Raw genomic sequence first — 57,671 nt, 5'->3', positions numbered from 1 at the left:
TTCCGAATAGTGTCCTAACCTGAAAACATAATCAGTTAACAATTCATCAAGAATAATTGGAATTTGAAGAAAATGTTCAGGTGAATGGTAAATCGAAATAGCCATTTGAGGTCTGTCCTTTAGAATTGTATTTTTAGCTCCCTCAATAACTTTTATCTCGGAATTTTCTACATCCAATTTTATAAAATCAATCTTTTCTATATTATTATCCTTCACAAATTTGTCTATGGAAGTTGTTTTAATTCTTAAAATATCTCCTTCATAACGAGTATAATCTTTTGCATCACATATACATGAAGCTGCTTTATTTGTTGCTACACTCTTAAACTCTAATACATCCTCTTTTATCCAAAGACCTTTTTCGACTAATTCAATATTAGGACTGCTTTCTATTAAACGTGCTTTAATGTCGGAATTAAACCGTGCTTTAAAATCTTCATAATTAGGTTCAAAAGAATAGATTTTTTTTACGTTTTTAAATTCTGATAAAAATATCAAGGCGTGTATACCGTTAAACGCACCGCCGTCAATAGCAACTTCTACAGCATCTTTATTCGTGTATTCCAAATATTGCTCTTCCGGATAAATACCCGCTACTAACTCTTTGAACCCCTTAAAACGTTCTCGGATTTTGTTTACATGTTTTTCTTTATTTTTAGTTTTTAATTGAACTTCTGACACAAACTTATATAACTTTTTATCACTATTTTCTTTGAAAACTTTTAATGCATTATTAATTTTTTCATCTTGAATACTTCTCAATACTCCATCCAAGGGTACTTTAACGATTTTTTTCCGATTTACCCTAAGCGCAGTCAAAACCAAGTACATGTCATTCCTATTATGATTCGAAGCTATAATAATTTGGTCATATTTATCATTATAATCTTTCAAATCAAAAGGAGAAATCACCTGAAGTCCTTCAAAAACACCTTTCCTGGAAGTATCAATAAAAAAAACAACTTCCACATCTTTACGTTGTTTTGCAAGATTATCTTTTATAGCTTTTCCAATATCACCTGCACCGTAAAGCACAATTTTTGAATTTTTTTTAATTTGCTGAAACAGCTTTTTATATGGATTTTTTTTAAACATAACTCTCTCCCTCTATCTGTGATTCCATAATAAATCTTTTTGAATTTTATAGCAAATTATAACGCTAAAACCAATCAACAAGCATTTTTTGTTCACCAAAATTCAGATTCAAAGTTTTGACAGCCTCATTATTCAAAAGAGTATCCAAACTGAGGTTAAATGCCACAGGGGTTACCGAAAACCCTAATTTCTCAACCTTTTCCATCGAAAGCATTTTCTTTTCTTCGTCAAGTACTTCTGCATAATTTAAACCTATACCAATACAGGCAGGCAATTTTAATTTATCGTTTTTGTCAAAGTACGGCAATCCGAATACCCGGCAAATTAAGCCCCTGTACTCGTATATACAACAAATTTTGTCTATTAAAAACGGGCATTGGTATAAAAATTCATCTTCGTTATCATTTCGCCCTTGTTTAATTTTTCTAATATTTTGAAGAACAAGAGTTTGCTTAACTCTGTCTAATTTGCTGAAACCTAAACGCATATACTTAAATTCAAGCTCCGTTATAGGATAACTTCCTGATTCACAACAATAAGAACATCCTTTTTTACATTTAATATAAGGCGCCTGCTGCTCAAAAAAACCTTCAACTTTTTTATCTATCAGATTTAAGTATCGTTCGTAATAGTTAGACATAATAATAAGTTTAGCATATAAATTAAAATGGGAGAAAATACATTATGTAAAATGACGTTATTTTTTATCTTTGGCTTCTATCCTGGTTATAACTCCGTGTACTTTATGAGTAGGCAAGTCATAAAAATTTACAAAAGTTGGTGTATTTCTTTTAATAAAAGAGAATATTTTCCAAACAGGATTTGTGGTTTCGATTTCTTCTACCCAGTAGAATATTATTTTCTAAAAATACAAAAAAACATTCTCATAATTTGAAAAATAGTTTATAATGGATTTGCAACAGAATTTACTTAGGTTTTCAAGAAAGGAGAACCGGACTATGTATAAGTTTAAAAAGCTCATTACAACAGTATTATTAGCTGTATTTATTATCTCTTATTCCTCATTAGCCTTTGCAACCCCGGCAGATACTGCACAAGTAGAGCCGGAAAGAGTTATTAAAATGGAAAATCTTCCTGCCGTAAAAAATGTGTCCTCTAATTTAGTTACGATAACTAACTATAAAGCAATTATCAACAAAGGAGACGTTTTTAAGGTAGCTTTTGCCCAGGATTTTACAACAAAAGGACTGCAAACAGGCGACAAAATTATCTTTAACCTCCCCAAAGGTCTATCTACCACAGAAGGAAGAATGCTTCTGCCCTGCGGAACACAAATTATCGGCGTGGTAACTTCTTATACCCCGCCAAAATGGTTTAATAAAAATGCCAAAGTTGTTCTTAGTTTTAACGAAATATTGGTGCCTAATTCAAAAATTTGTGAGATGGGCGCTTGTGTTTATGCCAAAAACAATATCCTTCAACGCTCAGGCTGGGCTACCGTAGCAAAACCCGTTATCTGGACAGTGGGCTTGTTTGGAGTAGGTGCAGGACTCGGAGCGGCATTTGGTGCTGCTGCAGGTAACGCTGCAACAGGCTGTTTAGCGATAGGTATGCCCGTAGGCGGCGGCGTTGGACTTCTTATCGGTGTAATCACACCGGGATTACACTATAAAGCTAAAGCAGGTAAAGAAATACCTATTCAGCTTAATCAAGCTATGGTCATTTATAATCCTGCACAATAATACCTTTAACAGTAACAATAAAAAAGCCTTAAGATAATCTTAAGGCTTTTTTGTTATAAATATGAAAATGCTACGTAATAACGCCTTGAACAAAATCAAAGTGTCCCAAATTTATATTTGAAAGCACTTCATTCGGATTTCTGTAAAACAAAACATTATTTACTTTGACAGGAGTATGTTTCTCAAGCGCTGCTACGACAAAATCTTCAATGGGTCTGCCCGCATCTATTTTACGTTTATTAGCGAAGTATTTCTTCATTATTTCACTTATATTATTTTTCAAAGTCTGATAGGAATCCTGCAATATACTTGCCATTCTGGTTTCAACATTTATTCTGTCTTCATTTGTAACAAAAAGGTCTACAAAGCCGTTAGGAGTATTATTTACAGGTCTGCCATGCTGCCGCAGGGAAATCTGGTCAAGCAATAAATCTTCTATCTTTTGCAATGATTTATTGTCAATTAATTCTTGAGATGAGGGGTACTTCAAAGCTTTAGCAAGGGGCGGTAATGGCGATGATTCAAGCCTTATTCTTAAAAATTGAAAATGGTTGGAAAAATGTTTACTGCTGGAATGCAAAGCTTCCGCTATATTGTCCAAAGCATTTTCTGCTCCTTTAACTTTCCATAATCCTTTAAAAGCTGTATTTCTACGGTTATCCACCAAATTAACACTATTTATTTGCATCCTCTAACTCCTGAACTGCCTCAATGCCTACTAACATTGTAGTATACATTTTCTCAGGAATTATTCAATAAAAATTCCAAATAAATTTACTTAAATTTACATTAAAAAGAATACCGTCTAGCTTTGATACTGGAACAAAGTTGATTGATAATTTGCTATAGAGGCTGCTGTTGAGGTAATAGAGGAGTTTAATTCCGCTTCCTGCTCAGACAATTTAGCAATCGCATCAGTATCATTGTTGGCTTCAGCTGCGGCTTTTTGTGTTTTTAACTGTGCTTTTTTATATTCAAACTCCGCTAACTTAGTTTCCAATTGTTCAATTTGGAACTCCAAATCCATTTTAAATACAAGGTTGGTTCTGTCTTCTTCGCTTACAGTCTTGCCATTTGCCTGAGCTAACAACCTTTGTAATTTTATTGCCGCTAGCTTATTTTCATAATGCAGAGAATTTTGCTGACGAATTGCCGTATTATAAGATTTTTCATCTTCATTTTGCATACTTGTCGAACGGGTTGCAGCTGCTTCTGATGTTTTATAGAGAATTCCAAGTTTATCCATAACAGCCTCTATATAATTTTTCTTTGTATCGGATAAAGGTGAAAGTGACTTCATAGGTTCGCTGTTAAGAGTCTCATAAAGATTTAATGCTTCTGAATAAACAATACTTTCCTGATTGTTTTTCAAATCCAAGAGAAACATTTTGAGCGCTAATTCTTCATTTGTTATAGTGCGTCCTTCTTGTTGAGCTTTCAGCTTTTCCTGGGCAAGTAACAATTCATTCATTCTTTTATCAAGTTTAGCTATCTCTTGTTCTAAAAGATAAGATTGATAATCATTTCCTGCTGTCATGCTTGTTAACAATTCTGATTTTAAAGGTTCAAGTTTAGCCGTAACTTCGGCAAGTTCTTTAGTAACACCTGACAAAGTAGCAGGTATTGAGTTAGAAAGACTTGCTGCTACCTGGGCTAAAAGCTCGGATTTCAAAGTAGACTTCGTACTATCGGTGGTAGTTTTATCGGTTGAAGTCGGTGTTGTTGGACTATCCGTAGCAGTTTCTTCTATAGTACCTCCATCATCGTCCAAACCTACCGCAACATTTATATTATCAACTTTACCGTTAATAATATCATTTCTGCCATGCACAATCGTAACACCAGCTACGCTATTTGTAATAGTATCATTACCGGCTCCGCCGTCTAAAAATGCTTTAGCTCCCGAATTAATAATAATGTCAGCGCCAACATCCCCATTAATAGTTGAGCTGGAGCCTTTATTAGTTATATTGTCGTCACCTTCATTACCATTGATAACAGCTGAGGTTCCCGTATTAAGCATAGTATCATTACCGGCACCGCCATTAATAACGGCCTCCGCAGCGCTATTTTCAAGATAATCATCGCCTTCTTCACCAAAAACCTTAGCGGCTCTGCCCGAGTTTTTAATATTATCATCACCGCTGCCGCCATAAACAATAGAATCCTTGCCGCTGTTTGTAATATTATCGGCATCCTCATCACCGTAAATAACGCTACTTTGGGCATTGTTTGTGATTGTATCATTACCTGCATTACCATGTATATTGGAGCCTTGAGCATGATTCGTAATGATATCATTACCTTCATTACCATTGATAACAGCTCCTTTACCGCCTGCAGTGTTAGTTATTGTATCTATACCTTCTCCGCCGTTAATAAATATATTAGCAGCATTATTTTTGATAACATCATTGCCTTTGCCGCCGTTAATTGTTACACCGGTAGCTTGAGTGCCGTTTGTAATAGTATCATTACCATCGCCGCCGTTAATTGTTACATTAGCCGCTTGATTGACAACCGTATCATTACCGGCTCCCGCATTTATTACGGTACCTGCTGCCTTTTTATTATTTGTAATAGTATTATTCCCGCTTCCACCGTTAATAACGGCATTCTCTCCGTTATTAATTATCGTATTGGAAGAATTATTCATGTTAAGTGTAGCGCCGGCAGCATTGTTGGTAACAGACTTAAAATCAACGGGCATGTTTGCAATGCAGTTACTACCGTTAATAATTACAGTCATACCCGCCTGTGCAACAGAATTAATTACAAATTCACAGTTCTGCGCCTCAATAGTTATGGTTTTACCTGAAATTTTATAGATAAATTTGTAATTCTCAAGATTGTCTGCGCCTATAGTGAACGAGCAGCCGTTTTCATTTAAAGTTTTTACAAATCTGTAATTAGCATACTTATTTGATATAGAATCAGTTTGTGCGGTATCATTTTCATCAAAATCACCTATAGCAACCACATTTTCTGTTTCTTGGGGATTCAAAAATGCGGCAATAAAAGTATTAAAACCGGGTGCTGCTTCAAGTATACCTTGTGCTTCTTTAGTAGAAATACCGTTTATAGAGGCAAAAGCAGCCACATTTTGAGTCTTATCTTTAGATAAGATAATACTTTGATAACCATTTACAACAAATTCTGCACCGATTTTCAAAACCGCCATCGTGTACCCTTTCCTTCGAATTTATTCAGATTAAACTTCTTATCGGCAAAATTGTTTAAAAACTTTAAGCTTTTGACGGCAACTATTACAAAACTTTACAAATTTTGAAAATAACAATCAGACTGATTAATTTTTGTTCAATTATGCTATAATTTCTCAAACGGGCAGATATACAGGTCAGGTAACTATGATAAAACCGCAAGAAGCTTTAGACAGGTTATTAGAAGGAAATAAAAGATTTGTTGCAAATCAATCCCTCCATCCAAACAGATGTCAGGAAACAAAAGATTCGCTGCTGCATGAACAACGTCCTTTTGCAGTGATTTTATCCTGTTCAGACTCTCGGGTTCCTATAGAAATTATATTTGATGCAGGGTTTGGAGATATATTTGTGGTAAGAACAGCCGGGCATGTCCTTTCTCAGGAAGTTATGGGAAGTATAGAATATGCTGTGAGGTCATTGGGAGTTAAACTTGTGATGATTTTGGGGCATGATAATTGCGGGGCTGTTCAATCGGCAATAAAAAGCTACAAGAATAAAACCCTTCATAAATTATCTTCCGGAATGCAGTCAATAATGACTCATATATATCCCGCAATAGAAGGTATTGTTTGTGAAACCTGCAACCATGAATTTTTAGATGCCGCTATAGAATCTAACGTAATTTATCAGGTTAACGACTTGATTAAAAACGATGAATATATAGCGCAAAAAGTAAAAAATAAGGATATTATGGTAATAGGCGCCAACTATAATTTAAAAACAAGCAAAGTAGATATAATTACTGCTAAAAATTAGCTGCTAATTTCAGCCGCAGCCGGACAAAAATGTAAATATTAATTAAGATAACGATAGTTAATAGTCAATTTTTGTGATTTACAGCTATATAAGATTGACCGGGTAACAGGTAAGATTAAAATGCGAATTTATGGTAATTATTTGAATAATTCTCCGTGTTTAGATAAGGACAAAATATCCTGCCGTCTTAAATTAAATCAAGCCGTACCTTCATTCAGCGGCCGGCTGAGATTAGAAAATTGTAATTCGATGAAATTAATACAAGAAACAGCTTTTTTTAGGCAGTTATCGGGTTTGGCTTTTGTAAGAGATTATGCGGAAAAAATGTTTGCAAATAAACAAATAATAAGAATTTTAGATGGGGCTTGCTCTACCGGCGAAGAAACATGGTCGTTGGCAATGCTTTTTCAGGATTTTCCCAAAAAAGTACAAATAACAGGCTTTGATATAGGTAAAAGCGCTATTGAGGAAGCAAAAAAAGGAGTATTTCCAATATCCAAGATAAAGCTTAATCCATATCTGGAGGATTTTTATGATGCATACAAAGATTCTTTTCTTTCCTTCAAACCAATCTCGGAATTACAGGAATACCAAAAGAAGTGTAAAGAACTTTTTGACAGCTTCTTCGAGCCTACCTCCGTGCCTAAAGAAAGAATTTCTTTAATGGAAAAAATAAAACTCAAACTGCTCGGAAAATATCTGCCTAAAAAGGAAACAAATTACTATAAAGTAAGACCTGAAAAGGCGTTGTTATGTAATTTTGTGGAAGGTGATATAGTAAAACCGGATAATTTGGCAAAAGATGGACAAGTAGATATATTTCTGTTTAGAAATGCCTTATATCACTTAATTACAGACGATTTACCTTCAAAGCCATGCAGGCTTCCCTTTCCAAAAGAAGAATCACAAAAAATATTAGAAGATCTTTTTAGAGATATTCGCCGCAAGCTATCCAAAAATGGGATTTTTGTCTTAGGGAACAATGAAATGTTTCAAACCTTAGATGACGGATTAGTACAAAAAGTTTTACAACAAACCGGTTTTATGCCTGTATTTAGAGATAATCCGGAATTTGCGGCAGTATGGCAAAAAGTATAAAAGATTTTTTTTGTTATAAAATTGTAATTACTATGCAAGAAGCGAAAAAAGATAAAAAACAAAATAAAAAAACTAAAATCGTGATTAAAGGTCTGGATATTGATAAAGCCGAATATCAGGAAATCGTGCTTTCTCATACAAATCATCCGAGAGTAAAATAATCCGCCAAGTCGGTGTTTTGAAAAGAGGACTTAATATTGTATAATAGCTCTATAGAATATTAAGGTTATAAATGTTTGAAACGGATGTAGATGTAATAGTAGTAGGAGCAGGCAGCGCAGGTTGTGCGTGTGCTATTACGCTGGCTCGTGCAGGTAAAAAAGTCGCTCTTATCGACCGCGGCGACTTTGCAGGCGCAAAAAATATGTTCGGCGGTGCTGTCCATATTAAAGCGGCTCAGGAAATTTATCCCGATTTACTCAACAGCGCGCCTATAGAAAGATTTATTACAAGACATAACTACGCAATATTAGGGAAAGAAGACGGTACTTTTATAGGCTATGTTAATCCGCAGGAACCCTACGAAAGTTTTTCCACCTCTAAGTCAAAATTTGACCGATGGTGCGTTGACCAGGCAATAAAAGAAGGCGTCTATTTTATCCCGCAAACGGTTGTCTCATCACTGATTAAATATGACGGCAAAGTAGCAGGTATAAAAACAGCAAAAGAAGAATTCTATGCCCCCTTAACGGTGGTCGCTGATGGTGTAAATTCTCTTTTGGCACAGCAAATAGGACTTCAAAAAGATATCAAGCCCAAAGATGTTGCTTTATCTGTTAAACATCTTTTGACATTGCCTAAAGAAACCATAGAAGAACGCTTCAGGCTTTCAGACAACACCGGTTCGGCTTATACCATTATGGGCGGACCTATGCTTGGTATGGCAGGGCTGGCTTTTATATACACCAACCAAAACAGTATTTCAATAGGAATAGGCATCACATTGGAAGACCTTAATAATATAGAAATAAGGCCTCATGAGCTTCTTGGCAAATTAAAAGAACACCCGCTTATAAATCCGCTTATAAAAGATACCGAATTGAAAGAATATTCAGCGCATATGATTCCCGAAGGCGGCTATCATTCGGTAGGGAAACTCTATGATGACGGGGTTATGGTTATCGGCGACGCTGCAATGCTGGTTAATAACCTGCATTGGGAAGGAGCAAACCTTGCTATGATGAGCGGGAAGTTTGCAGCCTTGGCGGCTGTTGAGGCTTTGGATAAAAACGATTACTCGGGAAAAACTTTGAAAAAATATAAAAAACTGCTTGATGAGAGTTTTGTTATGAAAGATTTAAAAACATATAGAAACTTTATGCCGTTAATTGAAAATAATTCAAAAACACTGCTTAAATTTTACCCCGAAAAATTAAACGAGTTCTTTAAATTTTTTACTTCCACGGACGGAATTCCAAAAAAACAAAAATACTGGACATTTATACGGGGAGTAATAAAAGAGCGGGGAATATTCGGGCTGGGTTCCGACGCAGTTAAAATAGCCAAGCTTATAATGGAGATTCTTTTATGAACATAGATGATTTACTTGCTACATTAAAATATAAAGCGGACAGTGAATCTCATTTAATCCCCGACCAAACAAAATGTGCAAAATGCACCAACAGGGTATGTGAGCATGTTTGTCCTGCATGTGTTTACGAATGGAGTGAAGAAGAACATAAACTTCTTGTAGCGTTTGAAAATTGTTTGGAATGCGGTGCCTGTAAAATAGCCTGTGTTCAAAAATCTATTGCCTGGCGTTATCCGAGTGATTCTAAGGGTGTTACATTTAAGTCAAGTTAAGGGTGAAAGGAGTTAAAGATGGCTGAGGAACTAATCAGAAGATGGTATGACAGGGATCCTGTTTTGTCTAAATCAATGAGAATTTTAAAAGAAAGCGGTGATGATTTCCAAATAAAGATGGCAATGAATTTAATGAAAGTGATAATTGAGCACCACATAGATTCAGACCAGTTTAAGTCTATAGAAGACATCATGGATGCGGTTAAATACGGTCATATAGAAAAAGGCAATTCACGCTGGTACGATGCCGACAACACATTAAGAACAGCTATTCAAATGCTTGAAAACTGCCCCGCCGCCATGCAGGATAAAATTACAAAAAAAATTGCAAAAAAAATCATCGAAGAATTCGATGAACTTGATAACTCAGATTTAGAAAATGAAGAATAATAAAGTTAGGCTTTTCATTTCTCTGTGATACAATATCCTCATAACAGTGTTCTTTTTTACTGGCGATATTGAATGTAGTCATATTTTTATTTCCAATATCTTGCAAAATTCTTGTAAGGAGTAAGCAAACAGTAATCTAGCAAGATAAGGAAATTTAAATTATGATGAATTTGAAATTTGAAGAGTTTGCTCTTAGCGATGAAATGTTAAAAGCAATAAAGAAAATGGGCTTTGAAGAAGCCTCACCTATCCAGTCTAAAACCATAGGTTTGATTTTGGAAGGTAAAGATGTTGTTGGGCAAGCACATACAGGTACAGGCAAAACCGCTGCTTTTGGGATTCCCGCTTTAGAAAAAATCGACCACAATTCCAAACGGCTGCAGCTTATAATATTATGCCCCACCAGAGAATTGGTATTACAAGTTGCCCAGGAAATAAAAAATCTTGCAAAATACAAGGAAAAAATAAACATTGTTCCTGTATATGGCGGACAACAAATAGAAACACAATTAAAAGCTTTAAAAAAGGGCGCTCAAGTTGTAGTCGGAACCCCGGGCAGGACCATGGATCATTTAAGACGAGGCTCTATAGATATTTCGACTATAAAAACAGTTGTGCTTGATGAAGCTGATGAGATGCTTGATATGGGTTTCAGAGAAGATATAGAAACTATTCTAAAAGATTCTCCGAAAGAAAGACAAACAATTATGTTTAGTGCAACTATGGAGAAGGATATTCTGCGCCTGACCAAAAACTATCAAAGAAATCCCGTTATCGTAAATGTCATATCCGAAAAAGCAAACCCCCTTCGTATCCAGCAAGTTTATTTTGAGGTCTTAAATAAAAACAAGCCTGAATTAGTCAGCAGATTAATAGATTTACATAATATTAAACTGTGCCTTATCTTTTGTAATACAAAAAGCCAGGTTGATGAACTTGTAGAAACGCTTAAAACAAGAGGGTATTTTGCAGACGGTCTGCATGGTGATATGAACCAAAATCAAAGAGAAAAAATAATGAGATCCTTCCGCTCAGGCTCGACGGAAATCCTCGTTGCTACGGATGTTGCAGGCAGAGGGATAGATGTAAACGATGTAGAAGCGGTAATTAATTATGATTTGCCTCGTGATGATGAGGATTATACACACAGAATAGGGAGAACAGGCAGAGCCGGTAAAAAAGGAAAGGCTTTTACTTTTGTATCCGGCAAACAAATCTATAATTTAAAAAGAATAGAAAAATCTAACGGCGCACTTATTACAAGGCAAAATATCCCTACTTTAACCGAACTTGAAACTATTAAAATCAATAAAATTTCTGATGAAATAAAAACCGTTATTGAAGAATCACATCTGTCAAGTTTTGTGAACCACGTGGAAATGATTATGGGCGATGAGTGTACTTCAATAGATGTTGCGGCAGCGCTTTTGAAAATAATGCTTGAAAAAGAAGCCGAAAACTTTGATGAAAATGTTAACTTTGAAGAGTTTGAAAAAGTTGACCTTCCTAAAAAAAATAAAGGCGGGTATAAAAAGCATTTTAACCACAATAAAAAGAAAGATAATAATTACAATGATTTTTCAGGCAATAAAAATAAATCGCGCAAATATAAAAGAGATGTTGATAAAAAAAGTTTCTTAAATTCAAAGAAAAATAAGAAAAAGGGTTAAAGTGCAACATTATTAATTATTTACAATCTGGCTTTTTAAGCAAAAATTGTTGATAATTATTTTATGGAAGCAAAAACAACCGATATAATCACTCTTTTATCATCAGCGGATAAGTTTGAAATACCTGTATTTCAACGGTCTTTCTCTTGGGGAAAAATTCACTGGGAACAGTTATTTTCAGACATCGGGAGTATATTGCGCAATAAAAAAATCTCATCCCATTTTTACGGTATCTTTGTCTTAAAACCGGACAAAAATAATTTTACGTACTTTACTCTTATAGACGGTCAGCAAAGGCTTATTGCAATCTCTCTGTTAATTTGTGCTTTATGTGATTTTTTTGCCGCAAAAAAACACAAGGAAGCCCTTCTTCTTTCTCTGCAAGGTAAAGCCAAACTTCCAAAAATAGTTTTTCGCATACCGGAATTCAGTTCTTACTTATCGGTACTTTCCGATAAAAAATTTGCACAAATTGATAATTCCATATTTGCCGAAGCTTACAGATATTTTTATGCCCGGATTAAAAACGAAAAATATGAGCTTGAAGATTATTTTTTAACACTGCGTAAATTTGAAATAGTAAAAGTTACTTTAAATACAAAGGATAACCCTCAGCTTATTTTTGACAGCTTAAACTCTACAGGTAAAGCTTTAAATCTGTTTGAAAGAACAAAGAACTATATTCTAATGGGAATCTCCGCAGCACAGCAGGACAATATTTATAAAAACTACTGGACTACTCTTGAAACGTCATTTTCTAACGATGAAGCTTTGTTTGAAAAATTTATGTGCGCCTACCTATCTGTGAATACGTTAAATAATGTTGAAGTTAAAAATATAAGCAACGAATTTAACAAATTTTATAACTATAAACGCAACTACAAAACAGCAGAAGAAATTATTGCCGAGTTTGTAAAATTTTCCCAGTATTTTTTAAGAATACAAAAAGCTGATTTTATACCTGAATTAGCTAACACCATAAGACAAATTAATGCAATGGGAACGGAAGAAGTATATCCGTTTTTGCTTGAAATTGTAGATGATTTTGAAAATAACTTAATAAGCAGAGAAGTGTTCCTTGATATTTTAAACAATACTCTTCAATATATAATAACAAGACAAGCCGCAAATGAAGAAGTTATCGATTTTCGTAAATTAAGTAAAAATATAGGGAAAATGATTGCAAAACCAACATAAGAAAGGTGAATTATGTCAAAAAAAATAATAGTTTTATCAGGTAAACAATTTTCGGGCAAAGATACGGTTGCAAAATTCCTGTTGGAATTTTTACCTGATTTTATAAGAATAGGGCTTGGTGATGCCATTAAACTTGAATACGGCAAACAAAAAAATCTTACTTTGGAAGAAATAGAAAATAACAAATCCCGATATAGAGCGGATTTAATAGGGCTTGGCGATTGGGGCAGAGCTCAAGACCCCGATTATTGGCTTAAAAAAATAATTGAACAGGAGAAAAACGTTATAGTACCCGATATGCGCGTTCCGCATGAAATGCAGGTATTCAAAGAAAACGGCGCCATATCTGTCAGAGTGGAATCGCCTCAATCTCAAAGAGCAAGAAGAGGGTTTTTGGTCAAAGAAGACGACCCTACCGAAACTTTATTAGATGAGGTAACAGACTGGGATTTTATGGTAGCTAATGACGGTACACTAGAGGATTTAAAAGACAAATCAAAGGTACTTGCTCAAGATATCATGAAAAAATTTACTATGTAAATACCTCACCCGGGCAAGAATTTTATATCAATAACGGCTATTCAAAATCAATTTATATCAAGGTATATTATTTGCATAGGTAGAGATTAGGAGATTTTATTGTGCAATTAACATACAAAGCCCCATGCTGTGAATTATCAAAACTGGAAATAATCTGGCTACAGTTAAGCAACATAGCATGTAATTTGAAGTGTAAACATTGCTTTTTAAATTGTTATCAAGATTTTAGAAAGAGAAATTTTTTGCAGGTAGAAAAGATATTTAACGAGCTTCAGGAAGCTGAGTTAAAAGACTTAAAAAAGATAATTCTAACAGGCGGTGAACCTTTTATACACAAAAAAATTAATGATATCATTAAGCTTTGTCTTAATTATGCTCCTGTTGAAATACATTCAAACGGAACTCTTCTCAATGAGAAAAAGATTAAAGTCTTAAAACAAATACAAAATTCTTACGCAAACGAGCTTTCTTTCAGATTAAGCCTTGACCATTTTACGGAAGGGCGTAACGATGAATACAGAGCAAGAGGCGTCTTTAAAAAAGTAGTCAATGCAATAATAAACCTGCAAAAGTATAACTTTAAAGTTCAGCTTGCCTGTATAAATATTAAACATGAATCCGAAGAAGTCTTGCTTGACGGTTTTTCTAAATTATTTGAAAGGGAAGGTATACATCTGCCGCAAGATGATATTAAAATTTTGCCGATGCTGTATTTGGGAGATTATGCGAAATATTACAATATATCAAAAACCAAAGAGGTTTTAACCCCTCAAGAGCTTGCCGATACGGGAACTTCCTTTCTTGACTGCAAAAATTCAAGAGTATTAAGCATTGACGGAGTATTTTCGTGTCCGGCTTTGGTCAACGACCCGAGAGGAAGGCTGGGCGACAGTATCCATGATGTGTCCAAAAAAGTCTACCTCGAAACTCAAACCTGTGTAGATTGCGTAAAAAAACGCGAGAAACTGTTCGGGTAAATAACTGTTTTAATAAAATAAGAAATAGGCTGTCAATCGACAGCCTCAAATTATTTTTTAGTCAGCCCCTATTTTTTAGGAATTATCCAACCGCAGGAGAGGTCAACTGTTATGTCTTCCTGTAGTTTCACATAAACCACACTGCCTGATTTAAGGTTAATTTTGCCGCCTTTGAAAATTGCACGCAATATTCTTGCAAGCCAATTTCTCTTTGGTGTAGTGTCTATGCTTCCGAAAAAGTCTGTTTTCTGACCGATTGGGGTAGTTATAAGCTCGGTTTCAAGCATAACTTTACCGTTTCTAACAAAGTATCTTCCCACTTTTACATCGGTAATTTCACCGGCTACATTGCTGCCCTGGAGTACCAGGATATAGCCTTCTTTAGAAATAAGATTTTGCGGTGCATTGGCGATAAAGATTTCTCCGGCTTCATTTTTTTGGCTGCTTAGCGGGTTAACAAGCACGATTGGCACAAAAGAACCCGCAGGGATTGTACCTACTGAACCTTTAACAATCGCATCAGGCAAAATAACGCCGGGTCCTTTTTTAGGCCGCATAGCTTCTCTTAACTTAGCGTTAGGGTTCAGTTTAGCTTCTTCTCTCATTCTAAAGAGAAGCACGGCAAGTTCCGCTCTTGTAGCCTGTCTGTTAGCTGCAAATTCTTTTTCTTTTTGAGGAACTTTTGCTACTATGCCGATAATTTCGGCTTTGCCTGCGCTTACTATAATCCATTCGGGAATATATACATAGTCAGCATACTGTTCAATAAGGACCTGTTTTGCTTTATCAAGAGATATGTCCTGCGTTGACAGTGCGGATATCGCCACTGAAACAGCTTCTGCTCTTAATACATTGCCCTCCGGATTAAACGTATTGTCAGGAAATCCTGTTATCAAATCAAAATAAACGGCTCTTTGAATCGTACTATATGCCCAGTGAGAATACGGCACATCAAGAAAATTAATCTCTTTTTTAATGGGAGAATGTTCCTGAGATAAAGCCTTGATTACCATAGTTGCAAATTCAGCTCTTGTAGCTAATGCATCGGGCCTGAACGTGCCGTCGGGATAACCGGCTAAAACACCTTCTTTAGCCATAATTTCTATCTGCGGATAAGCCCAGTGGGTATTATCCAAATCCGAAAAATCTCTTGCAAATACGCTAAATGTAAGAATATTCACCACAAATAGCGCAAATAAGAGTGCTTTTAAAAATCTTTTCATAATCTTCCCCTGATTTAACTATTCTTCATCGTCGTCATCGAATTCATTTTCAAATGCTTCGGCGACCTTGTTAAATTCTTCATCATCTTCTATTTCTTCAAAAGTATAATCGTCATTTTCCTCTATGAAACGCATTAATATGAGTTCGTCGCCTTCTTGTTCTTCACCGTTTTCATCTACGGGGATTAAAGCAGCATAGTCCTGCCCCTCTACCGTAAAAACATCAACGATTTCAAAATTTTGAACTTTGCCGTCTTCTCCTTTTGTAGAAACAATTCTTTCTTCGTTGTTATCCATTTTTGCTTTCCTTATCTAAGTGCTGTTGTAATATTAGGATAGCTGATATTTTATCAACCATACCTTTGTTTCTGGTATATTTTTTATTCTGTTGTCTTAAAGTAAATTCAGCTTGCCTGCTGGTTAATCTTTCATCTTCTAATATAACATTAATATCGGTTTTTTGTGTGATTTTTTCGGCAAATTCTTTACAATCCAAAGCCTGTTGCCCCTCGGTTCCGTCCATATTCTTTGGCAGGCCTGCTATTATTTTATTTACATTGTAAAAATTACAAAGTTCCCGAATTTTTGCAAGAGCAGCCTCCTCAGGTTCTCTCAATATTGTGTCCAAAGGCTGTGCGGTTATTAAAAGCGGGTCTGATACTGCTATGCCTATTCTTTTTTTGCCTATATCAAGTCCTAATACTCTATTCAAAATATTTCCCGCCCCATTGTGTTTCTAAAAATTCCAGCAGTTCAAAAGCTTTTTCTTGCGTCAACGCCGGTTTTGCTTCTTTACTCAAAGCTATAAACCTGTTGGTTGGCGGCTTTTCTTCCTGTGCTATTATGTCCGCCGTATATTGCAAAATAGAACGTCTTAATATATCTTTTAAAAATTTATTTTCACCTTTTTTAATGATATTTGCCAAATTTAACGCAAGATTTGCATTTACAAACTGGTCGTTGCGATAAAACACATACGCTGATTCCTTTAACATTTGTGAATATATTTTTATCTTATCCGGAGTAAATATTTCGCTGTAAAGTTCAGAAAATTTATCCTCCAGCAATTGGATATAATTTTCACCGGGAGCGGTGAAATTCTTTATTGCAAACTCTATAATCTCGTCTGTTAAAGACGTATCGTTATATTCAAAGAACCAGCTGTCAAAACATTCTGTATCATATAGCACCTCAAGATCCACGGGGGTTAAAATCTCCATCGGCTGTGTCATTATCTCGTTAAAATTAATTTCTTCGTCCTCTACGTCATATAAGTACGCCTTCCAGCAAATGTACTCATAAGGGGTAGAATAGTCTTTAACCTGATTGATTGCCTGCGCCTTAGATAATTTTGCCTTGGCAACTTCCGGTGCAACAGGAACGACAATATCGCTGGACCTGAAACGCTCTAAAACTTTTATAAATTCTTCTTTTGTAATGGCGCTAAAACCGAAGCAGTCAATAATACCGTCTGAAATATTAATAACAGTGCTAAATACCTCTATAAAATCTTTTTTGTTTATCCTGCTAAATATAATACCCTGGTTGCCCGCACCGTCAATTTGGCTCAAAAAAGCCTTATACGGGACAGTTGTTTCGCATATTTCCTTTTCTCTTAAATACACCTTCTCATTATTGTCTATTTCTATACCTGCATCTTTTAACAAATTCAGACTTTTTAACGCTTTTTTCTTTAGTTCATCCTCATTGACGGACTTAAGCAAATATTTTAAAGGTGCAACGCTCAGGTATGATTTTGTATCCCCTAATATTTCCACTATCAGCTCTTTAACCTTAAATATCGGATTAGATTGAAGCGTAGGGGCTAAAATTCCTGCAAGCTCATCACCCTCATAATCATCTTTCAACGACTTTAAAAGTTGTATTTGTTCAGGCTCGCTCAAGGCTGAAAGAAAATCCAGAAAATCTATCTGTGCTTCGGGATTCACTGTTGCTACGTTAAGAAAATCTTTGGTTTCTTTATCCACCATTTCATCAGGGTTGTTAAAACAGTTAAACAGGATATTAGAGTCTATTTTGCCCCCTAAGGTTCTTAAAAGACTTAAAATAGAGGACTTTTTGTTATCTTCTATATTCCTGTTTTGAAGCATTTCCCAAAGGACGGACTCAACTTCTTCAAGAGTGGCAAAATCGCTAAGCAAAATTGTAATAGCATCAAGCCTGATTCCGTCGCTAACCAGCAGTTCTTTCAATAGCAGTTCAATAACACTTAATCTGTCTTCCACTACATCAAGCGCTTCGACATTATTTTGATGTTTTTTTACCCTGAAATCTTCCGCCTCTTTATAGTCTTCAAGAATACTAAGAAGCATGGAACGGATTTGGAGTTTATTTAAGTCCTGCTTTTGTTTAGTCATTATTTTTTCCTGCACCCCATAGCGCATCCAAAATCTTTTTTGCTTCACTTGACGGGATTCTATCTTCCAGAATAAAATATTGAACGGCTATCATCGTGCATTCCGAACAAATATTCACTCCCGGACCTTGTATCATCTTAACAACAAGAGTGTTTGGTCTGTGGCAAAAAGAACAATACACGGGTTCATTTGGAGTTTCTTCTTTTTGTTTATTTTTATCCTTATTTCTTGCATTCGATAAAGATACAACTTTTTCTTCTTCGTCTGGCATTATTATTTCTCATTTTATAAATAACTTTTAAATTATAGCTTGTGCAGTGGCGCAAGTCAAAAATACTAAGCTTATAAGAACTTTCATCTATGGTCTTATTCTATCCATAAGCCTTGGAAACGGAATGGTTTCTCTGACATGATGAAGTCCGCAAATCCATGCTACCGTTCGTTCTATACCAAGACCAAAACCCGCATGCTCAATACTTCCGTACCTTCTTAAATCAAGATACCACTCAAAGGCCTCCTGCGGCAAGCTATGTTCTTTTATTTTGGACAGAAGTAATTCTAAATTATCTTCTCTTTGTCCGCCGCCGATTATTTCTCCGTAGCCTTCAGGCGCTATAACATCAACACACATCGCCAGTTTGGGATTTTCCGGGTCCTGCTTCATATAGAAAGCTTTTACTTCTGCAGGGTATTTATAAATCATAACAGGGGTTTCAAACTCTTCCGAAATAATAGTTTCTTCATCTCCGCCAAAGTCTTCGCCCCATGGGGTATCATTTCCTTTTTTATTCAGGATTTCGATAGCTTCATCGTATGTTATTCTTGCAAAAGGCTTTTGAATTTTTTCCAGTTTGGAAATATCTCTCTCTAAAACTTCAAGCTCTGCTCTGCAATGTTTTAATACGTAATCTACTATATAGACCAAAAAGTCTTCAGCTAAATCCATATTGTCGTAAATATCGTTAAAAGCCACTTCCGGCTCTACCATCCAAAATTCGGTCAAGTGTCTTCTTGTTTTAGACTTTTCTGCTCTGAAAGTAGGTCCAAAGCAATATACCTTGCCTAAAGCCATACAGGCGGCTTCCATATAAAGCTGCCCGCTCTGGGTTAAATATGCTTTTGTATCAAAATAGTCTGTTTCAAACAAATTTGTTGTTCCTTCGCAGGCAGAAGGTGTAAAAATAGGAGCATCAACAAGCGTAAAATCATTGTCATCAAAGAATTTCCTCACGGCAGTTATAATATTGTGCCTGATTTTCAAAATAGCCCTTTGTCTTGGCGATCTGAGCCAAAGGTGTCTATTTTGCATCAAAAAGTCAACACCATGTTCTTTGGGTGAAATTGGGTAATTGACACTCTCTCCTATGATTTTCAAATCTCTCAGCGCGATTTCAAAGCCTATTTTCGAGCGCTCATGCTTATTTACGATACCTGTTATTTCAACTGAAGTTTCCTGCGTAATTTTATCGCCCAGTTGAAATATTTCATCACTTACATCGTTCTTAAAAATAACCGCCTGAATTTCAGCAGAACCGTCACGTAATTGCAAAAAATGGAGTTTTCCGCTTGAGCGGTTAGAATAAACCCAGCCTTTAATTTTTACTTCTTGTCCTTCGTAGTCAGCGACATCTTTAATTCTGATTTCTTTCATTTTTTCCCTCTGATAAGCTATGTAACTATGATAAAATATTTTTTCTCAAAATACTAGCAAATTAATTTTTGTTTGTAATTAATATAAGAACATGGTCAGGTATAAAGTGAGGAAAAATGAATATTAACGCTATCACATTTAATACTTCTTCAGCAAATCAACAAAAAAATTCCCCAAATAACCAATCTTTTCAAAAAACGAAGGCTTTAGCCCAAGATACAGTTTCATTCAGTGCAATTAATTTTTCGCCTAAGATGAAAGAAATAAGAGAAATTCACCTAAAAATAGCCCAGCTTTTGCAAAAACAAAAAGGTGTAGCGGTATTTCCACATCAACGTTTAAGTGCTGATATAGGCTTAAATTCCGCTGATTTAACAATTTTTGAACAAAAAATAAATTCTGCTCTGTTAAAAGGTAAACCCTGCAGGCTGGCTATTTCTAACGTTACCCCTAAAAAAGGAGATATGTCGGTAAGAGAACTCGCAGAAAAAGTCTATAATTACAGACATAGTTGGGGAAGAAATTAAAAATGAAATATCAAAATCTTAAGATTTCATTTTTTCAACAATATTAGTGGTAGACTTTCCGTCTACAAATTTCACAAACTCTAATATCCCGCCGTTATCCACAACCACTTTGGCTTCAGGGAGATTTTTTATATCATAATCCCCGCCTTTAGTATGGATATCAGGTTTTATTTGAGCAAGATAGCTTACAGGCGTGTCTTCTTCAAAGATAACCACAAAATCAACACAATCCAGAGCCGCCAAAATTTCCGCACGGTCATTTTCGTTGTTTAAAGGGCGCGAATCGCCTTTTAATTTTCTTACGGAAGCATCGGAATTCAAGCAAACAATCAATATATCCCCCAGTGCTTTGGACATTTGCAGATATCTGACATGCCCGACATGCAAAATATCAAAACATCCGTTAGTGGATACTATTACTTTACCTTTGTCTTTAAGCTCTTTTAGCTTTTCGGTTAATTGATTTATAGTTAATACCAGACCCATTTGTTAATTATTCACCTTTAGTTTCGGCCGGAGGCTCTTCTTTAGGAGCTTTGCTCGGGTCAAATAACCCTTGAGGCAATGGCGGAGCAAGTTTTTGCAGTTCTGCTTTTATATTTTCGGGGTTATAAGATTCATCAAGATATTTTACATCAGTCGTAGCCATTTTACCGTCAATGAATTTTTTGATAACTTCAACTTTCTTTTGGTCTTCAAGATATTTTTTGATTTCATTTTTAATTTCATCATAAGGTGTAACGCCTGCTTTTTTTCTGTCCGTTACTTTTATGATGTGATAACCGTAGTCTGTTTTAATAATATCGCTTATTGTATCAGGTTTCATAGCAAACGCTGCATCTGCAAACGGCTTTACCATTTGGTCTTTTTGGAAAAATCCTAAATCTCCGCCATTCGCAGCGCTACCGGGGTCTTCAGAGTATTTTTTTGCAATGGTGGCAAAATCAGCATTAGGGGCTTTAGCCTCTTCAAGAATTTTTTCCATTTGACCCGCTTTAGGCTCTTTAATTAACAGATGGCTTGCTCTAACCTGTTCAGTATGCGTGAATTTAGAAGCTTTATTATCCTGATAGAATTTTTCCGCATCTTTTTCCGTTACAGAGATTGGAGAAATAGAATTAATAAGTTTATTGGTTTTTATATCCTCATCAGCCATTGCGTTGAAATCGTCTTCGGTAAGGTTATTTTGTTTCAATATATTTTTTACGTTTTCTTCACCGCCAACCTGATCAATCATACTTTGTCGGTACTTTTGAAATTCTTCCGGTGAAACTAATATATTTCTTTTTATTATTTCGTCATTAATTAATCTTCTAACGATAGCTTCGCTTACCGCTTTATCTTTTGTCGCAAGGTACATCATTTTATATTCAGATGATTTTTTGTCTACCTTTGCCATCAAGGGAGAACTCATTTGTCTGTCTATAAGCGTATCAATATCTTTTTTGGTTATTTCTCCGCCGTTTACGGTTATAACAATTTCGTTTGCGGATTTTTGTCCGAAGAGATTGCATCCGCTGAATATAACCATAATACCTACTAACAGTACGCTTAAAATATATTTTTTCATGTCTGCTCCTTTGTGAAAATACTCTCTTGTAATTCCTTTATATAATAGAATAAATACTCCAATAAATCCAATAATTCTTTTGGGCTAATTTTAGAATTATCAATGTGAATAACAGACATGCTTGCAGCGTTAGTCATTTTATTTTCGGTAAACCTCAAATTCTTTAACATTGAATAATCCATGTTTTTTGTTATTATTTGCCATTCCGCCTTTGAATAATCACTGTAAATTTTCACATCGCTAAAGGTTTCTTTAACGCTTTTCACCGAAATATCCGCCGCCAAAAGACGCAGTTTAATAATCTGAAGCAAAGGTTCGACAACATCAGGTATTTTACCAAACCTGTCTATCCATTCAAATCTTAGCATTTCAAGTTCTTTTATGCTTTTGGTATCGGCTAAACGCTTGTATTCTATCATTTTTTGCTGTTTATCGTTGACATAATCATCAGGGATATATGCTGTTATATTAATATCAATAACGGGAGTTTCTTTCTTTTCTACTTTTTCACCCTGCAAAGTCCTTACGGCTTCTTCCAGCATATCGCAATAAACATCAAACCCTACACTCACCATATGACCATGCTGCTGCGAACCGAGAATATTTCCCACACCTCTGATTTCAAGATCCCGCATTGCGATTTGATAGCCTGAACCTAAAGTCGTAAAATCCTTTATTGCATTCAGCCTGTTTACGGCTTCCTGCGTTATAACTTTGTCTTTTCTGTAGAAACAGTAAGCGTAAGCCTGACGGTCGCTTCTTCCTATTCTGCCCCTGAGCTGATAAAGCTGCGCCAATCCGAATTTGTCCGCATCATATATCAGAATGGTATTTGCATTAGGGATATCTATACCTGATTCTATAATGGTTGTACAGACCAGAACATCATAATTATTTACGGAAAAATCATATATTACACTCTCAAGCTCTTTTGGCGGCATTTGCCCATGTGCTACTGCTATTCTTGCATTAGGTACCAGTTTTTTTATATCTTCAGCAAACTTATAAATACTTTGAACCCTGTTATAGAGGACATAAACCTGTCCTTCACGTTCAATTTCATAGTTAATCGCAGTAGCGGCAAAAGCAGGGTTATACTCCCCTACAAAAGTTTTAACCGGAAGCCTGTTTACAGGAGGGGTATTTATAAGGCTCATATCTCTTACTCCCGACATGGACATATAAAGCGTTCTCGGAATTGGCGTAGCGCTAAGGCTTAAAACATCAACGTTTGAGCGGTACTGTTTAAGTTTTTCTTTATGGGCAACACCAAATCTGTGCTCTTCGTCAACAATTACAAGCCCGAGATTCTTAAATTCAACGTCCTTTTGCAAAAGCCTGTGTGTCCCTATTACAACATCACATTCTCCGTTTAGGGTTTCTTTAAGTATATTTTTAGTTTCTTTAGGAGTTTTAAGTCTTGATAAAAGCTCTATTTTAACGGCAAAAGGGGCGAATCTTTCCTTCAAACTCTGGTAATGCTGCTGGGCTAAAATCGTCGTAGGCGCTAAAAATGCCGCTTGTTTACCTGACATTACAGCCTTAAAAACAGCTCTCAAGGCCACTTCTGTTTTGCCAAATCCCACATCTCCGCAAATAAGCCTATCCATGGGCTTTGCAGCTTCCATGTCATTTTTGGTATCGATAATAGCCTGCATTTGGTCGGGAGTTTCCGTATACAAAAATGCATCCTCCATTTCCATTTGCCACAACGTATCGGCGAAAAAAGCAAAACCCTCCTGCTTAGCCCTTCTTGCATACAAACGCAGCAAGTCTTCCGCAATATTATCAATAGCTTTCTTAACCTTGCTTTTTGTACTATTCCAGTCGCCGCCGCCCATTTTTGAAAGCTTCGGAGGGATTGAATTTGAACCCCTGTAGCGTGAAAGCATATTAATCTGCTCTGCCGGGATGTAAAGCCTGTCAGAATTTGCATATTCAATACTTAAGTAATCTTTTAATTCACCGTCTATTTCCTGCTGCGAAAGCCCCAGATACCTGCCTATACCGTGCATTGAATGGACAACAAGGTCATTTTCTTTAAGGTCGTTTATGGAATAAATAAAGTCTATGTTTTCTTTTTTAGAAAGTTTTTTAGCGATAGTAGGCTTTTTAATTTTACGATTAAAAAGCTCAACGTCCGTTATCAATACGAGGTTCAAATCCTTTGATGCAAACCCTTCATAAAGCTCCGATTTTATTATATTTACACAATTTGCTTCCAATTTGCCGCCATTTTTCACAGGCACTTCCTGCTCTTTTAAAATCTCTTCAATTCTTGCAGGGTACTGGGTAGTTATAATGATATTTTGCCTATTTCTCAATTCATTTTGGGTAAAATCGCCAAGTTCAAAACTGTTTGTATCAAACCTCGGAAGTAACGAAGCGTCAATTGTCATATAATTGTCGACATCAAAGTCTATAAAGCTATTTAAACTCAAACGATTGTGTCTGGCAAGTTCTTTTTGCAGGTTTTTAAACTCCAGATGGTTCAGTGCGTTGAGCTTCAATGCCAAACCTTCTGTTATATTCCGTTCGTATTCCGCTATCAACTTGTGGTCTAAAAGTTCGCATTTTGCCAAAATTTCATGTGCTTCATCAAAAATAATAAGAACATTTTCAGGCATAAAATCAAATATACTGTTCATTTTGGGATTTAAAAACGAAGAAAAATATTCTATACCTTCAAAGTATTTTTCCTCTTCAAGCGCTTCAAGAGCAGAGTTAAACCAAAATTCAAAACTTTCTTTGTAAGTATCTGACAGCCCTTTTTTTTGTATTTCAAAGTTTTTTATAAGCTTTTCTTTCAATTTTTTTGTATCATTTATAACAAGCTTGTACGCAGGATTAACGGTAACTTTGTCGGTCAAACGCGTTGTCATTTGAGAATTGATATCAAAATAGCGTATGCTTTCTGTTTCATCACCCCAAAACTCAATCCTGACAGGGCTGTCATTCACGGGATAAATGTCCAGAATATCACCCCTGAGGCTGAATTCCCCTACATCATTGACCATTGCTTCCCTTCTATAACCGAGAGTAACGAGCTTGTCTGATATAGAGTCAAAATCAAATTCCTTTTTCTTTTCAAAAACAATCGAGTTTTTCTCAAAATAATCTTCTGTATTATACAAAGTTAAAAGGCTGTTAGCATTTGTTGTAAGGATTTTTGTCCTGTTATTTTTAAAATCACGCAGGTTTTCAAGCTCATTTTTATAGTTTAACCCGTCTGAATAAACAAGCTGATAAGGTGAAGTTTCCTGCGGTTCAAAGTATTTATAACTATTTTCGTCTTGAGAAATAAGGTTAAATTTATTATAAAAATTCAACGCTTTTGATATGGTAGAGCTTACAAAAAAAACGGGTTTGTTTAATTTTTCCGAGAGGTAATAAACAAACACAGCTTTTGCGGTTGATGATAAACCGCTTAAAGCAAGGCTTGAATTTAATTCGAGCTTATTTATAACGGACTTGACTACTTTAGCATTATCTAAAGTATCAAAAATAAATTTGTCAAAAGGGTTGTTATTCATAGTAAAAAGTTAAACTTTTAAGTACTTTCTTATAGACATTATACTACCGCCTGCGCCAACTATAATGCCCATAGCAAACAAGCTCAGCATAACTAAATTAATGGATAAAGGATTGGAGCTGATGCCAAAAAATGCTGCCGCACGCTCTATGTAAGATTGGGTGATATTTAGCGGTATTAAGGCTAAAATCGCACCCGATAAACCGTAAATTCCGCCTTGAAGAATGAACGGGGCTTTAATGTACCAGTTGTAAACTCCCATAAAGCGCATAATTTCAATTTCAGTGCGTTTCGATTGTATAGCAAGCTGGATGGTATTGCTTATAATAAACATTGTTAAACTGCCTAAAATTATCAAAACTACAACGGTAACAATCTTGCCTATATCACTTACCATTTTTATCCTGTCTGACAAATCTTTTGTAAACCTTACATCTTCGACTTCATCCATTTTTTTAACTTTAGAAATGACAACATCTGAATATGCCTGTTTTTTCAGCTTAACATGCAAAGTATCGGGCAGCGGATTTTTGATATCGGGAACTTTCATTTGTCTTTTCATATCAGACCAGGCTTTTTCTTTTGAGGTAAGCGTAACCTTGCTTACCTCAGGTATATTTTTTATCTTAAATATAGCATCTCGTGTGGCGGCATTACTTTTTATATAAACGGAAATTTCCAAATCCGAACCTATACTCTCTATAAAAGAAGACATAGCAAGACTGGTTCTGAACAGAACGCCAAATATGCTTAAAATAGCTGCCATTGTAGTAATTACAACCAAATTCATCCATCCCGCCTGGGTAAGAAGCTTTATGGTTTCAAGCATCACCCTCACGGAGATACGAATTTCGGCTATAAATGCTTTTAGGCTGTTTTTTTTCATTAGTCGTAAGTCCCATGTTCAATATCGCGTATGACCCGACCTGCATCCAGCGTAATAACTCTTTTTCTGTAATGGTCAACTATTGCATGGTCATGTGTTGAAACGATTATAGTAATTCCACGTTTGTTAATCTGGTCAAGAATTTCCATAATCTCCATAGAGGTGGCAGGGTCGAGATTACCCGTAGGTTCATCCGCAATTAAAAGAGGCGGACCGTTTACAATTGCTCTTGCAATACCTACTCTTTGCTGTTCTCCGCCTGAAAGTTCGGTAGGTCTGGAGTGGAGTTTATGAGAAAGCCCTACTATTTTTACAGCGCCTTTAACTCTCATATCTATATCGCGGGAACTCATACCCAATGTTCGTATCACATAAGCGACGTTATCATAAACAGTTTGATTGGGAAGCAGTTTATAATCCTGAAAGATTATCCCCATACATCTTCTTAAATTGGGAACTTTTGCCGTAGATATTCTGGAAACATCTACTCCGCCGACGTAAACCTTACCCTCAGAAGGGAGTTCCTCTCTATACAAGAGCTTCATAAGGGTTGATTTTCCGGCTCCGCTTGAACCTACCAAAAATACAAAATCTCCTTTTGCTATTTCAAGATTTACATCTTTCAATGCAAAAGTATCACTATAATTTTTTGTAACGTCAACAAGTTTAATCATAATACATTATAATTTTATACCAACTCTTTTGCAAATTTTGACAAACCTGCTTTTTCATTAATTTTTAATATAGTATCAACCATCTCTGCAACAGAGTTAAGCTTATTTATACAAGAACCTGCACCAATGGCGTCAGCGCCTGCTTCAAAAGGTACACTAGCTGTAGCAGGTGTAATTCCGCTGGCTGTCATTACGGGGATAGTTGTATTTTTCTTAATTTCAACCGTATTAAAAACAGTCAGCGTAATTTTTTCGCTCAAATTCCTTGTATCGTTTTTGAAAATATTATTAACGCTTGCGCCTTCTGTTTGAATTAAATCAACATTAAGAGCTTCAAGTTTTTTTACAAGTTTAATTTGCTCTTCTATATTAATATGCCCGGGAACTGTTACGGAGAAGAAAATATCATAGCCTGCAAGTTCTCTGGTTTCTTTTGCCATTTCAAAAACTTCCTGCGCTCCGATTCTTAAACCTTTTTTGTAAAGCGCATCAAAATTGCCCAATTCCAAAGCATCTGCACCGTTTTCTTTTGCCATTTGCAGCATTTTAGGTGAAGTGGAGGATACAAAAACGGCAATATCTGAAATTTCTTTTGCCATAGCAATCAAGGCTTCGTCGCATGCTATATCAACAGCGCTTGCTCCCGCTTTAGAAGCTGCCGTAACTACCTGTTTTACTTTTTCGGCGTCAAAATTATCAATACCTGCAATTATTTTTACTGCTTTTTTATCTTTTAAATCTTGCTTGAATTGTTCAATCCTGTTCATTTTAAAATCCTTTAATGTGATATCTCGTAATTTATTGTACCAAAAAACCCGTTTTAAATAAACAATTTTACAAAACCCTGTTTTTATAGTATATATTTAACTATATTCATATTAGCGTTCTTATTTTATAGTTGATTGCACGACATGACTTTATCACGAAAAACCATACCTAAAAGGACTTATAAAGACTATCTCGATTTAATTGATGTAGTCAGTAAAGTTGAATATAAAAGACTAAACAACAATTACTTTGTTGATTTTTCGGAATTTCAAAATATCGCTATCATTACCATACATACATTACTGGAAGAAAGCCCGACGAAAGAATTTAACACTACTTACCTTTCAACCGCCATTAAATGGGCGATACGAAACGAGCTTAGAAAAAGGTACAATTGGTATTCTTCCAAATCAAGCGATAAAGAATTTGATAAAGAAACGGTAAGAGAAGCGATTTATGAAACAATATTATCAATTGACGAAATGTCAGAAGGTGATAACCCTACGCACATAGCTGCTGACGGTTATTCTCCCGAAGAAACGGTTGAACTTTCGGAGATTAATTTGGCGGTAAGAGAAGCTATTAAAAAACTTCCGCCGCGTTATAAAGAAATAGTAGAGGCAAGATTTTTTCAGGATAAAAAACTCAAAGAGCTGTCGTGTGATTTTGAGCTTTCACCTTCAAGAATTACAAGAATTATTCAAAATGCGCTTGAGAAAATAAAAAAAGAATTGCAGCGGCAGTCTTTAGTTTAGACAATAACTTCTATGCCGTTGTTATTCAAAGTACCCTGAACGCTTGTTAAATAATTTTTGATACTTTCAAGCTGTTGTGAGTTTTTGGTTTGGAGCAGCATTCTTTTTACACTGTTTATAAACTTTTGCATGTTATTTTGAAGTGACGGGTTTATTCGAATAAATGCGTCATAACTCATATTTCCCCGCTGCTCATTGCAGCTTTTGCACATATGAACCAAATTATATTTAGCATTTTCACCCGCCAGTGATGTAGGCTGGATATGGTCTATTGTGCTTAAGGCAGGGCTTAGTATGTTGAAAGTTGTTTCAAAATTGTTTTGTCCGCGAAGCTTAAATGAACGGTCCTGCACCTTAAAAGCAAGCTGTTGCAGGGTATTAGATTTGTTTTCAGGTTTTTGAAGCTCTGAAATAAGATGTACAACAGAATGCCGGCGTTCTATAGGAAGCCTGTCCAGATAAGTTTCAAAGACATCTGCCAAGTCTTCGTTAGATTTTAAATTTGAAATATCCTTAATATCCTGTTTAGTGAGCATCACTTCACCGCAGCTTGCGCATGGAAGATTTGCCTCTTTTTCAAAAAGGCTGTAAGGTTTACCTCTGAATGTATTTGCAGCAGCGATAGAATATAAATGCATAGACACTCCTTCGATTGCTTTAAAAACCGTCAGAGAAAAAATTTGCTATTGCGGGTAAAGCTCCAGCATAACATCCTTATCAAAATGTTCAACTTGACGGATTTCAAACTTCAAAGCCTTATCAATATCATCTATACAATAGCCGTCTACAAACCCTCTTGCGGACTGTTCCCCTATGATTTTGGGGGCGATAAACTGATAGATTTTATCTACCTTGTTAGTTTTTAACATTGCCGCAGAAAATATCCCGCCTGCCTCAACTAAAATACTGCATATTTTTAATTTAAACAGTTCCTTCATAAGAAAATTCAAATCAACATGCCCTTCTTTCAACGGACACTTAATAAAATTCACATGCTCCGGATATTTTTCCATTTTTTCCTGAGGGATATCTTTGTCTGTCGCTACATAGATTTTTGATGTGTTGGTAAAATAAACTTTTGAATCCGGAAGGGTTTTAAGCTCTCTGTCCACTATTACTCTTATAGGATTTCTACCCCGTGGAATACGGGAAGTAAAAGCAGGGTTGTCATTGATTACCGTAGTCGAAGAAGTAATAATGGCATCGTACCTGTTTCTCAGCCTGTGAACTTTTAGCCTTGATTCCTTGCAGCTTATCCATTTGCTTGCACCCGTTTTAGTTGCAACTTTACCGTCAAGAGTTGTGGCTGTTTTAATTGCAATAAAGGGCTTATTCTTTTCAAAATTGCAGAAAAATATCTCGTTTAATTTTCTGCATTCTTCTTCCAAAATTCCTACCTTAACGTCTATACCCGCCATAGTAAGGGCTTCAATACCGCCCATTGCTTTGACATTGGGGTCAGTATTTCCTATCACGACTTTTTTTATTCCCGCTTTGATTATGAATTTAGAACATGGGGGAGTTTTCCCGTGGTGATTGCAAGGCTCAAGATTGACAAATAACGTGGCATTTTTTGCCTTGGCGCCCGCTTTTTTAAGAGCGCTATATTCTGCATGCGCCTCTGCGTACTTTTTGTGGCGTCCCTGTGATACCAAATTCCCGCAATCATCAACGATTACACAACCTACCAAAGGATTGGGGGAAACATGCCCGCTCGATTTTTCTGCAATTTGTATGCATTTTTTCATAAAGTATTCTAAATTCATATCTTCCCTTTTACAAAAAACTGATTTTATTTCATAATTCCATTATGAAAAAAATAGCACTTACCGGAAATATTGCAAGCGGAAAATCTCAAATTGAAAATTTTTTTTCTAAAGCAAACTACCCTGTCTTAGATACAGATATGGTTTGCCGTGAATTGCTGGAAAATGATAGACTAATTATCTCGCAAGCCGCCTGCTTATTTAAAGATTATGACATATTTTTACAGAAAGGTAAATTTGACAGGAAAAAAATATCGCAGCTTATTTTTTCTGACGAACACTTAAAAAAAGGACTTGAAGGTATTTTACACCCCAAAGTCAGGGAAGAAATTTTAAAGTTTTTTAAAAATAACACGGATAAAGATTTAGCTGTAGTATCTGTACCGCTCCTTTTCGAAGCAAAAATGGAGAATCTTTTTGATTCTATCATATTTGTAAGTGCGGATGAAAAAATCAGGCTGCAGCGTTTAAAGTCCCGCAATAATATGGATGAAAAAACAGCGCTTGCACGAATTAATGCCCAAGACCCCGAGCTTGAAAAAATATTAAAATCTGACTTTGTAATTGAAAACAACGCTGATTTGGCAAAATTATACGAAAGTTTTGAAAATATCTTGCAAGAATTGTTAAAAATGTAAAGAGTTTTTTCAAAAGACTAACAAATATTTTTTTGTTCTGCATTTCTATGGTAAGGTAATGTTTTATAAGGACTTTTGTTTATGATTATTAATTCTGTATCCAATGTAAAATTTCAAGGTATTCAAAAAGAAAGAGATTTTTTTCAAAATAGGGAAACTATAGGCTTCGATTCATTAATGGATGATATAATCCGAGTAAGCAAAATGCCGGAGTCTATTGCGGCAGATAAAATGAATGCTATAGCCATAAAAGTCAAAAATGCCCAAAACCTTGGCATAGAAATAGACAATCCTGAACTTTTGGTTACATCGGCAATCCTGAACCTTAAAGACATAAGAAGCAAGTATAACCAGGAGCAATATCTTGAAGAAGTAGCAAGATTAGCACAATATTCAGGCTGCTTAGAGGACACATCTAATATGATAATGTCTGTTGCAAGAAAACTTGGAGTAGCAAATAAAGTCGGACCTACTATAGAAAAATTCAACCCTACATCTTACAATATCGTGGGTCTCAGGGAAGATAGAAGTCCAAGTTCCGGCAAATTATCACAAAGAGCTTGTTTAACAAAATAACCGCCTACCAGGTCTTATACCTTGCTTGCAGACTTATGCGATGCGAATCATATTTCCTGTCGCAAAAGGCGTAATTTAGGACAAACATTGTATTGCGGTTATTTAAGTAGTAATTTAAGCCTACAACGTATTCATTTGAACGGTCTTTAGTTGAAGCATGCCTGTCAGGATTATACGAATCGAACCTGAGCGCAAGCTGCAGTTTCTTCGTTAAAGAGTAAACCATATCTATATGATAGCCGTCAGTGTCTTTCAGGTTATATTCCGGTGCACCTTTATTTATATATTCCGCCCTTAACCCTAATTTTTTATAATCATAAATAGCCGCAGCGCTGTATATGTTATACGAATAATCTTTTTTACCTGTAGCAAAACCCCCGCCTATCTTTAGATTACCTAATTCGGGGTAATTGGCTATCGGCTTCAACAACACCCAGCTATCAAGTTCATAGCCGCCCCGGCTAAAGGAAAATGGTCTGTCTTGCATATTGCTGTAAACACCTGTCGCTATATCGACATATTTATAAACGGACTGCGTTTTAAAGCCGCTATCTCTCAAATCACCAAAATCTCTTGATATTTGGGAATAATTTGCAAATTCAAGGTCATAAGGAGAAAAAGTCGGTTCATAAGCTACGGGTTTTCGCATTCTGCCTATATAAATACTGTGGTTATTGTACTTATAACGCGTCCAAACATCACCCAATATAGTTCTTTCATTGATATTTCTGTGCGGCAAAAACTGAAGTTTATAATCAAGATTATCTTTTAACTGTCCCGATAATATAATATCAACGGTATTAAATTTGAAATTGGAATTGTAATTATCCTGAGCCGGAGTATTATTCCATTCCATGCTGCCAAGTAAACCAAAATCCAAATTTAATTTATCGTTAACCCGCAGCTTTAATAATCCGTTTTCAAAGGTATAATATTTCGAAATACCCGTTTCAAGCCTGTTCTCTTCTATAACAGCGTCCTGAACGGATCTATCCTCATTTAACTCTTCGCCCGAAATATCAAGGATAACAGTTTTATCCTCACTTGTTTTACTTTGCGGCATATCAACGATACCGTAAGACTTTCCTGCGGTTACAAAAGCTATTAAAATAGTTAAAAATAAGTATTTTTTCATGGGCATTATTGTAAGAAATCAGTATATTCTATCATGTATTCAGGTTTTAAAAACACTCTTAACGTAGTAATTTTCATCATTTTTGAGCAGATTTAAATATTTTTCAAATTCTGTCAAAACTTCTGTCCGGCTTAACTTTTTTAAAATAAGAGCAGCTTTTTCTCTGATTGTGTACTCTCTGCAAGTCACCGTGTCATCAATTAATTTCAATAGTTTTTCCCTGAAATTATTATAATTTATATATTCTGATAAAAGTGCAATGCCAAAAAGATTCCAATACAATCTGAAAGAATTTTTAGTGTACATATGATTTTTTTGCTTATTAGACTCCTGCAAAAGCACGACCATATTATTTGCATTTTTTATAAGAGCCGAAAACAACTCGTCCCTGAAATCAAAATAACGCAGAACCTCCAGAATATTTCTGCAAACTTTTGGATTAACATCACATATTGCTTTTTCCAAAATATCTAAAAATATTTTTTGTTGAAAAAAAGGACGCTGCATTTCATCATTCATTAGTTTATTGATTAAAAATGAACAGTATTCCCTTATCTCTGAAGGGTGATTTATTAAAATACGAAATATTGCGCGGGCTTCTTCTTGTGACGAAACACGCTTTATATTCAAAAGAGCAACCTGAACCAGCCTCATATCATCTGAAAGCAAGTATTCCAAATAACCTTGAGAAGAAATATTATTGTTTAAAAGTTTTATAACAGTTGTAATCTCATCAGATTGTAAGTTATTTTCCATAACTATATTACAGAATAAACACACTTTCTTATCAAGAATGTTCATGTTAAAATGTATTCGATTGAAAAATCACGGGGCTGATACGGCAAAAACCGATGAACCATGTCAGGGCGGGAACGCAGCAGCATTAAGTCGATAATTTTTGGGTGTGTCAGCCTTCGTTTTTAAGAAGGCAGGAGCAGAGATGGAACATAATACGCAAATCAAAGTTTACTACGCAGACACCGATGCTTACGGGGTTGTCTGGCATGGACATTATCTAAGATGGCTGGAGCGGGCAAGGTGTGACTTTGCAGATGCCGTAGGAACGCCAATGAAAGCGGTTGAAGAAAAAAACGTAGTTATGCCTGTGGTTGATATTAGTCTAAAGTACAAAAACTCTGCGCTTTTGCATGATGAGCTTATTATTGAAACATCATTTTATGAGCTTACAAAATTAAAGGTTTCCTTTCTCCAAAAAATAACAGAAAAAAATACCCGAAAACCCATATTAGAAGCTGTTATAACTTGTGTTACAACCGATAAGTCCGGCAAACTCTACCGAAGAATGCCCGACGAAATTTATAACCTTTTTAAAGCTGCAAAAGAATAAGCTTTAAAAAAATTTTTTAGCAAATTATAATATTCATACATTGAGTGATAAGTATATGGGGTGAATGAATGTTAAAACTTGATTATCGTAACGTAAAAGCGGATATTATCGGTCAGGAGAACGGTCTTAATATCGAACAGGAATTTGAATCTAATGCCCAGCGTATTTCTCAGATTATTTCTGATATTTATGCAAAAAAGGACACCAGAGGAGAATGGAAAAAATGGATGAACCTCGGCTATGATGATGATACCCTTTGGTACATTAACGAATTTGCCGCAAACGTACAAGGTAAGTATGAGAATATTTTAGTATTGGGTATAGGCGGGAGTGCGCTTGGCGGTATTGCTGTTACGGAAGCTATATTAAAACCATATTGGAACTTATTATCACCGGAACAAAGAAACAACATGCCGAGAATTTTCTTTGTTGATAACATAGACCCTGACCAAATTAACGGGTTACTTGATTTCATTGATTTAAAAAGTACGCTGGTAAATGTTATAACAAAATCCGGCTCTACTGCAGAAACAATGTCTGCTTATATGATTATTAAAAATCGCATGAAAGAAGCAGTCGGCGAAGATTACAGAAAAAGCATCATTGCAACAACCGATAAAAATACCGGTGTTTTAAGACAATTAGCAGAGCAGGAAGGCTATAAAACTTTTGAAGTTCCCGATGATGTAGGCGGAAGGTTTTCGGTGTTTTCAGCAGTAGGGCTGCTGCCTTTTGCACTTGTAGGTATTGATATCAAAGAACTTTTAAGAGGGGTTCGTGATTTTGATAAACTGGCTCAAGACCGCAGTATTTTTAACAACATAGCTGCTCAAAACGCACTTATTCACTATTTAATGGATACACAAAAAGGTAAAAATCTTACTGTGATGATGCCTTATTCAAGCAAACTAAGATATGTATCGGATTGGTTTGTCCAGCTTTGGGCAGAATCTCTGGGCAAAGAAGTTGATTTGAACGGAAACGTTGTCCATGCAGGTCCTACTCCTATTAAGGCTTTAGGGGCAACAGATCAGCACTCTCAAATCCAGCTTTACAATGAAGGTCCTAACGATAAACTTATTAACTTTATCAGAGTAGAAAATTTTAATACTACCTTAGAAGTTCCGCACGTATTTGAATACACGGGAATCGGCTATCTTTGCGGTAAAACCATTAACGACCTGATTGACGCGGAAGCTGATTCGACAAAAGTTGCGCTTACCGATTATCAAAGACCAAACGTAACTATATCTATCCCTCAGGTGAACGAATACTACTTAGGACAACTGTTGTATATGTTTATGATACAAACAGCTGTTGCAGGCTGCTTGTACAATATTGATACATTTAACCAGCCGGGAGTTGAACAGGCTAAAAATTACACTTACGCCCTTATGGGAAGAAGCGGGTATGAAGAATCCGCAAGAATCCTTCAGGAAAAAATGTCTGTATAATATTTTCGGATGATATTTTATTAATATTGGAATATTTTTTTCAAAACTCTCATCTTTATAAAGGTGAGAGTTTTTTAGAGAAATGAAGTCATGACAAAATTAACAATAGCAAAAGAAGATAAAAACATTGATATAGAAGTTTTAGCGCCCATTATGAATGATTATTCGCGCAATAACATTTATCTGGCGAATTTAATTTGCAAAGCTTTTTCCAAAAATTACAATCTGCATTTAGATACTTCAACCTCTGTTTTTAACCTGCCTATAGTTAATTTTAATTTGAGTATTATTGACTGTAAAATTAACGGATTAAAAGCAGCGTTTGTCCCTACCGTCAACCGCGCTTCAAACAAATATGTCCACATACCCGTTGATTACAGAGATTATAAGTATACTCCCGATGTCATTATTTTTGTTAATTTTTCTAAAACTCTTTCAAAATTGGAAATCCTGGGCTTTATCCCGGGACATAATGTTTCGACCTCATCCATAGAAAAATCAATGCTTAAAGCCCCTGATGAATTAAAAGAATATTTGAACTCCCAATCGCCGGCATCCGATGAAGTATCACCTTCCTCGTTAAACACGGCGGAAGAACTTATGCTTGCTTATATTGATGGTGATTTATCCGCAGAAGGGGCGAGGTTTTTTCAAAAATATATCCTGATGAGTGATACATTAAGAAAAAACTACAAAATGTTTTATGCGCTTAACTGTGATTTCATCTCCATTGCACAAGACAGTGAAATCGATAAAAAAATCACCCTTATGCAAAGCGCGAGCAGCGCTCCTGCGGTATTAAACAAAGAAACTGATTTTGGTATTTCACCAGGCAGCGGCGATTTAAAAGACTTTTCACTGGGGTCATTGACTTTTTCTATTGAAGCTGAAGAAGACCTGCCGGCTGCAATGGAAGACCTGCCGGCTGCAATGGAAGAAATATCCTATGAAACGGAAGAAAGTAACGCAGAACAACCCGTATTCCCTGATGAAAAAATACCGGAAAGCCCGATTAATGAAGAAGAAATGCTTGATTTTGAAGATGCTGCGCCTCCGGAAACACTTTCTGATACTGATATCACAGAAGATTTAGCGCAGGAAGAAAATATATTAAACTCTTTTGAAGACGAGGAGAATTTACTCGATTTTTCCGCAGTTGATGACTTGATAATAGATGAAGATAATTCTTTTGACGATGAAATTATTGAAGATAATATCACTTTTGAAGAGGAAACCAATGCTCAAGATGAAACCGACATATCCGATATGGGTGATGTTGATTTGGATTTTGAAGCTGATGATTTAGACTTACTTGAACTTGACGAACAGGATGTAAATGCTGCAAATTCAATCGATATTGATAACCCTGAATTTGTTACCGAAGATAACGCAATGCCCGAAGCAGCGGAAGCAAATGAACCTGTAATAAGTGCAGGAGAGGATGATATTTTTAATATGCTCTCAGACTTGGCAGACAAGCCTGTTTCATCGGACGCCATAGAGCAGCTGGATGATGAGGCATTGGGTATTCTCATGCAGGATGATAATGATACGGAAGAAATTTTATCAAATGAACCCGAAGCCCCTCAGCAAGAAGAGGTTAATACCGCCCCCCATGAAGAGGAAACACCGTCAACCCGAGAGTATGTCAACGTATATTCTCCCGAGCCGCAGCCTAAAAAATCAAACTTGGTAACATTATTAATTTTCGGAGCTTTATTGCTGGGTATGGTAGCTTATGCGGGGTTAATGTATAAGGATGAAATAGCCATGATTATAAATCCTGACAGCGCAATAGAAAGTTCAATACCCGAAGCGCAGCAGCCTCCATCTGAACGGCTTCCTGAGCCTGTTGCTAATAATCAGGGTGAACCTGCACCTGCAACACCCCCTGCCGTAAATCAACCGATTGCATCAGGACACAATGAAGAATTACCTCCCGCCGCAACTGCACCTCAAGTTCCAGGAGCCTTGAAAACTCCTGAAAAAGCACCTTCGCCTCAAAACATTAACGATGCTATCGCTACTGCCATAACAAAAGAATACAGTGCCGTAAGGATTTCTAAAACATCCTGGGAAGCGCCTGAAGCCTTAGTTGCAAATGCCGAATTTAAAAAATATTTAACTTTAACAGGACGCTCTATTAAAACAACACTCTCTCAAGAACTTCTGTTGGCAAATGAAAAAGCTCCCAATAACGAGGTTTCCGTAGCTATAACATATTCGGATTTAGGAAGTGTTATATCCGCCAAAATAGTCAAATCATCAGGCTCAAAGCAGGTCGATGATATAATAATAAGCTCAATAAATGAAACTCTTAATTATACTAAAATGCCTGCTATGAAAATAAATAAAAAAGAATATACGATAAAACTCGTAATTACTCTCTAAATTGTTAAAACGTAGTAAAATATCAGAATCAGGGGTAGAAATATGTACTATAATAAAGGACAAATTCATATTGAAGATGATGACCAGTGTATAAGCTGCGAAAATTTCACACGCGGCATAGCCTGTCCTCTTATTCATGCCCTTGCGTTGGGTGTAGTATCATTTGAAGACAGCCTTACTGTTTCCAATTGCGGATTTTACAAAAAATTCGAACGGCATTTAAAGTTGGTTCTGCCGATTGATTTAGATAATTGATAAAATATCCATAATGTTAAAAAACATTACAAACATTTCACAAAAACCACAACATATTGTATAATAACCTCATCGAGGGGGATGGACTGAAAATATTGAGTGATTTTTAGTTGTTTCACAAAGGAGGATTTGGGTGCATAATTTCAAATTTGAACTCATAACAGGTCCGATGAGTTGCGGCAAAACCGAAGAACTTTTAAGAAGGTTAAGACGTGCAACCATTGCCAATAAAAAAGTCAAGGTCTTTTCTCCTACAATAGACACAAGAGTTTTCAGCAATTATATACAATCACGGGTAGGCACTAAAAATGAAGCTATAAAAGTGCATAGTGCTTTTGATATTCTTAATTACATAGAAGAAGATGATGAAATAATTGCAATCGATGAACTGCAATTCTTCGATGATAAAATAGTTTCGGTTATCAGACGTTTAATGGCAGACGGCAAAAAGGTTATAGGTTCAGGCTTAGAGCTTGATTTTAAAGAAGAGCCTTTTGGCGCTATGCCGCAGCTTTTATGCTATGCGGATAAAGTCGACAAACTTACCGCAATATGTAAAAAATGCGGCAGTGAATATGCCGTGCGCACCCAAAGATTAATTGACGGCAAGCCTGCAGAAGCATTTTCGCCGCTAATTATGATTGGCGGTGATGAATCATATGAAGCCAGATGCCAAGACTGCTACGAAATCAACAATGAATACCATATTCGAAAGTTGAAAAACAAAAGAAAACAAGAGTTCGTAATGAACTAACTTGCCATGATGCGTCCTCTCTCACACCCCAGGGTGTGGGATTTTTTTGTCTAAAATTCAGGACTAAAACATATACGCCATGAATCGGGTGTGGGATTTTTTTGCCTAAAATTCAGGGCTAAAACGTATACGCCACGAATCGGGTGTGGGATTTTTTTGCCTAAAATGCCTACCAACTCTTTTTTAGCCCTCTGATGACTCCTCGTCAGTTTCTTGCGGTGTATCGTTAACTTTGATATGAAGCTTGGTAATCCTTGACTTTGACATTTCTTCAACGGTAAACTCAAGGTTTTCAAATGTTACTATATCGCCGCAATCGGCTAAACGACCCAAACATTTGATTACAAAACCGCCTATAGTATCAACGTCATCTTCATCAATTTGAACTTTAAAGAATTCTGATATTTCATCGGTTCTCATCATCGCATTAACTAAATATTCATCGTCTGAAAGCCTTATGATATCTTCTTCTTCCTCGTCAAATTCATCCTGTACATCACCGAAGATTTCTTCCAAAACGTCTTCCACGGTTATAAGTCCTGCGGTGCCGCCAAATTCGTCAATAACTATAGCAATCTGCTGGTGCTTATTTTTGAAGTCTAAAATTAGCCTGTCTATATTAACTGTTTCAGGGATAAGCATAGGTTCTCTGAGAATTTCTTCTATGTTAAAAGAACCCTTTAGATTAGCGGCATAAACATCTTTAATATGAATAATACCTGTAATATTATCCAAATCCTCTTCATATACGGGATATCGCGTATATTGGGACTCTGCGGTGATTTTATTAAGCTCTTCTATAGTGATATCACTTGGAATACAAGTCATATCAGGTCTTGGAACCATTACCTGCTTAGCGGTTAAATCAGAAAATTTAAACACATTTTGAAGCATATCTTTTTCTGTTTCATTAATCATGCCTTCTTTATAACTGGCATTTATCAGCATATTAAGCTCTTCCGTAGAATGGGCTATATGAGAGCTGCTTGCGGGGTGAATATTAATAAGCTTTAAAAGACTGTTCCCCAACCCGTTTAAAACAAATATAAACGGCGTAAAAAGAACCGTAATATAATGCATAGGCCTCGCAACTATCAAAGACGTTTTTTCAGGATATTGCAAAGCTACGGATTTTGGCATTAACTCCCCTATAACCACATGAAGCAAGGTTATTACGGAAAAAGCTATTGAAACAGAAATAGTATGAGCTGCAGTATGTTTAATCAAATTAGGCAAAAATTCAAACACGGGAAGCATAACCCTGACCAAGGTAGCTTCCCCAAGCCAACCCAAACCGATACTTGAAATTGTAATACCTAATTGAACTGCTGCTATGTACTTGTCTAAATCCTTAATTGCATTTAGTGCAATTTTGGCATTGGAATTACCTTCGTTAGATAATTGAACCAATCTGGTGTGTCTTACACTGACAAGAGCGAACTCTGATGCTACAAAAAAACCGTTTGCAAATAGTAAAAGTATGATAATAAAAAAGTTAAAGATTAAACTGTCGCCTTCGCTCATTATTTCTCCTGTGTAGCTGCACTCACTTTAATTATACTTAGTAATATAATATTTTGCAAATATACTGTTTTTCAATTTGAACAATATATTTGATTACTTTCCTATGCAAAAATTTTCAAAAATATTGTTCAAGACTTCCTGAGTTATATCATCACCCGTAATTTCCCCAAGACTGATTAACGCTGATTTAATATCAATAGCGATAAAATCCTGCATAGTGTAATCATCTGTGCTTTTTAGGGCATTGAGCAAAGAGTCTTTGCAATTTTTTAGCGATTCCTGCTGGCGTGAATTGGTCAAAAATTCGCTGTCATTGTTCAAATCCTGCATATTAAGGGCATTCTCTATAAGCGTTGTAAGTTCTTCTATCCCGTTTTTTGTAACATTAGATATTGTATGAACCCCTTTAAAATAAGTATTCAGGCAGGGTAAATCCGATTTTGTACCTGTTATTATGTGATTTTTATCCTTAACCAGTTCAAAAATATCAAAATCTTCCTGAGTTGCTTCTGTGCTTAAGTCAGTCAAAAACAATACTAAATCAGCCTGTTCTATTGATTGTACGGAATAATTGATGCCAATGGTTTCGACTTTATTTTCTATTTTTGTTTCATCAAGGTTTCTAATTCCTGCAGTATCGAGCAAAACGCAAGCAATACCGTTAATGTCTATTGTTTCTTGGATAACATCACGGGTGGTGCCTGCTATATCCGTAACTATCGCCCGCTCAAAGCTCAAAAGCGTATTAAACAAAGATGATTTACCCACATTAGGCTTTCCTGCAATTGCTATTTTTGCCCCTTCTCTTAAAATATTAGAGGTTTCAGCTGTACATAAAATAGAATTTATTTCTTGCACAACACCTTGTATAACCTCTGAAATATAACTATAATCCAACTCTTCAACTTCTTCGGGGAAATCAATAGAAGCTGTTATTTTGGTAAGCAAATCCAAAACTCTGATTCTTATATCACGTATTTTTATTGCAAATTTACCGCAAAGATTAGTTGTAGAAAGACGTGCAAATTTTTCCGTCTTTGCGGAAATTATATCCAACACGGCTTCTGCCTGGCTTAAATCAATTTTATGGTTTAAAAATGCCCTTTTCGTAAATTCGCCTTTTTCTGCAATCCTTGCACCATGTTTCAATGTAAGGTCAAAAATAGCTTTAGTTACGCTGACCCCGCCATGGCATTGTATTTCTGCGACATCTTCGCCGGTATAGCTGTGAGGCGCTTTGAATACCAAAACAACCGCCTCATCCAAAACACTTTTTTCATCAAAAATAAATCCATGATAAAGCCTGTTAGCTTGAAAATCAGGAAGTTTTTTCAACCCGGATGAAGAAGAAAACATCTCTGAAACTATTCGAATAGAATTTTCGCCCGACAAACGCACAATAGAAACCGAAGCGGTTCCTATTGTTGTTGCTATTGCACTAATTGTATCATTTATACTAGTTAACATCGTCAGCTTTATTATCTGTTATTTTTTTAGCGTTATTAACCGTATAAGGGTCAATTTTTTGTGATGTTTTGGCTTCTTCCAAATCAATCCGTTTATTTATAACAACGGTTTGAATAATTTGAATGATATTGCTCACTACCAAATACAACAACACCCCTGCCGGTATAGGGAAGAAGAAAAACATTGCCGTAATCATTATAGGCATCATAGTTCCCATGGTTTTTTGCATAGCTTGCTGGGTAGGGTCTGCATCCGCTGTGTGCGCTGCCGCTGCCATTACTTTTGAGGCAAACCACATTGTAAGTCCAAACAGTATTACAAGGGCCAAAATATCATAATGAAAAGCTGTTTTCGCCTCAGTTGTCGGAACACTTGCCGTAAGAAGACTGTCTTTTCTTTCAAAATTTATCGTTTCTACTTCTTTGGTGCCGTTATTAATGACACTTACTTCTGCCGATTTTATTTGATTAAGCTGTTCGAATTTCAGATTGATATTATCAAGCGAAATCTTGAAATCAATAGGTTTCGCAGGCACGATTTCACCTTGAATTTGGATAGCTTTTTGAGGGTTATCAACCTTAACTTCTACTTTTTCGCCGTTATTCATGGTTACTTCAATTTTTTTAGGCATAGAAAAAGTATCATGTTTCATAACACTGAACGTACCGTCGCCGGCAACACCTGTATAACTTTTTAAAGTATTATCAAGTCTTTTAATAAAATAAAACGAGCTATCGCCCGCAGTTTGAATAAACTGAGGGCTCATAAGTGCGCCATATAACAAAATAAATATAGGAAGCTGTATCAACAAGGGTAAACATCCTGCAAAAGGATTGAATTTGTTGTCTTTGTAGAACTCCATCATTTTTTGCTGCATTACCTGGGGGTCTTTTTGGTATCTGGTTTGAAGCTCTTTCATTTTTGGCGAAAGAGATTGCATTTTTCTCATGCTGCGCTGTTGAGAATCATTCAACGGCCATAATATTAACCTTATAGCAACGGTAAGCGCAACGATAGCCCAGCCGTAACCGCCCACAAATCCGGCGAGTTTATCCAATAAATCTATTGTCAGTACTGTAAAATCCACGTTTAAAATTCCTCTTCTTAATCTCTATATACTTTCTATTTTATTATAAAAATAAAATATTTCACATCGAATGATTAAAAGTGATTTTCAATATATCCCCAAAACAGCTTTAAAATAAAGAATAAGAAGCAATTGTTAAAAAAACTTAAAGTCAGGCAATTTTTTAAGATAGATTGTTTTTATTAAAATATAGGAAATTACACGGGAAATTTAGGACATACTTTTAAGATAGTTTAAACACATGGTTTTGAAAAAGATATTTTCTCACGGCTCAGAGATACAAGTCTACCAAAACAGTGTGTAAAGTGTGAACTTAGCCCAAACGCTAAGTTCACACTCCAAAACTATCAAGGGACTTTTAGGAGTTTAAAATGGGAAATGAAGCAATCACAGCAGTAAACAGCACAACATCAAAATCAACAGAAGGTTATGATCCTCATCGAGAGTATTATAAACAACTTTTGGCTGCTCGTGGTGTGGATGTAAAAACTTCTGAAAAAGTTACAAAACCGGAGATTGCAGATATTCCTGTGTTTACAATGCAGAATGTGGAGCGTGCAACAGCAATAGCCTCTAAGTTTGGGTTAAACGGAAATATTATAAATAGTACGTACACTACACCGGCTTTGGCACAGGCCGTTCCGGCAAGCACAAAACCTGTCGATATCACTCCCAAAACCTTACCGACAGAAGGTCATGCATTAAAAAGCTCTGATAAAAATAATATGGATTTATCCAGTGCATTAGCAAGCAATACAGGAAGCCAATTTTCGGGCAATTCAAACCATAATAACCCCGAAATAAACACATTTATAGCAAGGGATGACGGATTAGAGGTCAGGAGGGAATTAGCTCTCGGATAAAATAATCAAAAACAACGGTAAAAGGTAAATATTCTCAACAAAGGAAAGTAAAGGTAAAGGTATTTTATACAATAATGAGGATTATTGTATAGCTCATAACCTGCTTTACACAAGCAGGTTTTCTTTTTAATTGCAATTTTTAAAACAGTAATATATTTCCCAAATAAATTTTCTCGTAAAGTAAGGTAGATAGTCGTATAGTTTTATACGGCTTTTTTTTTGTTTAGAAATGTTATATCGAAGCAAACGGATATTTACTCCGGCTGAGCTTCAACAACCTTAATACCCAAGCTTATTCTTCTGTCTGACGGATTGAATTTAATTACATAGGTATCAATTGAACTGCCGGCATCCAGTGCAACATTATTTTGCTGTTGATATTCAAGTAAATCTTTATAGGGAAGAAGCGCTTCTACTCCGGGCATCACCTCTACAAATGCGCCAAAAGCTTTTATTCTGGTAATTTTACCGGCGATTTTACAGCCTTCTTTTATTTCTTCTTTAGCCTTATTCCAAGGGTCTTCCTGAAGATTTTTCAGACTCAGACTGACTCTTTGCTTGTCATGGTCAATACCTATAACCTCTACCTTGATAACATCACCGACTTTTATGATGTCGGAAGGATGGTCAACCCAGCACCATGACATTTGCGATAAGGGAAGTAACCCGTCTATACCGCCAATATCAACAAAAGCGCCAAAATCAGCCAATCTTACAATTTCGCCTTCTATAACACTGCCGACTTCGACATTTTCAAAAGTATTTTTTCTCTTATCACTCTGGTTGTCATTGTATAACTTACGTTGGGACAAGATTAAATTATTTGCCTGAGAATCAATAGACAGGATTTTCAGCTCAAGTTTTTCCCCGACACAATCTTCAAATTTCTTTAAACGCAGATGACTGGAAGGTACAAACCCTTTTAACCCAAGAACATCGACCAAAAGCCCGCCTTTAACAACAGCTTTCACTTCTGCCATAACACTTTCATCCGCTGCTGCTATATCTTCAATTTTTTTCCAGCTGTAAGCCTGTGCCACCCTTTTATGTGAAAGTGTTAATTGTCCGTCCTCATCTTCGTCTTTAATTATTAAAAACTCGTACTCTTCATTAGGGGTGATAGATTCTTTGTAAGTCTTTCCTTCTTCTATAAATACTTCTTTAGGATGCACATAGGCGACGGCTTTGGCACCAATATCAACTAACACTCCGGAATTATCAACACTTACTACAATTCCTTTAACAAGGTCGCCTTTAGAAAATTTGTAATCGTAGCGCGATAAAAGTTCCTCGAAACTACCAGTCTTATCCTGTATTTCATTACCCATGTATGTTGACTCCAAAGCTATCTATAACACTTTCAAAACATATTTTTATAATATGTAGTATACCACATTTATATACAATTTTAAACAATTTTTAAGTTTTATTAATTTTTTTAAACAACTAACAAAAAAAAACGTTTAGGCGGTTATAATATTTACAACACTGAATAGTACAAATAGTCAATTTTCTTCAAAAGGAGAAAATAAAACACTATAACCCATAAGGAGAATAATAAATGCAGGTATCGTTCGGAAGTATATTACATTTCGTAAATAAAAATCCGCAAAAAGACTTTACATACAAACAAGCAACAAAAATAACAGAATATCTTAAAGCAAATTATCCTCAAGAAAAACCTCTTAAATTAATAACCATTGAAGAAGACCAATTCAATGTGAAACATGAGAGGGTTTTAGCTCTTACCGGTAAAGATAAATCCAATTATCTCAGACAGGTAATTCAAAACGGTTATAATGTTTTTGAAGTTAACAAACTTGTAGAAAAAGCGAAAACCATAGTTGTAAGCTAAGCTTATTCGTCTTCAGGCTTTCGTTTTTGATCTGTAGGTGCAGCAGGAGGCGCTGTATTAGCTGTTGAAGATGACCCACCGAAGCCCAAAGCTCCTTTGAGTGTCGCCCACATACCTTGACTCTGTTCTTTACCTTCAAATGATTGAGCCGCCGTGTCATATCGTTCTTTAGTATAAGTATCGGCTGGACCATGGTCAGCTTCTAATTTAGTTAGAATTTGTTTATCTTTAATATCTTTAGCCGATATATTGCCGTTTGCATCTACTTTTGGCGTTTCGGCTTTTGAACCTGATTTATCGGTACCTTCTGATTTTTTGGTACCTTCTTGACCTTCAGCTTTTTCTTTTGCTTTAGCTTCGGCTATTTTTTTCTCGGTTTCGCCTTCTTTTTTCAATCGTTGACCTTCGGTTTTAAGTTCTTTAGCTTTTTGCATTGCATCCATGCATTTTTGTTTCTTCTCATCTCCGCCTGAGATTTTCTGTTTAAGGTCATTTTGTTTAGTTTGAAGTTCTTTTAATTCTCCTTCAGCTTTAGTTTTTTCTTGTTTTTTAGCTTCAATATTTTGTTTTATTTGATCAATTTTACTTTCCAGTTCTCTTATTTTGGCATCATTTTTACCATCTTTATTATTGGCTCTTAAAGAACCAAGTTCACTTTCAGCCTGACCTTGCTGCTGAGTCAAATCTTGTATACCTCTGTCAAGCTCACTTATATTAGATTTTGTATCGGCAATCTTATTTCCTGTTTCTTCATATTCTTTTTGATACTGCTGATTTTCTTTCATTATATTGTCATATTGTTGTTTATTTTCCGATTCAAGCTTAGTGCCTTCTGCTTCTTTAGCTTCACCTTGCTTAATTTTCGCCTCGGCTTTGGCTACATCAGAATCCCCGCCTGAACTTAGTGCATTAGAAAGACCGCCGGCAAGTTGGCTTGCTCCGTTCGCCATACTAATTCCGTCCTTGATACCAGATAACCAGTTTGTTCCTGTACTTCCTGTACTTCCTGATGCATTAGCATCTGATGAAGTTGATGATTTAGGAACGTAACTTGCAGCAGCATTAGCTGCTGTTTGTTTAAGATTATTATTAAAATTCATTGCAAATAAAGCTGCACTATTGGCAGGATCACCTATAGCATCTTTACCACTTGTAGTGCTACGGGTAAACCCAAGTGCCTCTGCGTAAACCTGTTCCGGTGTAAGAACAGAAGCATCTTTAGCAGAAACAGCTGTATCAGACTTTTGCCCGGTAGTATTACCTTCTAAAAGAGCATCGCCAAGAGCTGTTGAATCATCGCCACCGATAGTCTGCCCACCTGTTGCTGCAGGTTTTTGTGTAAAAACATTAATACCTGATTCATTGGAAGCCTGCAATTTAATACCACTTTTCTCCAAAGAATAGCTCAACGGGTTTTGTGTAGGATCATAAGGTTTGAAAAAATTTGCTCCATCTGCGGACATGCTCTTCTCCATGCTTATTAATTATATAACTTATATATATAAAGTATAAGCACGCAAAAAAATTGCCATGGAACCGTTGGCATAGCAGTCAAGATAACAGTAAATATTAACTAGATTGCTTCACTTTGTTCGCAAAGACAGTTTGAACACCCAATATGACAAAAAGGCAACTCTTAAGCCCTTCACCTTTGCCCAACCACTTTAAAAATAACTGCCACCTTGAATTTAGTTGACAAAGGGAACAGGCGAATCAATGAGCCTGTTGGACAGATGCTGAAACAAGTTCAGCATGATAACCTCTCGGCTTCTCAGCCTCCCGGCTGCCTAGCTTCCTTAGGCTTCTTTTATAACAGCGTTTAATTCAGCTACAAGCTCGTCAGGGTCTAATCCATGAACTTTTGCGCCTGCTTCAAGATTTTCAAACCTTGCAGCAGCACAGCCGATACAGCCCAAACCCATTCTTGCAAAAACTTCGAGAGTTTCGGGGTGATTTTGTACAACGTCTATTATACTCATATCTTTAGTAATTTCACTCATAATGAACCTTCCTTAATTGATTATTTCTAAATTGCCATTAAAATGTATTATTACACAACACAACGGTCAAGTGCAAGTTATGAAAAAATTTCTCGGCATATTATTTGATAAACAGGACAAAAACGAGCATATAGGACTTGTCAGCCTTAGAAATAAGGAACGGTTAATATGCCTGAGATTAGATAAACAAAAAAAACTTGCTAAACCAAAGTACTCTATTGATCAGATTCGTTTGCATCATCAATAAGTTTTTTGAAATCAGAAGGCTTCAAGTTTTGAATAAAATTATGGAAGTCTTCTTTTTCTTTGTCATCTTTACTGCGGTTTGTACTTATAGTACCGTCAGCCACAACATTCGCGGTTACAAAGATAGGACACTCTGCTCTTAGCGCCAACGCTATAGCATCAGACGGTCTTGAATCTATAATAAGCTCCTGTCCTTCGTCGTTTATAAGCAATAAATTAGCAAAATAAGTATCTTCGCTGACATCATGAATTTCAACCCTGTCAAGGGTATAACCTGTTTCCTCAATAATTGTACAGACTAAATCATGTGTCATAGGACGCATTACTTCTATATTTTCGATTTTACGTATAATTGAACTGGCTTCTGATGAGCCAATCCAAATAGGAAGAGCTCGTCTGTTTTCCAAATCATTTAACACAACTATAGGAGAGCCTGTTCTTGTATCTAAAGCTATCCCCATGACTTTCATTTCAATCATACAAATTCACCTGATGTTTAAAGTTATTACTATAAATAATTTATCATAAATTGCAATAAATAACAAAAACCATGCCGCATGGCATGGTCTTCATCAATTATAAAGGTTTTATCTAATATTCAGATTGAGCTGTCTGGTGAGAGTCATCCTTCATTGAGGCATAACAATCTGAACAGTAAACTTCTTTATCTTCTCTTGGTTTAAATGGAACTGTTGTTTCACATCCACATTTAGAGCAGGTGATGTTATATCTTTTTTTAGCGAAACCTCCGCCTCCTGATCTTTGTTTTTTTCTGTTAGTTCTGCAAGCTGCGCATCTTTTCGGAGTAGCGAAACCTTTCTCTGCATAAAATTCTTGTTCTTCCGATGAAAAAATAAATTTGCAACCGCAGTCTGAGCATGTTAACTCAATGTCTTGATAAGTGTTTTCGAACATGATGTTTTTCTTTCTGATTTATGTGAACAAATACATTATCTTATTATTTTTGATAATTGTAAAGGATAATATTAAGTTTTGTATTTCTGAGCATTAATAAGAATGCAGTTATAAGATATTAATATTCTTCAAAATAGAGTGTACATCTATATCTAAGCCCAACTTTAATGTATAAAAATCAATACCGGAAGTATTTTCATCTAAAATCGCCTTGAGCTTCACCCCGTCTTTTTCCGTAGTAACAATTGCGGATACACCCAACTTTTTAGCCTCTTCAACAATATTAGAAACATCATCAGGGGTATATAAATGGTGATCGGTAAACTCACGTCTTTTTACTATTTCAAAATCTTCTTTTTCAAGGTAGCTAAAGAAGAATTCAGGTCTTGCTATCGCACAAAAAGCATAAATTTTACCACCCTGCGGTAAAATCTCATGGTTTTTAAGATTAAAAATACCATCGGGCTTAAAATTGCAAACCTGAGCCGGCTTAGCATATTTTTCAGATAATTTAACGGCAAAATCGCGGCAATTATCACGAGCTGTATCATCAAACGCTCTTTTATTCATAATTAAAATATAGTCGGCACGCTTAATTTCAGATAAAGGCTCTCTTAAAGGACCCAAAGGAAGCGGCTTTGTGTTCCCGAAGCGCAAATTACCGTCTATCAAGAGTACATTAAAATCCCTGTAAAGCTTCAAATGTTGAAATCCGTCGTCAAGTATTAAAACCTCTGCGCCGTTTTTCAAAGCTTCGTTTGCGCATGCTACACGGTTACGGCAGGTCAAAACAGATGTATTTTGGGCATGAAAAGCCAGCCAATAAGGCTCATCACCGCCCATATAAGCGCTGTGAAAAATATTTTTGCCGTCGCTTATCACATGAACGTTCGTATTATTGAGTTTACCGCCGTATCCTCTGCTTAAAAGCGCTGTATTTTTGCCCAGTTCATTGGATATATAATTAGCAAGTGCAACACACACAGGGGTTTTTCCTGTACCTCCGGTTGTAATATTACCTATAGAAATTACAAAAGCTTTAACCTTATTTGTTTTTAGAATACCTGACTTATAAGCCAAAAGCCTTAATTTTACAGCTGCAGAATAGAAAAAAGACAAAAAAGCAAGAAAAAAACACAATATTTTTTCATCAAAATCAAGTTCTTTTTTATAATGAAGTTTGGCAATTAAATTTTTCATTAGCAAATTTTAGCATGAATGGCAAAGTTATTCATCCAGTACTCCAAAATCAAACTCGGCAAGTGGTCTTACAAAATCACTATGGGAAAACATTCTTATCATATACCTTCCGGGTTCATAAACATAAAAGGTACCGGTTAAGTAGCTCTTGCCGGGCGGAACACTGTAGTCTTTGCCCCGCTCAATTGTATACCCCCACATATAAGACATAGCGCTTTTCTTAAGCAGCTGTAACCTTATTGCATCAGACTTGATGCCTTTTGGAAAAATAAGTACAAAATTAATCGGCTGGTTGACCTTAAGCATATCTTCAGGAACAAACTGCTCTTTGGTAAGAGGTTTGGAGCTTAAATAAATTTGATTTTTTTCACTGCAGCCGCAAAAAAATAAAGGCATTAAAAGTATAATAAGTATAGCCGAAAATTTTTTCATAGCTTCTCTTCACCTCTTCAGCCCCTCAGCTTCCCAACTTCTTAGCTGGCAAGCCCCTTAGTCTCTCAACTTCCCAGCCGCTTAGATGCCAAGCCTTCACCTCTTCAGCTACCAAGCCCCTTAGCTGCCCAACTTCCTTAAGACATTTTTCTGCTTCTTTTCCTTGCAGCTTCTTGCTTGCGTTTGCGTTTTACGCTTGGTTTTTCATATCTTTCTCTTCTTTTAATTTCAGATAAGATACCTGCTTTTTGGATTTTTTTCTTAAATCTTTTTAAAGCGCTTTCTATACTTTCGTTTTCGCCGACTTTAACTTCTGACATAACCTATTAACACCACCTTCAGGTTCAAAATTATTTCTTATCATAAGAATAGCACAAAGAAAGAAAATTTTTCAACCCCAAAGTAAAACCTAACCTTCAACCAGTTTCCTGAACTCTTCAAAATCCTCTTTTGTATCAATGCCTAAAGGCTTATAATCAACAATTGCTGTTTTAATCTTCATACCGTTCTCTAAAGCACGAAGCTGCTCCAGGCTCTCTGCCTTTTCAAGCATTGATTGTTCCAAAGACGCCATTTTCATTAAACTTTCTCTTCTATAGACATACAATCCTATATGAGCAAATGAAACAGCCTGATTTGCCGCCCTTTCATAAGGAACGGGGCTTCTTGAAAAATACATTGCATAATCTTGTCTGTCTTTCACCACCTTGACAACGTTAGGATTTTGCATTTCATCGGCTTCGATTTTTCTAATCAAGGTAGAAATATCGGCATCTTTATCGGAAATAAGAACATCTATAGCCATATCAATACTTTCAGGTGTAATGAGGGGTTCATCCCCCTGAACATTAACTGCAATTGTAATATCAGGGTATTGTTCCAATACTTCTACAAGCCTGTCGCTGCCTGACTTATGGTCTTCTCGTGTCATTGCGGCTTTGCCGCCAAAAGCCTCCACGCAATCAAAAATCCTCTTATCATCAGTGGCAACAATGACGTCAGACGCTAATTTTGACAAAACAGCTCTTTCATAAACCCACCGGATAATCGGTTTATCCTGAACCTTAAGCAGCGGTTTCCCCTCCAGCCTTGTAGAGGCATAACGTGCGGGTATTATTATTGTTATTTTATTTGATTGAATAGAATTTTCCATTATCTGCTCCAAAATATAAGTATCCGTTATTAATTATGGGTGAAGAATTGATAGCGCTGCCGACACCGAATTTCCATACTATAGCGCCGGTTGAAGGCTTAATAGCATACACAAACCCATCCCCGCTTGCTGCGTATAGCGTATCGTTAGCAAATGCCATAGATGCAAAAATCGAACCGTTAGTTTTCAGGCTCCAATTTAATACACCATTTGCGGTTTTTAAACTCTGTATATAACCCTTTGCATCAGCGATATAAATATTATTTTTCTGAATAACCGGTGTTGATTTAATAAGACCCTGTGCTTTATAACTCCATTGTAAACTCCCGTTCTCAGGATTTATAGCATACAAATTTCCGTCAGTTGAAGCTATAAAAAGAGTGTTATTAGTAAAAACAGGCTTTGCCAATATTGCCCCATCGGTTTTGAACTTCCATAAAGGTGTTTTGGAATCTTTTTCAAAAGCGTAAACAATACCGTCATAGCCGCCGACATACATTTTTTTGGAATGAAAACCGGGAGAGGCGTGCAATGCAATATTTACGGGAATTTTTGCCGTAATACTGCCGTTTTTATGATTAAGACAATATACATTGCCATCCCCTGCGCTAAACAGGATATGTCCTTTTGCAAAAACCGGTGATGAAAAAACAGGCATAGGGGTTTTGAAAGTCCAAAGAATGTTGCCGTTTGACAAATCCAACGCATACAAATTTCCTTCGGCAGATGAAACAAATACCATAGAATATTCAATCTCAACGGCAGAATCTTCAACGGACACGTTCAAGTTTTTGCTCCAGACGACTTCTCCGCTGTGAGCATTCAGCATATAAACAACACCCTTGTTGTTTACAAAGACAAGGGTATTTGCGTAAACAGCCGGTGATGAGGTTATTTTGGAATTCGTATAAAGCCTGTAATTAAGCGTACCTAACGGTGTCAGGTTTGATTTATTATATCTCTCCCGAAGCTGGGTTTCTCTTTGAACAACAGGAACATCAGGCTCTGAAACCTTATTGCAGCCTGCAACCGTAAATAACATAAATAAAAGTAAAAGAATTTTTTTAGTCATTATTTTGCTCTCGGATGTGCCTGCATATACGCTTGTTTTAACCGTTCTTTTGACACATGTGTATAAATCTGTGTGTTACTAATACTAGCATGACCCAGCAGTTCTTGTACAACTCTTAAATCCGCGCCGTTTTCAAGCAGCCTTGTTGCAAAACTGTGTCTAAAAATGTGAGGGGAAATCTTCTTTGTAATAAAAAGTTCTTCGCTAATTTTCTGCAAAACTTTGTTCACGCTTCTTTGATTAAGCCTGTAGCCTGTGTTATTAATAAAAACAGGGGTATTTTCGCGTATTATTTCATTTTCAAGCGCATAATCTGGTCTGAAATCGTTTATATAAACTTCAAGATAAGTCTTGGCACGGTTAGAAACCAAAACTATACGCTCCTTTGCCCCTTTGCCGAAAACGGTAATTTCGTTTTCTTCCAGATTAAGATTTTCAAAATTCAAACCGCAAAGCTCCGAAATCCTCATGCCTGTTGCATAGAGAAGTTCTAGTATAGCACGATTTCTGGCATTTGTCGGAGAATTTAGCGCTATGCAGTTAAAAATCTGCTCAACTTCATCCTCGTTCAAAAAATTCGGGAGTTTTTTAATTTTTTTCGGGCTGCGGATATTATCCACAGGGTTCAATTCAACCAAACGTTCACGGTACAAAAATCTGTAAAAAGTCCTCAATGCGGCTATTTTTCTTGATATAGTGGTTTTTGAATAGTTAAAGTGCTGAATTTGAGCCAAATACAACCTTACAGTATTTGTATTAACTTCTTGAACAGGCAAGTTCTTGAGCCAAAACAAAAAATGCTCCACATCACCCGTATAAGCCCGCAAAGTATGTTTTGACAAATTGCGCTCAACCTCAAGGTAGAGGAGAAATTCTTCCAACAATTTAGTATTCTGCGAAATCAACTCTGATATGTCGTTTTGTGTGGTTTCCATAACAGCTTAAGTATATAATTTATCAGGGGATTGTACAAGATAAAAATCACATAGGTCAAAAGACTCACATATAAATACTTTTTGTCATTACGAGGCGAAGCCGAAGTAATCCAGGCAACATTTTTTAAATTAAAATCACCAAAGTGGAAGACTAAAAGTATTTTAATATATTGTTCCTTTATGTTTTATGGGTACATACAATATCATTTTTTCTCCCCAAAAATGAAGTATTGTTAAGTTTTTAGCAATCTAAAAAAATTATTCTACAATTAGAATATATGTAATATTAGTTTAATTTGGAAAAGAAAATGTTAAATTTGGCAGACAATAAGGAATTCATATCAGAGAGAACAAAAAACGGTCAGGAATACTTTCACTTCATAGGTATAGGCGGCATAGGGATGAGTGCTTTGGCGCTTTGTCTTATAAACAGAGGGTTTAAAATCTCAGGTTCGGATATTCAATCAAACCCCAATATAGAAAATCTGCAGCGTCTTGGCGCTCAAATATCCATAGGGCATAATGCAGCAAACCTGAAAGAAGCAAAACTTGTAATAGCAAGCACTGCAATCAAACAGGACAACCCCGAAATTATAAGTGCAAAAGAAAACAATATTCCGATTATACACCGTTCCCAACTTCTAGAGGCGCTGATGTCAGGGTTAGGGCAAGAACAAAAACCCGTATCAATAGGAGTATCGGGAACCCATGGCAAAACCACAACATCAGGTATGGCGGGCATGATTTTTGAATATGCAAAGCTTGACCCTTCCATAGTAGTAGGCGGAATGATTCCGGCTCTAAACACAAATTCAAAATTCGGCAGCGGCAGGCACATAATTTCTGAACTTGATGAAAGCGACGGAACAATAGCTATATACAAGCCGACTTATACAATAATTACAAACCTTGAAAAAGACCACGTTGACCACTACGAAGACGGGTTGCAACAGGTGCTTGAAACTTTTGAAGGGTTTATTTCACGGCTTGATGAGAACTCAAAAATCATAGTAAATATTGATGACAGCGGGGTTTTGAAACTTCTTGACGCTGTAAAATTTGAAAACATAATAACCTACAGCGCCAACGAAAGTTCCAAAGCTGATTTCATCGCCAAAAATATAGTTACCAACGGGTTTCAAACCACCTTTGATGCCTGCAAAAACGGTGAGATTTTAGGCAAAGTTACCCTCAGCATTCCGGGGCTTCACAATGTATCAAATTCACTGTCAGCTATAGCTGTTGCGCTTGATTGCGGGATTGATTTTCAAACAATTACAGAGTCGTTAAAAACCTTTACGGGAATGAAAAGACGCTTCCAATTGATTTACGATACAAATTCAATCAAGGTTGTAGATGATTATGCCCATCATCCGACCGAAGTCCTTGCTACTTTAAAAAGCGCTGACGAATTGAAATCCAAAGGACTTGTTAATCGTGTTATAGTAATATTTCAGCCGCACAGATACAGCAGGCTGCATGGTTTGTGGGAAGATTTCAAAACCTGTTTTCAATTCACCGACAAAGTTTTTATTACGGAAGTTTACCCCGCAGGAGAAAGTCCCATTGAAGGATTTAATGCAAAAGATTTTTGCGAAGAAACAGGGTTTACTTACGCGCAAGGCAGCTTCGACGAAGTTCTTGAGCAGGTTTACCCTTACATCAAAGAAGGTGATATAGTGTTAGGACTTGGAGCAGGCTCTATCACAAAGTTAACGGCAAAAATAGTTGACAGGTTGAAAAATGAACGATACTAAATTAAAACCAATAAAAAATTTAACGCTTGCACCGTATTCTACCCTAAAAGTAGGCGGCGAGGCGCAGTATGCATACATCCCCGGTTCTATAGAAGAACTTATTGAGATTGTAAAATTTCACAAGAACAACTCTGACGATATTCATATAATCGGCGCAGGGTCAAATCTGCTTATATCTTCACTCGGGGTAGAAGGCTGCGTAATTTTGACCAAAGATTTGGACAAAGCAGAGCTTGCAGGCGAAAATATCATAGAAGCGCAAGCAGGTATCAAATCCGCAATGTTTTCTAAATTTGCACTGGAAAAATCGTTGGGCGGAGCCGAGTTTTTAATAGGTATCCCGGGGTTTATAGGCGGAGCGGTATTTATGAACGCGGGAGCGCATGGCGAAAATATCAAGGATATTTTATTCAGCGTAAAAGTCCTTGATACGGAGAATTTTGAAGTTGTAGAATTTTCAAAAGGGGAGCTGAATCTTGGCTACAGGCGCAGCGCCATATCGGCAGAAAAACATATTATTCTGAGTGTAAAATTCTTAATGAATAAAAAAGATACAAATTTAATACAGGAACGTATGGATTTTCACGTGAATTACAGGGCAGCAAACCATCCGCCTTTAACGCAGCCGAGTTTGGGTTCAACCTTCAGAAACCCCGAAAACAACTACAGTGCATGCCTGCTTGAAGAAGTCGGGGCAAAAGAATACATTCATAACGGTAAAGTTCGTTTTTCAACAAAGCACGCAAACTTTTTGTATAACTTCAACAATGCAACCTCCAGCGAGGTGTTGGAACTTATGGAAAAAATGAGTGCAAAAGTACTGGAAAAGCGCAATATACAACTTATACCGGAAATAAAGTTTATCGGTAAAAAAACACAAGAGGATGAAAGAATATGGAAGAATTTTGTAAGACATTAGTACCTTTAGAAACAAAGATAGGCGTACTTTACGGCGGAATGTCGTCTGAGAGGGAAGTATCTCTGCGCTCCGGAAAAAACTGCTACGAAGCCCTGATAAGACTGGGCTATACCAACAGTGTACTTATTGACGTTGATAAGGACACGGCGCTAAAGCTAAAAGAAGAAGGAATAGAAACAGCTTTTATAGCGCTTCACGGCAAATACGGCGAGGACGGCTGTATTCAGGGTTTGCTTGAAATTTTAGGCATTCCTTACACAGGCTGCGGCGTTACTGCAAGCGCCATCTCTATGAACAAAGATATAACAAAAAGAGTACTAAGTTTATACAAAGATATTCCTCTTATTAAATCTCAAGTGGTTAAAAGAGATGAGCTGTTTGATTTCAAGCTGAAACTCAGATACCCGCTCATACTTAAACCAGTATGCGAAGGCTCAAGTATCGGTATGGTAAAAGTAGAAGCCCCTGAAAATCTCGATGAGGCGCTTTTATACGCTTATAAATTCAGTTCAAAAGTTTTAATCGAAGAATTTATCAAAGGTTTAAGCTGCACGGTAGGGGTGCTTGATATTGAAGGCGAAACCACAGCTACCCCTATTTTAGCGTTAAGAACAAAAAAAGAATGGTATGACTATGAATCTAAATATACGGAAGGGCTTACGGAATTTGAACTTCCCGCTAAAATATCGGATGAATTAACGGAAAGAATAAAAGAAATAGCCGTAAAGTCCCACCGTGCAGTCGACGCAAGGGGTCTAAGCAGGGTTGACTTTTTAATAGACGAAAATAACGGACCCTTTGTACTTGAAATCAACACTATACCTGGCATGACAGACTTAAGCGATTTGCCCGCACAGGCAAAGTGTATGGGTATCAGCTATGATAATTTGGTAAAAATAATCCTAAACAGTTCATTAATTAAAGATAAGTAGTATGTTTTTTAAAAAGAAGAAGACAAACAGCAGTTTAAATTTAAAAAATTCTTTCCCTTTGCATGCCAAGGATAAGAGGCTTTTGCACTATAAAAAAAGAAGAGAACTCAACAGACAAAAATTTATACTGAACAAAACCAAAGTTTTTTCCAAATTCTTATTGATAGGCGGATTATTTTATTTGCTGTATCTTCTTATCACAAGCTCTCTTTGGATTTTGCCTGCCGATATATTTTCAAACGGAGGCAAATATCTTGTTGTAAAAGGAGCCAATATTACTAAACCCGAACGGATAATACAGGAATTAAAAGCAATGGATATTCCCCAAAAACCGCTGTATTTGATTAATGTAAAACCTTATGAAGAAAAAATTCAAAAACTTCCTTCAATCAGAAAAGCCTTTATAAGAAGATACTGGCTTCCTGCCAGACTTGAAGTATTGGTCGAAGAAAGAACACCTATGCTGACCATTGCCCCCAGCCCAAAATCACCGAGGAGTGCAGCAATTACAAGCGACCGGGCTATTATCCCAAAAGAATATTTGACGATAGACAAAACCAAATTCCCTACCTATAAAATC

Annotated in this window: 60 protein-coding genes and 1 other RNA gene (1 of these 61 running past the window's edge); 27 read left to right on the top strand and 34 right to left on the bottom strand. The window is 36.2% G+C overall.

Features of this window, described 5'->3' with window-relative positions:
- Nucleotides 1–1,095 carry the 5' portion of an FkbM family methyltransferase gene (locus tag PHX18_02890; protein MDD3593553.1) on the bottom strand. 54 nt of this gene lie to the left of the window's left edge, so only the first 1,095 of its 1,149 coding nucleotides appear in the window; the start codon lies at nt 1,093–1,095; the stop codon falls past the left edge of the window.
- A gap of 64 nt (nt 1,096–1,159) precedes the next feature.
- A complete protein-coding gene (locus tag PHX18_02885) occupies nt 1,160–1,735 on the bottom strand; it encodes a YkgJ family cysteine cluster protein (GenBank protein MDD3593552.1) in 576 nt (191 codons plus the stop codon).
- 319 nt (nt 1,736–2,054) lie between these two features.
- On the opposite strand from PHX18_02885, the gene PHX18_02880 reads away from it, so the two are divergent.
- Nucleotides 2,055–2,798 (top strand): hypothetical protein, encoded by a 744-nt coding sequence (locus PHX18_02880; protein ID MDD3593551.1) that lies wholly within the window; start codon nt 2,055–2,057, stop codon nt 2,796–2,798.
- Between the two features lie 70 nt (nt 2,799–2,868).
- Here the strand turns inward: PHX18_02880 and PHX18_02875 are convergent, their stop codons facing one another.
- Nucleotides 2,869–3,486, bottom strand: coding sequence for a hypothetical protein (locus tag PHX18_02875; GenBank protein MDD3593550.1), 618 nt, complete (start codon nt 3,484–3,486; stop codon nt 2,869–2,871).
- A gap of 117 nt (nt 3,487–3,603) precedes the next feature.
- Nucleotides 3,604–5,979 (bottom strand): hypothetical protein, encoded by a 2,376-nt coding sequence (locus PHX18_02870; protein ID MDD3593549.1) that lies wholly within the window; start codon nt 5,977–5,979, stop codon nt 3,604–3,606.
- A gap of 187 nt (nt 5,980–6,166) precedes the next feature.
- On the opposite strand from PHX18_02870, the gene PHX18_02865 reads away from it, so the two are divergent.
- From PHX18_02865 to PHX18_02820, 10 genes are all read left to right on the top strand, one after another.
- Nucleotides 6,167–6,778: a carbonic anhydrase gene (locus tag PHX18_02865; GenBank protein MDD3593548.1), complete on the top strand. Its 612-nt coding sequence runs from the start codon at nt 6,167–6,169 to the stop codon at nt 6,776–6,778.
- A gap of 249 nt (nt 6,779–7,027) precedes the next feature.
- Nucleotides 7,028–7,876: a hypothetical protein gene (locus PHX18_02860; GenBank protein MDD3593547.1), complete on the top strand. Its 849-nt coding sequence runs from the start codon at nt 7,028–7,030 to the stop codon at nt 7,874–7,876.
- Nucleotides 7,877–7,908: 32 nt separating this feature from the next.
- The gene (locus PHX18_02855; GenBank protein MDD3593546.1) at nt 7,909–8,037 is read left to right on the top strand and encodes a hypothetical protein; all 129 of its coding nucleotides are present in this window, start codon (nt 7,909–7,911) and stop codon (nt 8,035–8,037) included.
- A gap of 71 nt (nt 8,038–8,108) precedes the next feature.
- Nucleotides 8,109–9,407 carry an FAD-dependent oxidoreductase gene (locus tag PHX18_02850; GenBank protein ID MDD3593545.1) on the top strand — a complete coding sequence of 433 codons (1,299 nt, stop codon included), beginning with the start codon at nt 8,109–8,111 and terminating at the stop codon, nt 9,405–9,407.
- The gene (locus tag PHX18_02845; GenBank protein ID MDD3593544.1) at nt 9,404–9,679 is read left to right on the top strand and encodes a 4Fe-4S dicluster domain-containing protein; all 276 of its coding nucleotides are present in this window, start codon (nt 9,404–9,406) and stop codon (nt 9,677–9,679) included. The genes PHX18_02850 and PHX18_02845 overlap by 4 nt, the downstream gene beginning before the upstream one ends.
- A gap of 18 nt (nt 9,680–9,697) precedes the next feature.
- Nucleotides 9,698–10,069 (top strand): hypothetical protein, encoded by a 372-nt coding sequence (locus PHX18_02840; protein ID MDD3593543.1) that lies wholly within the window; start codon nt 9,698–9,700, stop codon nt 10,067–10,069.
- 161 nt (nt 10,070–10,230) lie between these two features.
- Nucleotides 10,231–11,739: a DEAD/DEAH box helicase gene (locus PHX18_02835; GenBank protein MDD3593542.1), complete on the top strand. Its 1,509-nt coding sequence runs from the start codon at nt 10,231–10,233 to the stop codon at nt 11,737–11,739.
- Nucleotides 11,740–11,802: 63 nt separating this feature from the next.
- Nucleotides 11,803–12,936, top strand: coding sequence for a DUF262 domain-containing protein (locus tag PHX18_02830; GenBank protein MDD3593541.1), 1,134 nt, complete (start codon nt 11,803–11,805; stop codon nt 12,934–12,936).
- Between the two features lie 12 nt (nt 12,937–12,948).
- Nucleotides 12,949–13,476, top strand: a complete 528-nt coding sequence (locus tag PHX18_02825; GenBank protein ID MDD3593540.1) for a hypothetical protein — start codon at nt 12,949–12,951, stop codon at nt 13,474–13,476.
- Between the two features lie 101 nt (nt 13,477–13,577).
- Nucleotides 13,578–14,453, top strand: a complete 876-nt coding sequence (locus tag PHX18_02820) for a radical SAM protein (protein MDD3593539.1) — start codon at nt 13,578–13,580, stop codon at nt 14,451–14,453.
- Between the two features lie 68 nt (nt 14,454–14,521).
- Here the strand turns inward: PHX18_02820 and PHX18_02815 are convergent, their stop codons facing one another.
- The 6 genes from PHX18_02815 to asnS all read right to left on the bottom strand — a co-directional run bounded on the left by PHX18_02815 (nt 14,522) and on the right by asnS (nt 19,705).
- On the bottom strand, nt 14,522–15,676 hold the full coding sequence (locus PHX18_02815) for an S-layer homology domain-containing protein (GenBank protein ID MDD3593538.1): 1,155 nt from the start codon (nt 15,674–15,676) through the stop codon (nt 14,522–14,524).
- An 18-nt stretch (nt 15,677–15,694) separates the two neighbouring features.
- Nucleotides 15,695–15,973, bottom strand: coding sequence for a DUF1292 domain-containing protein (locus tag PHX18_02810; protein ID MDD3593537.1), 279 nt, complete (start codon nt 15,971–15,973; stop codon nt 15,695–15,697).
- A complete protein-coding gene (gene ruvX, locus PHX18_02805) occupies nt 15,966–16,388 on the bottom strand; it encodes a Holliday junction resolvase RuvX (GenBank protein MDD3593536.1) in 423 nt (140 codons plus the stop codon). The genes PHX18_02810 and ruvX overlap by 8 nt, the downstream gene beginning before the upstream one ends.
- Nucleotides 16,381–18,054, bottom strand: coding sequence for a hypothetical protein (locus PHX18_02800; GenBank protein MDD3593535.1), 1,674 nt, complete (start codon nt 18,052–18,054; stop codon nt 16,381–16,383). Before PHX18_02800 ends, ruvX begins: the two co-directional genes overlap by 8 nt.
- The gene (locus tag PHX18_02795; protein MDD3593534.1) at nt 18,047–18,325 is read right to left on the bottom strand and encodes a ClpX C4-type zinc finger protein; all 279 of its coding nucleotides are present in this window, start codon (nt 18,323–18,325) and stop codon (nt 18,047–18,049) included. The genes PHX18_02800 and PHX18_02795 overlap by 8 nt, the downstream gene beginning before the upstream one ends.
- Nucleotides 18,326–18,412: 87 nt before the next feature.
- Entirely contained in the window at nt 18,413–19,705 is a 1,293-nt protein-coding gene (gene asnS, locus PHX18_02790) for an asparagine--tRNA ligase (GenBank protein ID MDD3593533.1), read from the bottom strand.
- Between the two features lie 116 nt (nt 19,706–19,821).
- Here asnS and PHX18_02785 point away from each other — a divergent pair, with 116 nt between their 5' ends.
- Nucleotides 19,822–20,232, top strand: coding sequence for a hypothetical protein (locus PHX18_02785; GenBank protein MDD3593532.1), 411 nt, complete (start codon nt 19,822–19,824; stop codon nt 20,230–20,232).
- Between the two features lie 18 nt (nt 20,233–20,250).
- On the opposite strand, the gene rfaE2 is transcribed toward PHX18_02785, so the two are convergent.
- Genes rfaE2 through PHX18_02755 form a run of 6 tightly spaced genes read right to left on the bottom strand, consistent with a single transcriptional unit; the run spans nt 20,251 to nt 27,661 of the window.
- Nucleotides 20,251–20,718, bottom strand: a complete 468-nt coding sequence (gene rfaE2 / locus PHX18_02780; protein ID MDD3593531.1) for a D-glycero-beta-D-manno-heptose 1-phosphate adenylyltransferase — start codon at nt 20,716–20,718, stop codon at nt 20,251–20,253.
- Between the two features lie 7 nt (nt 20,719–20,725).
- Entirely contained in the window at nt 20,726–21,802 is a 1,077-nt protein-coding gene (locus PHX18_02775; GenBank protein ID MDD3593530.1) for a peptidylprolyl isomerase, read from the bottom strand.
- A complete protein-coding gene (gene mfd, locus PHX18_02770; GenBank protein MDD3593529.1) occupies nt 21,799–25,335 on the bottom strand; it encodes a transcription-repair coupling factor in 3,537 nt (1,178 codons plus the stop codon). The genes PHX18_02775 and mfd overlap by 4 nt, the downstream gene beginning before the upstream one ends.
- 9 nt (nt 25,336–25,344) lie before the next feature.
- The gene (locus tag PHX18_02765) at nt 25,345–26,220 is read right to left on the bottom strand and encodes a permease-like cell division protein FtsX (protein MDD3593528.1); all 876 of its coding nucleotides are present in this window, start codon (nt 26,218–26,220) and stop codon (nt 25,345–25,347) included.
- The gene (gene ftsE / locus PHX18_02760; GenBank protein MDD3593527.1) at nt 26,220–26,894 is read right to left on the bottom strand and encodes a cell division ATP-binding protein FtsE; all 675 of its coding nucleotides are present in this window, start codon (nt 26,892–26,894) and stop codon (nt 26,220–26,222) included. The genes PHX18_02765 and ftsE overlap by 1 nt, the downstream gene beginning before the upstream one ends.
- A gap of 14 nt (nt 26,895–26,908) precedes the next feature.
- Nucleotides 26,909–27,661, bottom strand: a complete 753-nt coding sequence (locus PHX18_02755; GenBank protein MDD3593526.1) for a DUF561 domain-containing protein — start codon at nt 27,659–27,661, stop codon at nt 26,909–26,911.
- 144 nt (nt 27,662–27,805) lie between these two features.
- Between PHX18_02755 and PHX18_02750 the strand changes: the two genes are divergently transcribed.
- The gene (locus tag PHX18_02750; protein ID MDD3593525.1) at nt 27,806–28,417 is read left to right on the top strand and encodes a sigma-70 family RNA polymerase sigma factor; all 612 of its coding nucleotides are present in this window, start codon (nt 27,806–27,808) and stop codon (nt 28,415–28,417) included.
- Here PHX18_02750 and PHX18_02745 read toward each other — a convergent pair.
- Both PHX18_02745 and ribD read right to left on the bottom strand, forming a co-directional pair.
- On the bottom strand, nt 28,414–29,055 hold the full coding sequence (locus tag PHX18_02745) for an HNH endonuclease (GenBank protein MDD3593524.1): 642 nt from the start codon (nt 29,053–29,055) through the stop codon (nt 28,414–28,416). The two genes, PHX18_02750 and PHX18_02745, sit on opposite strands and share 4 nt — an antisense overlap.
- A gap of 45 nt (nt 29,056–29,100) precedes the next feature.
- Nucleotides 29,101–30,183: a bifunctional diaminohydroxyphosphoribosylaminopyrimidine deaminase/5-amino-6-(5-phosphoribosylamino)uracil reductase RibD gene (gene ribD / locus PHX18_02740; protein MDD3593523.1), complete on the bottom strand. Its 1,083-nt coding sequence runs from the start codon at nt 30,181–30,183 to the stop codon at nt 29,101–29,103.
- A 44-nt stretch (nt 30,184–30,227) separates the two neighbouring features.
- Between ribD and coaE the strand changes: the two genes are divergently transcribed.
- Complete coding sequence (coaE, locus tag PHX18_02735) at nt 30,228–30,821, top strand: dephospho-CoA kinase (protein MDD3593522.1); 594 nt, start codon at nt 30,228–30,230, stop codon at nt 30,819–30,821.
- Between the two features lie 81 nt (nt 30,822–30,902).
- On the top strand, nt 30,903–31,397 hold the full coding sequence (locus tag PHX18_02730; protein ID MDD3593521.1) for a hypothetical protein: 495 nt from the start codon (nt 30,903–30,905) through the stop codon (nt 31,395–31,397).
- Between the two features lie 4 nt (nt 31,398–31,401).
- On the opposite strand, the gene PHX18_02725 is transcribed toward PHX18_02730, so the two are convergent.
- Entirely contained in the window at nt 31,402–32,532 is a 1,131-nt protein-coding gene (locus PHX18_02725) for a porin (protein MDD3593520.1), read from the bottom strand.
- A 39-nt stretch (nt 32,533–32,571) separates the two neighbouring features.
- Entirely contained in the window at nt 32,572–33,288 is a 717-nt protein-coding gene (locus PHX18_02720) for a hypothetical protein (protein ID MDD3593519.1), read from the bottom strand.
- Nucleotides 33,289–33,357: 69 nt separating this feature from the next.
- On the opposite strand from PHX18_02720, the gene ffs reads away from it, so the two are divergent.
- The 6 genes from ffs to PHX18_02690 all read left to right on the top strand — a co-directional run bounded on the left by ffs (nt 33,358) and on the right by PHX18_02690 (nt 38,734).
- An RNA gene (gene ffs, locus PHX18_02715) (signal recognition particle sRNA small type) lies at nt 33,358–33,455 on the top strand.
- A gap of 17 nt (nt 33,456–33,472) precedes the next feature.
- Nucleotides 33,473–33,880: a thioesterase family protein gene (locus PHX18_02710; GenBank protein MDD3593518.1), complete on the top strand. Its 408-nt coding sequence runs from the start codon at nt 33,473–33,475 to the stop codon at nt 33,878–33,880.
- Between the two features lie 68 nt (nt 33,881–33,948).
- Entirely contained in the window at nt 33,949–35,334 is a 1,386-nt protein-coding gene (locus tag PHX18_02705) for a glucose-6-phosphate isomerase (GenBank protein MDD3593517.1), read from the top strand.
- Between the two features lie 90 nt (nt 35,335–35,424).
- Nucleotides 35,425–37,725, top strand: a complete 2,301-nt coding sequence (locus PHX18_02700) for a TonB C-terminal domain-containing protein (GenBank protein MDD3593516.1) — start codon at nt 35,425–35,427, stop codon at nt 37,723–37,725.
- 42 nt (nt 37,726–37,767) lie between these two features.
- Entirely contained in the window at nt 37,768–37,980 is a 213-nt protein-coding gene (locus PHX18_02695; GenBank protein ID MDD3593515.1) for a hypothetical protein, read from the top strand.
- Nucleotides 37,981–38,113: 133 nt separating this feature from the next.
- The gene (locus tag PHX18_02690) at nt 38,114–38,734 is read left to right on the top strand and encodes a thymidine kinase (protein ID MDD3593514.1); all 621 of its coding nucleotides are present in this window, start codon (nt 38,114–38,116) and stop codon (nt 38,732–38,734) included.
- A gap of 183 nt (nt 38,735–38,917) precedes the next feature.
- Here the strand turns inward: PHX18_02690 and PHX18_02685 are convergent, their stop codons facing one another.
- From PHX18_02685 to PHX18_02675, 3 genes are all read right to left on the bottom strand, one after another.
- Nucleotides 38,918–40,258, bottom strand: a complete 1,341-nt coding sequence (locus tag PHX18_02685; protein ID MDD3593513.1) for a hemolysin family protein — start codon at nt 40,256–40,258, stop codon at nt 38,918–38,920.
- A 93-nt stretch (nt 40,259–40,351) separates the two neighbouring features.
- Nucleotides 40,352–41,725, bottom strand: a complete 1,374-nt coding sequence (mnmE, locus tag PHX18_02680; GenBank protein ID MDD3593512.1) for a tRNA uridine-5-carboxymethylaminomethyl(34) synthesis GTPase MnmE — start codon at nt 41,723–41,725, stop codon at nt 40,352–40,354.
- Complete coding sequence (locus PHX18_02675) at nt 41,715–42,812, bottom strand: YidC/Oxa1 family membrane protein insertase (GenBank protein ID MDD3593511.1); 1,098 nt, start codon at nt 42,810–42,812, stop codon at nt 41,715–41,717. Before PHX18_02675 ends, mnmE begins: the two co-directional genes overlap by 11 nt.
- A 371-nt stretch (nt 42,813–43,183) precedes the next feature.
- Between PHX18_02675 and PHX18_02670 the strand changes: the two genes are divergently transcribed.
- Complete coding sequence (locus PHX18_02670) at nt 43,184–43,675, top strand: hypothetical protein (GenBank protein ID MDD3593510.1); 492 nt, start codon at nt 43,184–43,186, stop codon at nt 43,673–43,675.
- A 254-nt stretch (nt 43,676–43,929) separates the two neighbouring features.
- On the opposite strand, the gene PHX18_02665 is transcribed toward PHX18_02670, so the two are convergent.
- Entirely contained in the window at nt 43,930–45,003 is a 1,074-nt protein-coding gene (locus tag PHX18_02665; protein MDD3593509.1) for a S1 RNA-binding domain-containing protein, read from the bottom strand.
- Between the two features lie 233 nt (nt 45,004–45,236).
- Here PHX18_02665 and PHX18_02660 point away from each other — a divergent pair, with 233 nt between their 5' ends.
- A complete protein-coding gene (locus PHX18_02660) occupies nt 45,237–45,530 on the top strand; it encodes a hypothetical protein (GenBank protein ID MDD3593508.1) in 294 nt (97 codons plus the stop codon).
- A 2-nt stretch (nt 45,531–45,532) separates the two neighbouring features.
- On the opposite strand, the gene PHX18_02655 is transcribed toward PHX18_02660, so the two are convergent.
- The 10 genes from PHX18_02655 to xerC form a co-directional block, all read right to left on the bottom strand.
- Nucleotides 45,533–46,993, bottom strand: coding sequence for a hypothetical protein (locus PHX18_02655; protein ID MDD3593507.1), 1,461 nt, complete (start codon nt 46,991–46,993; stop codon nt 45,533–45,535).
- 333 nt (nt 46,994–47,326) lie between these two features.
- Nucleotides 47,327–47,530, bottom strand: a complete 204-nt coding sequence (locus PHX18_02650; GenBank protein MDD3593506.1) for a DUF1858 domain-containing protein — start codon at nt 47,528–47,530, stop codon at nt 47,327–47,329.
- A 215-nt stretch (nt 47,531–47,745) separates the two neighbouring features.
- Nucleotides 47,746–48,255: a bifunctional nuclease family protein gene (locus PHX18_02645; protein ID MDD3593505.1), complete on the bottom strand. Its 510-nt coding sequence runs from the start codon at nt 48,253–48,255 to the stop codon at nt 47,746–47,748.
- 112 nt (nt 48,256–48,367) lie between these two features.
- Entirely contained in the window at nt 48,368–48,691 is a 324-nt protein-coding gene (locus tag PHX18_02640) for a zinc-ribbon domain containing protein (protein ID MDD3593504.1), read from the bottom strand.
- A 108-nt stretch (nt 48,692–48,799) separates the two neighbouring features.
- Nucleotides 48,800–49,891, bottom strand: coding sequence for a tetraacyldisaccharide 4'-kinase (gene lpxK / locus PHX18_02635; GenBank protein MDD3593503.1), 1,092 nt, complete (start codon nt 49,889–49,891; stop codon nt 48,800–48,802).
- A gap of 27 nt (nt 49,892–49,918) precedes the next feature.
- Nucleotides 49,919–50,323, bottom strand: coding sequence for a hypothetical protein (locus tag PHX18_02630; GenBank protein MDD3593502.1), 405 nt, complete (start codon nt 50,321–50,323; stop codon nt 49,919–49,921).
- Between the two features lie 137 nt (nt 50,324–50,460).
- Nucleotides 50,461–50,643, bottom strand: a complete 183-nt coding sequence (rpsU, locus tag PHX18_02625; GenBank protein MDD3593501.1) for a 30S ribosomal protein S21 — start codon at nt 50,641–50,643, stop codon at nt 50,461–50,463.
- 89 nt (nt 50,644–50,732) lie between these two features.
- Complete coding sequence (kdsB, locus tag PHX18_02620) at nt 50,733–51,476, bottom strand: 3-deoxy-manno-octulosonate cytidylyltransferase (protein ID MDD3593500.1); 744 nt, start codon at nt 51,474–51,476, stop codon at nt 50,733–50,735.
- Complete coding sequence (locus PHX18_02615) at nt 51,451–52,548, bottom strand: PQQ-binding-like beta-propeller repeat protein (GenBank protein MDD3593499.1); 1,098 nt, start codon at nt 52,546–52,548, stop codon at nt 51,451–51,453. Before PHX18_02615 ends, kdsB begins: the two co-directional genes overlap by 26 nt.
- Nucleotides 52,548–53,483 (bottom strand): tyrosine recombinase XerC, encoded by a 936-nt coding sequence (gene xerC / locus PHX18_02610; protein ID MDD3593498.1) that lies wholly within the window; start codon nt 53,481–53,483, stop codon nt 52,548–52,550. Before xerC ends, PHX18_02615 begins: the two co-directional genes overlap by 1 nt.
- A gap of 317 nt (nt 53,484–53,800) precedes the next feature.
- Here xerC and murC point away from each other — a divergent pair, with 317 nt between their 5' ends.
- The 4 genes from murC to PHX18_02590 form a co-directional block, all read left to right on the top strand.
- Nucleotides 53,801–55,240, top strand: coding sequence for a UDP-N-acetylmuramate--L-alanine ligase (murC, locus tag PHX18_02605; protein ID MDD3593497.1), 1,440 nt, complete (start codon nt 53,801–53,803; stop codon nt 55,238–55,240).
- Nucleotides 55,227–56,159: a UDP-N-acetylmuramate dehydrogenase gene (gene murB, locus PHX18_02600; protein MDD3593496.1), complete on the top strand. Its 933-nt coding sequence runs from the start codon at nt 55,227–55,229 to the stop codon at nt 56,157–56,159. The genes murC and murB overlap by 14 nt, the downstream gene beginning before the upstream one ends.
- Nucleotides 56,135–57,091 carry a D-alanine--D-alanine ligase gene (locus PHX18_02595; protein ID MDD3593495.1) on the top strand — a complete coding sequence of 319 codons (957 nt, stop codon included), beginning with the start codon at nt 56,135–56,137 and terminating at the stop codon, nt 57,089–57,091. The genes murB and PHX18_02595 overlap by 25 nt, the downstream gene beginning before the upstream one ends.
- Nucleotide 57,092: 1 nt before the next feature.
- Nucleotides 57,093–57,671 (top strand): FtsQ-type POTRA domain-containing protein (locus PHX18_02590; GenBank protein ID MDD3593494.1); only part of this gene is annotated, 579 nt, incomplete at its 3' end.

This window comes from Candidatus Gastranaerophilales bacterium (assembly GCA_028696075.1).
Taxonomy (GTDB): domain Bacteria; phylum Cyanobacteriota; class Vampirovibrionia; order Gastranaerophilales; family JAILCC01; genus JAQVHS01.
The sequence above is the reverse complement of the archived record's forward strand: the minus strand, read 5'-3'. Positions and strand labels throughout refer to the sequence as shown.

Excerpts from the sequence above, each read along its gene's own strand:
- PHX18_02885 (MDD3593552.1), bottom strand. The coding sequence starts at position 1,735 with ATGTCTAACTATTACGAACGATACTTAAATCTGATAGATAAAAAAGTT.
- PHX18_02880 (MDD3593551.1), top strand. The coding sequence starts at position 2,055 with ATGTATAAGTTTAAAAAGCTCATTACAACAGTATTATTAGCTGTATTT.
- PHX18_02875 (MDD3593550.1), bottom strand. The coding sequence starts at position 3,486 with ATGCAAATAAATAGTGTTAATTTGGTGGATAACCGTAGAAATACAGCT.
- PHX18_02870 (MDD3593549.1), bottom strand. The coding sequence starts at position 5,979 with ATGGCGGTTTTGAAAATCGGTGCAGAATTTGTTGTAAATGGTTATCAA.
- PHX18_02865 (MDD3593548.1), top strand. The coding sequence starts at position 6,167 with ATGATAAAACCGCAAGAAGCTTTAGACAGGTTATTAGAAGGAAATAAA.
- PHX18_02860 (MDD3593547.1), top strand. The coding sequence starts at position 7,028 with ATGAAATTAATACAAGAAACAGCTTTTTTTAGGCAGTTATCGGGTTTG.
- PHX18_02855 (MDD3593546.1), top strand. The coding sequence starts at position 7,909 with ATGCAAGAAGCGAAAAAAGATAAAAAACAAAATAAAAAAACTAAAATC.
- PHX18_02850 (MDD3593545.1), top strand. The coding sequence starts at position 8,109 with ATGTTTGAAACGGATGTAGATGTAATAGTAGTAGGAGCAGGCAGCGCA.
- PHX18_02845 (MDD3593544.1), top strand. The coding sequence starts at position 9,404 with ATGAACATAGATGATTTACTTGCTACATTAAAATATAAAGCGGACAGT.
- PHX18_02840 (MDD3593543.1), top strand. The coding sequence starts at position 9,698 with ATGGCTGAGGAACTAATCAGAAGATGGTATGACAGGGATCCTGTTTTG.
- PHX18_02835 (MDD3593542.1), top strand. The coding sequence starts at position 10,231 with ATGATGAATTTGAAATTTGAAGAGTTTGCTCTTAGCGATGAAATGTTA.
- PHX18_02830 (MDD3593541.1), top strand. The coding sequence starts at position 11,803 with ATGGAAGCAAAAACAACCGATATAATCACTCTTTTATCATCAGCGGAT.
- PHX18_02825 (MDD3593540.1), top strand. The coding sequence starts at position 12,949 with ATGTCAAAAAAAATAATAGTTTTATCAGGTAAACAATTTTCGGGCAAA.
- PHX18_02815 (MDD3593538.1), bottom strand. The coding sequence starts at position 15,676 with ATGAAAAGATTTTTAAAAGCACTCTTATTTGCGCTATTTGTGGTGAAT.
- PHX18_02810 (MDD3593537.1), bottom strand. The coding sequence starts at position 15,973 with ATGGATAACAACGAAGAAAGAATTGTTTCTACAAAAGGAGAAGACGGC.
- PHX18_02800 (MDD3593535.1), bottom strand. The coding sequence starts at position 18,054 with ATGACTAAACAAAAGCAGGACTTAAATAAACTCCAAATCCGTTCCATG.
- PHX18_02795 (MDD3593534.1), bottom strand. The coding sequence starts at position 18,325 with ATGCCAGACGAAGAAGAAAAAGTTGTATCTTTATCGAATGCAAGAAAT.
- asnS (MDD3593533.1), bottom strand. The coding sequence starts at position 19,705 with ATGAAAGAAATCAGAATTAAAGATGTCGCTGACTACGAAGGACAAGAA.
- PHX18_02785 (MDD3593532.1), top strand. The coding sequence starts at position 19,822 with ATGAATATTAACGCTATCACATTTAATACTTCTTCAGCAAATCAACAA.
- rfaE2 (MDD3593531.1), bottom strand. The coding sequence starts at position 20,718 with ATGGGTCTGGTATTAACTATAAATCAATTAACCGAAAAGCTAAAAGAG.
- PHX18_02775 (MDD3593530.1), bottom strand. The coding sequence starts at position 21,802 with ATGAAAAAATATATTTTAAGCGTACTGTTAGTAGGTATTATGGTTATA.
- mfd (MDD3593529.1), bottom strand. The coding sequence starts at position 25,335 with ATGAATAACAACCCTTTTGACAAATTTATTTTTGATACTTTAGATAAT.
- PHX18_02765 (MDD3593528.1), bottom strand. The coding sequence starts at position 26,220 with ATGAAAAAAAACAGCCTAAAAGCATTTATAGCCGAAATTCGTATCTCC.
- ftsE (MDD3593527.1), bottom strand. The coding sequence starts at position 26,894 with ATGATTAAACTTGTTGACGTTACAAAAAATTATAGTGATACTTTTGCA.
- PHX18_02755 (MDD3593526.1), bottom strand. The coding sequence starts at position 27,661 with ATGAACAGGATTGAACAATTCAAGCAAGATTTAAAAGATAAAAAAGCA.
- PHX18_02750 (MDD3593525.1), top strand. The coding sequence starts at position 27,806 with ATGACTTTATCACGAAAAACCATACCTAAAAGGACTTATAAAGACTAT.
- PHX18_02745 (MDD3593524.1), bottom strand. The coding sequence starts at position 29,055 with ATGCATTTATATTCTATCGCTGCTGCAAATACATTCAGAGGTAAACCT.
- ribD (MDD3593523.1), bottom strand. The coding sequence starts at position 30,183 with ATGAATTTAGAATACTTTATGAAAAAATGCATACAAATTGCAGAAAAA.
- coaE (MDD3593522.1), top strand. The coding sequence starts at position 30,228 with ATGAAAAAAATAGCACTTACCGGAAATATTGCAAGCGGAAAATCTCAA.
- PHX18_02730 (MDD3593521.1), top strand. The coding sequence starts at position 30,903 with ATGATTATTAATTCTGTATCCAATGTAAAATTTCAAGGTATTCAAAAA.
- PHX18_02725 (MDD3593520.1), bottom strand. The coding sequence starts at position 32,532 with ATGAAAAAATACTTATTTTTAACTATTTTAATAGCTTTTGTAACCGCA.
- PHX18_02720 (MDD3593519.1), bottom strand. The coding sequence starts at position 33,288 with ATGGAAAATAACTTACAATCTGATGAGATTACAACTGTTATAAAACTT.
- PHX18_02710 (MDD3593518.1), top strand. The coding sequence starts at position 33,473 with ATGGAACATAATACGCAAATCAAAGTTTACTACGCAGACACCGATGCT.
- PHX18_02705 (MDD3593517.1), top strand. The coding sequence starts at position 33,949 with ATGTTAAAACTTGATTATCGTAACGTAAAAGCGGATATTATCGGTCAG.
- PHX18_02700 (MDD3593516.1), top strand. The coding sequence starts at position 35,425 with ATGACAAAATTAACAATAGCAAAAGAAGATAAAAACATTGATATAGAA.
- PHX18_02695 (MDD3593515.1), top strand. The coding sequence starts at position 37,768 with ATGTACTATAATAAAGGACAAATTCATATTGAAGATGATGACCAGTGT.
- PHX18_02685 (MDD3593513.1), bottom strand. The coding sequence starts at position 40,258 with ATGAGCGAAGGCGACAGTTTAATCTTTAACTTTTTTATTATCATACTT.
- mnmE (MDD3593512.1), bottom strand. The coding sequence starts at position 41,725 with ATGTTAACTAGTATAAATGATACAATTAGTGCAATAGCAACAACAATA.
- PHX18_02670 (MDD3593510.1), top strand. The coding sequence starts at position 43,184 with ATGGGAAATGAAGCAATCACAGCAGTAAACAGCACAACATCAAAATCA.
- PHX18_02665 (MDD3593509.1), bottom strand. The coding sequence starts at position 45,003 with ATGGGTAATGAAATACAGGATAAGACTGGTAGTTTCGAGGAACTTTTA.
- PHX18_02660 (MDD3593508.1), top strand. The coding sequence starts at position 45,237 with ATGCAGGTATCGTTCGGAAGTATATTACATTTCGTAAATAAAAATCCG.
- PHX18_02655 (MDD3593507.1), bottom strand. The coding sequence starts at position 46,993 with ATGTCCGCAGATGGAGCAAATTTTTTCAAACCTTATGATCCTACACAA.
- PHX18_02650 (MDD3593506.1), bottom strand. The coding sequence starts at position 47,530 with ATGAGTGAAATTACTAAAGATATGAGTATAATAGACGTTGTACAAAAT.
- PHX18_02645 (MDD3593505.1), bottom strand. The coding sequence starts at position 48,255 with ATGATTGAAATGAAAGTCATGGGGATAGCTTTAGATACAAGAACAGGC.
- PHX18_02640 (MDD3593504.1), bottom strand. The coding sequence starts at position 48,691 with ATGTTCGAAAACACTTATCAAGACATTGAGTTAACATGCTCAGACTGC.
- lpxK (MDD3593503.1), bottom strand. The coding sequence starts at position 49,891 with ATGAAAAATTTAATTGCCAAACTTCATTATAAAAAAGAACTTGATTTT.
- PHX18_02630 (MDD3593502.1), bottom strand. The coding sequence starts at position 50,323 with ATGAAAAAATTTTCGGCTATACTTATTATACTTTTAATGCCTTTATTT.
- rpsU (MDD3593501.1), bottom strand. The coding sequence starts at position 50,643 with ATGTCAGAAGTTAAAGTCGGCGAAAACGAAAGTATAGAAAGCGCTTTA.
- kdsB (MDD3593500.1), bottom strand. The coding sequence starts at position 51,476 with ATGGAAAATTCTATTCAATCAAATAAAATAACAATAATAATACCCGCA.
- PHX18_02615 (MDD3593499.1), bottom strand. The coding sequence starts at position 52,548 with ATGACTAAAAAAATTCTTTTACTTTTATTTATGTTATTTACGGTTGCA.
- xerC (MDD3593498.1), bottom strand. The coding sequence starts at position 53,483 with ATGGAAACCACACAAAACGACATATCAGAGTTGATTTCGCAGAATACT.
- murB (MDD3593496.1), top strand. The coding sequence starts at position 55,227 with ATGAACGATACTAAATTAAAACCAATAAAAAATTTAACGCTTGCACCG.
- PHX18_02595 (MDD3593495.1), top strand. The coding sequence starts at position 56,135 with ATGGAAGAATTTTGTAAGACATTAGTACCTTTAGAAACAAAGATAGGC.